A 52,010-nucleotide genomic window follows, 5' to 3' on the forward strand; every position below is an offset into this window, starting at 1 on the left:
CAAGTCAAAACACGCATCCTCCGTGTCAATCAGCGGAGTGATTGACACGGGAGTGTACAGTTACTCTGTTTATCATAATCTGATATAACATGGCGGATCACCTCATAACGAAATCCTTTTCGCGCAAGATATCCTAATATCTTTTGATATTCCTGCTCTTCCATTCTTTCCGGATCAACCTTCTTTTTTCGCAGTATCCTTCGGATTGCCTCTTCCTCAGAATCTTCACTATAGCACTGTTCAAAAGCCAGGCAGATCAAATCATCAGAAACTCCCTTCTGCGACAGCAGTGCCTTGATTTCCCGTTTGCTTTTAGTATCTTTGCGGCTCATAACAAAATTTTCCGCATATCTTGCATCATCCAGATATCCAAAAGATCTCACATATTCAATTGCTCCGCTGATTGCATTCTCCGGATATTGTCCCGCCTTCAGTTTTTCCCTTAATGCAGACTCAGTACGATCCATATCCTCCAGCAAATGCATTGCTCTCTTCTTTGCGCGTTTCAACAGTACCTCATTCTGAATTTTTTCATAATTTTCCTGCGCGAGATCTTCTCCCTGCTTTATACCAAAACGCTTCAACTCACCTTTATAAAGCACAAATGCAAATGTTCCATCCAGATATACTTTAAACTTTGTCTTTGTCTGCTCTTCTATCCCAGTAACAATCATTCTTTCTTTTCTGCCTCATCAGCCACTTTAGAAGCCGGTGTCAGCTTCAGATCACTTGATGCCCCGGTCTTCTTCTCAGCATCTGGAAGCTCATTCTCTGCTTCTTCTGATCCGGATAATGCATAATGTGCTCTCACCTTCTGATCCAGTGTCTCCATCACTTCCGGATGTGATTCCAGATATGCCTTTGCATTCTCTCTTCCCTGGCCAATCTTCTCTCCCTCATATGCATACCACGCACCGCTCTTCTTCACAAGATCAATATTGGTTGCGAGATCAAGAATATCTCCTGCACGGGAAATACCTTTTCCAAACATAATATCAAATTCCGCTTCTTTGAACGGCGGAGCAATCTTATTCTTCACAATACGGATTCTTGTACGGTTTCCTACCATCTCTCCACTCTGCTTTAAAGTCTCGATTCTTCTGACATCCATACGCACAGATGCATAGAATTTCAGCGCACGTCCTCCTGTCGTTGTCTCTGGATTTCCAAACATTACTCCAACTTTCTCACGCAGCTGGTTAATAAAGATCACAATACAGTTTGACTTGCTGATAACCGGTGTCAGTTTTCTCAATGCCTGTGACATCAATCTTGCCTGCAGACCAACATGACTGTCTCCCATATCCCCTTCGATCTCCTGCTTTGGAACAAGTGCAGCTACAGAGTCAATGACAATAATATCAATCGCCCCTGAACGTACCATTGTCTCTGCAATCTCAAGGGCCTGATCTCCACTGTCAGGCTGTGAAATATAGAGTTCATCGATATCTACTCCGATATTCTTTGCGTATACAGGATCCAGTGCATGCTCTGCATCGATAAATCCGGCAATTCCGCCTCTCTTCTGAACCTCAGAAATCATATGAAGTGCGACAGTTGTCTTACCACTTGATTCAGGACCATAAACCTCAATCACACGTCCCTTTGGCACACCGCCAAGTCCAAGTGCCAGATCAAGGCTCAGACATCCGGTAGGAACTGTCTCTACAGCTACATGCGCCCCTGATTCTCCCAGCCGCATCACTGCACCCTTACCAAAATCTTTCTCCAGCTTTGCGATCGCTGCATCCAGTGCTTTCTTCTTCTCTTCGTTATTCGCCAGCTTTGTAACGCTCTCTTTGCCTGCCATAATTTTCTCCTTCTCTATCTCTCTTAGTGTATAAAACCCATTCTCTCTTTTTTCGAACAGTTGTTCGTCTATGAATAGATTTTATTATACTTCTTTCAAAATGTCAACAATAATTCTTCCCCTTAATTTTGTTGCAATAATACGATATACCATGGAATCCTCTTCCTGAAACAGAAGCATTGAAGTTCATGTGAATCAGTGCCGGCTTAAGGATCTGCCGGCCAGACAACTAAAGAATAGCATAAGGAAAGGCAGAATGCAAGTACCACAGCACTTACATTCTGCCTTTTATACTACACTGCTTTCCAGTGTTTCACTTCTTCTTTATAAAAGATAATTCCTTCCTGGATAATTTTGAATCCACTGCCTTCAAGTTCCGCAATCGTAACAGAACAATTTGGCGGTACTTCATTTTTCCAGAAATGTTCTACTGAAAGACTGCCTCTCATCCTGTTCAGCATTGCTGTCATCGCAGCGCCATGAGTAGAAATCAGAAGATTCTTATCCTTCAGCTTCTTACTCTCTTCAAGACTCTTTAAAAACTCTCCGGTTCTTTCATAAAGTTGTTCTACACTTTCAGCATCTTCCGGCGGAATATAATTTCCCGTATTCTGAAAGAATTTCTGAAATGCAAGATTCTCTTCTTTCGTCTTATCTACACAAGACATTCCCTCATACGAGCCAAAAGAAATTTCCTGGATTCTCTGATCTTCATAAAGCGGAATGTTGCGTCCTTCAAGAAGAATCTCTGCCGTTTCTTTTGCACGCCGTAAGGGACTTGTATAAGCCAGATCTATCTGGTATTGTCTCATCCCATAAGAAGTTTCCCGGGCAAGATGACGCCCATATTCATTTAAGGGAATATCCTTTCGTCCCTGTACCAGTTTTTTCTTGTTCCAATCCGTCTCTCCATGACGCACAATATATAGCCTCACTGCTGCCTACACTCCCTCTTCTTATCTTTTTAATACTTCTCTCCTGATATATCTGTAAGTAGTTTCCTCGCCTTCTTCCGCAAGCATATGAAGCAGTTTTTCTAATAATTCTCTTGTATCTTTATGCATCAGCTCATCTGCACGTCCGTTTTCATAATAAGCAAGCGGTGCATCAGAGGTATATGCATCCCCGAGATACACTTTACTTGCTGCAATGCGGTCAAGAAACATCTCTACTACATATCTCACCGGCATCTTCATTCCCGCCAGAAGGTTCGGTCCCTCCAGACTATAATCAATCCAGTATTCATAATGGTGTTTGTTCCTGCCTTTGTGGTGGAGCCATGCGGAAGAATACCCCTTTTCTTCCCGTTCGGCATTATTAGGGCTTCTTGTCCCCTGATAGTATCTGCATCCCACACGGAATTCTGTCCAACTGTATTTTGACATATCATGGAGCAGTCCCTGTTTGTACAACCCAACACGAAAACACTCTTTCAATACCAGTTTTTTGTGTTTTGTTATGGTACAAAAATGTGCAAATGCCTTCATACTTTTCCCTCTCTGGCCGGCTGTTCTTCTTTACAAAGTTCTTCTGCTCCCTGCCGTTTTTCTATTTTATTTACATTCTGCGTCTTAGCTGTATGAATCGGTTTCTTTTCTGAACGACTCTTCTTTTCTTCTATCCTACGTCCAACCAGAATTGCTACGCTACGTTCTTCCAGTAATACTTCTTTCTGATTTTCCAGCTTTTTCGCTTCACAAAGCACGCCATCTTTTGTAGTCATAACAAGATACCATTCTACGTTCTTTCCAATCGATGGTATTGCGAAGTGATGCGGCAGCCAATGCATATTATATGCTATAAAACAAGGGAACTCCCCTTCTTTCGTTCCTGAATACAAGACACCTAACTGACGGCTGGAAACTTCTGCTTTTACCTGCCATGCATTTTCTCCATGGTAAGATACGTCCGGTATGCCACATCTCGTGGTATCCATTCCGGATAGTGCTGTACTCTGGTGGAGACAACGATGTTCTTTTCTCAACCCGATCAGTTTCTTTGTATACTGAAACAGCCAGTCATCTTTCTTCAACTGTGTCCAGTTCACCCATCCTGTCTCGTTATCCTGACAATATGCATTGTTATTTCCTCTCTGCGAATTACAGAATTCATCTCCTGCAAGGAGGCATGGAGTTCCCTGAGCCGTCAACAGGAGTTCTAATGCATTCTTCACTTGATTCTTTCTAAGATTGACAACTGCGCGTTTTCTGCTCGGTCCTTCAGCTCCGCAATTCCAACTGTAATTATAATCTGGTCCATCCAGGTTCTTCTCACCGTTTTCTTCATTATGTTTGCAATCATAAGACACTAAATCCCATAACGTAAATCCTGTCTGTGTTGTAATATAATTGCATTTTCCATTTTCCGATGAACGATTTTTCAATGCCCAGATGACATCATTGACCATATTCTCGTCACCTTTTAAGAAGCGACGCATCACATTCTGGAAACCATCATCTTTCTGCATCAGCTTGATATCTTTCAAAAACGGATCTTCTATCAGCTGCTCCCACGGTACGTTATAAGGATTCAGAACAAATCCATCCACATGATACTCCAGCATATAAAAGCGTAGACATTCCGTTACATAATTTGCTGATATTCCCGGAACAAATGGCATCTCCAGTACAACTTCTATGCCCTGACTATGACATGCGCGCACCATATCTTTCAACTCACGAACTGCACTTTTCCCATATGCGTAGGCTTTTTTAGGGGCAAAATAAAAACCTTTACCATATCCCCAATAGTTCACTTTTGTTTTTCCGCACTCTTCAAATTCATAGACCGGCATACACTGAATCTGGTTGACTCCAAGTTCTTTTAAATAATCCAGTTTTTCAACAACCCCCTGGAATGTTCCCTTATGCACCACTTTCGAAGAAGAATGTTTTGTAAATCCACGCACATGCAAACCATAAGCCACTACATCTTCCCATGGAAGATGTAGGCGCTGATCCTCCTGCCAGTCATAGTCCTCCATTGAAACAATTTTCCCACGAATCTGATGTTCCTGAAGTTTCCGTTCTACACCAAATTTCTCTTTTCCTGCAAGTTCTTTTGCATATGGATCCACACATACTTTCCCATCAATCAGAAAATTGTATTCATATCGATCTGCTTTCAGACCTTCAACAGATAAGAAACGTACTTCTCCAACGCCTTCTTCCTCTGGCATATCAAACTGATATTCCGGAACATCTTTCCCTCTCTTATACAGTAAAAGTTCACATGTCTTCCCTTTTGCTACCTGAACGGCAAAATTTATATTTTTGCCTTTGATATCCACTCCAAATGGCTGCGGACTCCCCTTTATCTTCCTCATAGTTAACCCCTTTCTTGAGCAATCAATAAATTACTGCCATCCATCTGTTCCGTACATTTCAACATTATCACGATTTATAAAGAAAGTTTCCTCATAATTATCCTTCTCGTAATCCTTGTCTGCCAGTAATGCTGTCGCCACCTTTACTGCTGTCTTTCCCATATTGATCGGGGACTGTGCTCCAATCCCGGTCATTCCTCCAGTGCCATTCACCAGTGCTGTTTTTGTCGCCGGGGAACCATCCACACTATACACGCAGATATTCGTTCTCTGCGCTTCTGTGATTGCTGCCATCACCTGTTCTGCCATAGGATCACTACCACACATTACAGCATCAATCTCACTATTTTCGCTCAGAACCTGTGTCATCTCGTCCTTCACATTGCTACTGTCTCCCAATGCTTCAATTCTCTTTACCACTTCAAACCCACTGTTTGTTATAGCCTCTTCAAATCCGGTAATTCTCTCATTCACTGAGTTCACCCCAGGGCTTTCCACAATCACAATTTTGCCGCCATCTGGTTTCTGGACCTGAAGATCCTGCCCGCACACATATCCCGCATTCTCATTATCTGACCCTACAAATGCAGATACAAGGCTTGTCTCTTTTACTTCTGTATCAAGATTGATCACCGGAATATCTGCCTCTTTTAAGGCTTCAAGTGCGGGAGTGATTTTCTCCCAATCTACCGGACAAAGAAATACTGCCTGTACCCCTTCGTTGATCAACTCCCGAATCTGTTCATTCTGCAAATCAGCATCTGATGCCGGATCACGAACCATCAGACGGTCACCTTGAGCCTCTAATGCTGTCTGGACAGAATTTTTCAATGTGTCATAAAAAGGATTCGACATATCAATCCCACTAAATCCAAACAGTCTGCCACCTTCCCCTGTATTATCATTTTTCTTATCATCCTCTTCTACTACTGCATTATCTTCCGGTGTTCCAACATTTTTCTTTCCACATCCAAACAGTGCTGCCGCTATACACAAAACTGCCACTGTACACAGTATCCATCTTTTCTTCATATTGTCTATTATCCTTTCACTTCTATCAGTAACACTTTTATTCTACCTTGTTTAACCCGAAAGTCAATCTTATCTTGCTTTTTTCTCCCCTTTTTGTTACCATCAAGATAGCTGATCATTCTCGTTTTGAGCACCTGGCTGGTCAATACGGAATGAAATACAACACAGATTCAAAGGAGAAGATTATGAACGAAAACGAATCCCTCACAGTCACTTTGACACTGGAGAATAATGAGGAACTTGAATGCGCTGTTCTCAATATTTTTGAAGCAGATGAAAAGGAGTATATCGCACTTCTTCCACTGGATGAAAACGGTGATAACACAGACGGTCAGATCTATCTGTATCGTTTCATTGATAACGGAGAAGAGGAAGAACCTGGACTTGAGAACATCGAAGAAGATGAAGAGTTCGACCGTGTTTCCGCTATATTCAACGAATGGCTGGATACACAGGATTTCGGCGATATCGATCTTGATGCATTAGATGACCTGGAGGACTAAGTCTTGAGGATGTCAGCAAAGTGACTGACATCCGGTCAGCTTTTCAATAGTTCGTCTACAAAACGGGAAGGAGTAACTTCTTTCCCGTTTTTTATTTTCACATAACAGATCTTCAGAAAATCTTTTGCCCTTGTCATTGCCACATAAAATAATCTTCTCTCTTCTTCGATCTCCTTGTCTGTCTTTGCCTTCTGATACGGAATCCTCCCTTCATTCGCCGCAATCAGAAATACCTGCTTGAATTCCAGTCCTTTAGAAGCATGTATCGTCATCAGACGGACACCTGGACGTGGTCTGTTTCTTTCCTTTTCCTTCACTTTCAAAGTCTCCGTATATTCTTCTACATGTGCAAACCATTCTTCAACACTTGAAAATGCTTTTGCCGCCTCTTCGATCTCTGCCAGTACTTCATTCAGATCAGATCTGTTTATCTGATGTGTAAATGCATACTCTTTCAGAAAATCGTCATAACCAATCCTTTTTCTGATATACTGGATTGCCGCATATGGAGCCATCTTCATAAGCATCTTAACATCCCACTCAAACTGATCAATCCGGTCGATCATCCAGTCTTTATCACAATAGAACTTCCGCATGTCTTCAAAAGAAACCTTTGCTCCTGCTACACTGTCTCTTCCAAGATATCGCTTTGGTCGGTTCATTATCTGTAAAAAATCTTGTCTGTGCCGGGCTCCTGTTGCCAGTCGGAAATATGCCATGATGTCCTTTGCGATAAAGTGTTCATATATATTTGGAAGATGTTCTTTCATCTGAAACGGGATCTTCCGCTCCACCATTGCTTCTACCACTGCTCGCGCATCTGTATGAACCCTGAACAGAATCGCAATCTCCTCTTCTTTTATACCATTCTCCTTACATTTCTGTATCTCTTCAAGAACATATTCTGCCTCTTCCACCGGATCTTTCACTTCCTGAATATGAAGGCAGGAACCGCCTTCACGGTTTGCTTCCAGTTTTTTACTGTATCTCTCCACATTATTTTCAATCAGTTTCAAAGAATTCTGTACGATATTTGCTGTCGAACGGTAATTCATTCCCAACAGAATTTGTTTTGCATTAGGGAAATCTTTTCCAAATCCAAGCATCAATTCTGAATCAGCTCCACGAAATCCGTAGATTGCCTGATCGTCATCCCCTACTACGAACAAATTATTTTCCGGCTGTGCCAGCATGCGAATCACATCATACTGAATTCGATTAATATCCTGAAATTCATCAATCAAAACGTATCTGAATTTCTTCTGCCACTGTGCAAGTACATCTGGTCTTGACCGGAACAATTCATAACAAAGTACCAGCATATCATCAAAATCAATCTTTTTCAGTTCTTTTCTATACTGTTCATAATTACGGTAAATATTGCGAAAAGCATCCGCACTACACTTTTCTGATACAAATTCTTCCAGCGGAATCCGATTATTCTTCACTTTTCCAATTTCTGCCGCAATATCCTGAATAAAATCTTCTTCATCAAAGATCTCCATTCTTTCCTTGTTAATCACGCCACGTAAAATCTGATATTTTTCTGTCTCCGAAAGAATATTTTCCTGATTCATCCGGTAAGCCCATTTCAGGATTCCATAATAGATTCCATGAAATGTACCCACTGTAACCGGAAGATCTCTTTTGCCCATAACCAAACAGAGGCGGGATTTCATCTCCGCCGCTGCAAATCTTGTAAAAGTAACGACCAGAATTTCTTCTGGTCTTACTTTCTGTTTCTCTATAAGGTATTTTACTCTGTTTACAATCGTAAGCGTCTTCCCCGATCCCGGGCCTGCCAGTACAAGACATGGGCCGTCTGTGTGCTGGATTGCCTGCGTCTGTGCTTCATTAAATCCCATTGTACCTCTTTTCGCTGTCCTTACTGAAGTTTCTCGATTCCAAGACGGATTCTTCTAAGAGACTCCTCTTTTCCGAGTACTTCCATCAGTTCTGTTGCTCCACCCGGAGTGCTCTGCTTTCCGGAAACTGCTGTACGAAGCGGCCACATTACATAACCTACTTTGTATCCTTTTTCTGTTGCAAATGTTTTCAATGTCTCAAACAATGCATCATTACTAAAGTCCTCCTGCGCCTCGAGAACCGGAAGAACCTCGTTCAGAAGTGCGAGTGACTTCTCAGGATCTGTTTTCATCTTCTTGTGTGTATACAGTGCAATATCGTAATCTGGAAGTTCTTCAAAGAAATCAACCTGCTCTTTGATCTCCGGAAGAATCTCAATTCTTGTCTTCACAAGTGTTGCAATCTTCTTCAGATCATAGTCCTTTGTTACTGCCTCTTTCAGATAAGGCTCCGCAAGTGCATAGAACTTATCAAAATCCATTGCCTTGAGATATTCTCCGTTCATCCATTTCAATTTCACTGTATCAAATACAGCCGGAGATTTACTCATATGATGATAATCAAATGCCTCAACAAGCTCTTCCAATGAGAAGATCTCTCTGTTGTCTGTCGGGCACCATCCGAGCAGTGCAACATAATTCACAACTGCCTCTGAAACATATCCCTGCTCGATCAGATCTTCATAAGAAGAATGTCCACATCTCTTGCTCAATTTCTTATGATTCTCATCTGTGATCAGTGGACAGTGTACATAAACCGGTACTTCCCAACCAAACGCCTTATAAAGGCGGTTATACTTCGGTGCTGAAGATAAGTACTCATTTCCACGAACAACATGTGAAATCTCCATCAGATGATCGTCAATTACGTTTGCAAAATTATATGTCGGGAATCCATCAGATTTGATCAGGATCATATCGTCAAGCTCTGCATTCGGAACTGTGATATCTCCGTAGATCTCATCATGGAATGTTGTCTCACCTTCATTCGGTACATTCAGACGGATAACCCATGGCTTACCTGCTGCCAGATTCGCCTCTACTTCTTCCTTGCTCAGACTTAAGCAGTGCTTATCATAAACAGAAATCTCTACTCCACCTTCGGAAACCTGTGTTTTTAAAGACTCCAGACGCTCTTTGTCACAGAAACAGTAATAAGCATCTCCCTGCTCTACAAGCTGCTTTGCATATTTAAGATAAAGTCCTGATGCATTACGCTCACTCTGTACATACGGTCCATATCCGCCATCTTTATCCGGTCCCTCATCATGGATGAGACCTGTTTTCTCCATTGTTCTGTAAATGATATCAAGTGCACCTTCCACAAAACGTTCCTGGTCTGTATCCTCTACACGAAGGAGGAAATCTCCCCCTTCATGCTTTGCGATCAGATACGCGTATAATGCTGTTCTTAAGTTACCCACATGCATTCTTCCTGTCGGGCTTGGTGCAAATCTTGTTCTTACTTTCTTACTCATTCTATCTTCTCCAATTCTTGTTTGTTATTGTTCAATCTCGTCATATTATAGCGCAAGTCCCCAGATTCTTCAACAAACAAAATCAATGTTTTTCTTTTACTCCAAAAGTTTCACCGTTTCAGGAATACTTCCCGCCTGTTCAAGTGTACAGGATCTTGCATCAATACATTCCAGATTTGTTCCATCAAATGCACTTTCTGCAAAACTTTTCACACTTTCCGGCACCTGAAAGGTTCCTGTCCACGCTGCCGGAAATGCAAGAAGAACTGTGCCATCTGCCGTGTAAAGTACACCATCTACCGTAACATAGGCTGGATTTGCTGCATCTGCTTCTATCCATCCCAGATTACTCAGCCCAACAAACGCTCCTGGCTGAATATTTGTTATATTAGCAGGAATTTCAATCTCTTCTACAGCAGAACCAAGACCCGACAGTGCTCCTCTCGCAATTCCGGAACATCCTTCTTCAGGAAAGTACAATACTCCATCCTTTATCACTTCTTTGTCTCCTGAAAGTCCACAGATCATACCTTCCGCATTAATAAGATATCCGGTATCTGTATTTCCCACTGCTATCGACCCTTCTTCATCCTCATTTTCATTTTTTACATTTTCCATTGAATCAGGATTTGTAATTACCGGTTCACTTGCAACATTTATAGTTGTATCTCTTTTCACACCTGGTTTTTCTGCCACAATCTCTTCTACTACTGGTTCTTCCACCGCAATTTCTTCTACCATAGGTTCTTCCACTAAAATTTCTGCCAGAACAGCTGCTACCTGGATAACATCTGCTTGATTAACATCTGTCTGGATAGTTTCTGCTGATAAGAAAGAATGCTCATCCATTTTTTCCGGTTCTTTTATCTGTTTTGTTATTGTTACTTTTTCCGGCAGATTATTTCCTGACACATTTATATCCTCTGTTGTCGCACAGACCTCTATTTCGGAAATCAGATTCTTTTCCAAATATAATGAAACAATTTCCTGTGCAGACATCAGAATCAGCGCACCACTTAATAAAGTCACTCCCACTCTGACATATGGTTTTCTCGCCGCTTCCTGATGCCATTCATTCCAATTCAGTCCTATATCCATGTTCTCTTATTCCTTTCTCTTTCCCCCACATTTTAATATACGAAATAATTTTAGTTTATCAAAGAAAAAGGGATGCTGCAACCAAATGCAACATCCCTTTGATTTTTCCGCTTTGTCCTGATAGATTCCAAGGATTCTATACGTTAATTTCAGCCTTCACGCCAAGGATCTCTTTATTCTTTTCAAGCAGTGGACGGATCACATTCTTAAGATAAGCATCTACCTGCTCACTTGCACGTCCAACATATTTCTCCGGTTTCATTGTCTTCTGAAGATCCTCTAAAGTCAGGTTGAATGCCGGATCCGCTGCGATCAGTTCAAGAAGGTTATTGTCAAGTCCCTTCTCTTTTACATTTCTTCCTGCTTCCATAGAAAGCTCACGGATTCTTTCGTGCAGCTCCTGACGGTCTCCACCGGCTTTAACAGCATCCATCATAATATTCTCTGTTGCCATGAATGGAAGTTCGGACATCAGACGCTTCTCGATTACTTTCGGGTATACAACCAGTCCGTCTACAACGTTCAGACAAAGATCAAGTATTCCGTCGATTGCAAGGAATCCTTCCGGAACACTCAGACGCTTGTTAGCGGAATCATCAAGTGTTCTCTCAAACCACTGTGTTGCAGATGTGATTGCCGGATTAAGTGCATCAATCATCACATATCTTGAAAGGGAAGCAATTCTCTCACTTCTCATCGGGTTTCTCTTATAAGCCATTGCTGAAGATCCGATCTGTGTCTTCTCAAATGGTTCTTCAATTTCTTTTAAATGCTGGAGCAGACGGATATCATTAGAGAATTTGTGAGCACTTGCAGCAATTCCTGCCAGTACATTCAGTACTCTTGTGTCTACTTTTCTTGAATAAGTCTGTCCGGATACCGGATAACATGCCTTAAATCCCATCTTCTCAGCGATCATTGGATCGATCTTGTCAATTGTCTCCTGATCTCCGTCAAACAGTTCAAGAAAACTTGCCTGTGTTCCTGTTGTTCCTTTAGATCCAAGCAGTTTCAGACTTCCAAGTACATATTCCAGATCCTCAAGATCCATTTCAAACTCCTGCATCCAGAGAGTTGCTCTCTTTCCAACAGTTGTCGGCTGTGCCGGCTGGAAATGTGTAAAAGCAAGTGTAGGCTGGTTCTTCTGCTCCTCTGCAAACTTCGCAAGCTCTGCAATTACATTCACAAGCTTTGTGCGAACCAGTTTCAGTGCTTCTGCCATAATAATAATATCTGTATTATCTCCTACATAACAGGATGTAGCTCCAAGATGGATGATTCCTTTTGCTTTCGGACACTGAACACCATATGCATAAACATGAGACATAACATCATGACGTACAACCTTCTCACGTTCCTTTGCCACCTCAAAGTTAATATCATCCGCATGGCTCTTCATCTCTTCAATCTGCTCATCCGTGATGTTAAGTCCAAGCTCCTTCTCAGTCTCTGCCAGTGCGATCCAAAGTCTTCTCCATGTTCTGAACTTTTTGTCCGGTGAGAAGATATACTGCATCTCGCGGCTTGCATAACGCTCTGAAAGCGGGCTTACATAACGATCATTACTCATAATTCTTTTCTCCTTGTTTCATATCTTTATCGTAACTGTTCATTTATTATAACACATAAACTGAGTCTTCAAAATCAATTTTGTTCAAATGCCTGACTGATATCCTCTTTCGGAACTTCCATCGGATACTTTCCTGTAAAGCAGGCATCGCAATACTTAAGATCTCCAACCATGTCTTTCAGTTTCTCAATCTCCATGTATCCAAGAGAGTCTGCTCCAATCAGCTGACGGATCTCCTCCTGTGTGTGAGTATGTGCGATCAGCTGCTCATTTGACGGAACATCCGTTCCAAAGAAGCATGGATGTAAGAACGGTGGAGAACTGATACGTACATGTACCTCTTTTGCTCCGGCTTTTTTCAGCATCTTAATGATATTTGCACAAGTTGTTCCACGCACGATGGAATCATCTACCATTACGATTCGTTTTCCCTTTACAACTTCCGGAATCACATTCAGTTTGATTTTTACACTGGAAACACGTTCGCTTTGTTTCGGTTTGATAAATGTTCTTCCCACATAGCTATTCTTGTGAAATGCCATTCCATACGGAATTCCTGACTGCTCAGAATATCCTTTCGCTGCTACCAGACCGGAGTCCGGAACTCCTACAACAAGATCAGCGTCTACCGGATAAGATTCCGCAAGTGCTTTTCCTGCCAGAATTCTGGAATGGTATACACCTACACCATCGATTGTACTGTCTGTTCTTGCAAAATAAATATACTCAAAAATACATCTTGCCTGTTTTTCCGAATCGATCACCATACTCGTATCTGACTGGATTCCATGTTTTCTTGTAATTGTTACGATTTCTCCCGGAAGAACATCTCTTACAAACTCACCGTCTACAGCTGCGATTGCACAGCTCTCAGAAGCAAGGAAATATGTATTGTCACGTTTTCCGATACACAGTGGCTTGAGTCCAAATGGATCTCTTGCACCAATCATTTTTCTCGGGCTGCTAACAACAAGTGCGTATGCACCCTTGATCTTCTGCATCGCACGCTTCACTGCTTCTTCTGCTGTCGGTGTATGAAGACGCTCTCTCGCAATAAGATATGCGATTACTTCAGAATCTATTGTTGTCTGAAAAATAGCACCTGTCTGGCTGAGTTCTTCTCTCAGCTCGATTGCATTTACTAAATTTCCGTTATGTGCAATTGCAAGTGTTCCCTTTACATAGTTTATAACAAGTGGCATTGCATTCTCTACACGTGTTGCGCCTGCTGTTGAATATCTTACATGGCCCACACCAAGATTTCCTTTCAGCTCTGAAAGGCCCTCTTCATCAAACACGTCATCCACATGGCCAAGTCCTTTTTTTGAAAGGACGTTTCTCTTCCCATAAGTGTCTGTCACTGCAATACCGCAGCTCTCCTGACCTCTATGCTGCAGAGCAAACAAGCCATAATAGACTGATGCAGCCACATCATGCCCATCCACATCATAAGCACCAAAAACACCGCATTCTTCCCCAAGTCCCGTCACTGCTTTTTCAAATTCACTCATGTCAGTTTATGCTCCTTACCTAGTTCCTGCTAGTTTTTATCATGATTTCTGTATCATACAAAACCGATTATAATATAAGGCGGAGTGAAAATCAACATTCCCTCCGCCTTGTATTTCTTCCTGCTCATTATTTTATTTACGTCCAATATATTAGTATTTCTAATATATTCGTCGTTTTTATTCTTCGTATCTTATTACCGCCTTCATTTTTTGTCCAGTATTTACAAAATCACTATCCATTTGTATAACGAGACAAAAATTGACGGGTACGCTCTTCTTTTGGATTCTCAAACACGTCCTCAGGAGTTCCCTGCTCAAGTATCTTACCGTCATCCATAAACAGAACTTTGTCCGATACGTCTCTTGCAAATGCCATCTCATGCGTTACGATGATCATCGTAGTATTCTGATCTGCAAGTCCTTTGATAACTTTCAGTACTTCACCTGTAAGCTCCGGATCAAGCGCCGAAGTCGGCTCGTCAAAGCATAGAATATCCGGACTGAGTGCAAGTGCACGGGCAATCGCCACACGCTGACACTGTCCTCCGGAAAGTTGATGCGGATAGTTATTCATACGCTCTGAAAGTCCCATCTGATCTAAGAGGCGCTTTGCTTCCGCTTCAATCTCTGCGTGTATCTCTTTCTTGCGTGCCTTATAATCAGGCTGACTTTTTGCAAGTAGTTCCTTCGCCAGCATTACATTCCCAAGTGCTGTATACTGCGGGAACAGATTAAAAGACTGGAATACAAGTCCAAAATGTAATCTTTTCTTACGGATCTCACTTTCCTGTTTTGTTACAGGATTTGCAGCATCAAACAATAATTCATCATTTACACGGATCACACCTTTATCCGGTGTCTCCAGAAAATTCAGACAGCGCAGAAGTGTCGTCTTTCCACTTCCCGAGGAACCGATCAAGGAAAGTACCTGTCCACGTTCCAACGAAAAGCTGATATCTTTCAATACTTCTGTCCGTCCAAATGTTTTATTAATATGTTCTACTTCAAGTATTGCCATTTATCTCTTCCTCCCCATTTAATTAAAATATTCCAGCTTCTTCTCAAGCTTTCCAAGAAGGACTGTCAGAATACCATTGAAGATCAGATAATAAAAAGCTGTAAAGAACATCGGCCAGATCGCACCTGAGATTCCCTGAGAACCTTTCAGGAACGCCTGTCCTGCCCAGATAATCTCCTGCAGTGCAATGATTCGTGCAAGAGAAGTATCTTTTACAAGTGTGATGATCTCATTTGACATCGGTGGAACAATTCTCTTCACCATCTGAAGCAGCTTAACCTTAAAGAAGATCTGATGCTTTGTCATTCCAAGAACAAGTCCGGCCTCCGTCTGTCCCTGTGGGATACCCTGGATTCCTCCGCGGTAAATTACCGAGAAATAGCATGCATAGTTAAAGATAAATGCAACCGAAGCTGCAAGAAATCTTCCGCTTTCACCGCCACCCCAAATTGGGTTTCCTAAGACCAGTCCCGGGAAATAATAAATGATCAGCATCTGGATCATAAGCGGTGTGCCTCGCACGATCCAAACAATGATATTCGTGATATAACTCAACGGTTTAAAATGTGACATTGATCCAAATGCAATAACCAGTCCCAACGGAATAGCTCCAAGAAGCGTTGCAAAAAACAGCTTCAGCGTCTGTAAAAATCCCACATTCAGTGAGTGAATAACGATTGGAAATTGTTCCATAATAAGTTCCATTTTATTAAAGCTCCATCCTAAATTTATTTTTCAATCAATGCAGCCTGCACCTTGTAAGTCTCAGCACATTTCTTCATTGATCCATCTTCCATACTCTTCTTAAAATAGTCGTTCAGAGCTGCTGCAAGATCAGATCCTTTACGGAATCCAACACCATACTCCTCATCGTTCAGACTTATTGTGTAAGTAAGATCTGCATAACCTGTTCCTTCTCCAATCATAGCTGCTGCCATCAAAGCATCAATTGCAGCTGCATCTGAATTTCCTGAAGCAACTTCCATCAATGCATCTGCCTGTGATGAAACGGCTGTATACTGAGCACCGATTCTGTTTACCTGCTCTTCTCCTGCACTTCCTGCTTCTACTGCAAAAGTTAAATCTTTCACACTATCCTCATCCTGATACTTATCAGCTTTGTCAGCCGGTACAACTACAACCTGTGCATTATTCATATAAGCATCTGTGCATTCCATGGAGCTTTCCACTTCATCTGTCAGTGTCATACCATTCCATACGCAGTCGATTGACTTTCCATCAAGCTCAAGCTCTTTATTATCCCAGTCAATCTCTACAAATTCTGCCTCAACTCCGATACTCTCTGCAAATGCTTTCGCCATGTCTGCATCAAATCCGACCCACTCACCATTATCATCTTTATAATCCATTGGTTCAAAGTCAGTAACACCGACCACGAGTGTCCCTTTGTCTTTCACATATTCAAGATCACTCCCTGTTGATTCCGCTTTCTTATTCGCATTAGAAGAGTCTGAACCACATCCTGCCAACATAGAAACTGCAAGTCCTGCACATAATAACACACTTAATACTTTTCTTTTCATAATAACACCCTCCATCATTGAGTTTGGCTTTTATTCTCTACCAATGAGTCACTGTACTACGGTAAAGTTACCGTTGTATTCTACCATAGCATACAATATATGTCAAACCCCAAAACAGTAACCAAAAGGTACAGAACAATGCAGGTTACTGTTCACTCCTGTGTCAATCACTCCGCTGATTGACACGGAGGATGCGCGTTTTGACTTGAATGCATCTCGCCCCATCGCCAAAGGCGATTTAAAATGGCGAGATGCGTTGCTGGTCGCACATCGTGTGAACAGTAAACAATGCAGCTGCTCATAGATTCTGTGAACAGCTGCACAAAAAGTCTGTATTATGTATGATTTCTTCTATGTTTCCTCTTCCACTTCTCCAAAAGTACTTCATTTGGCTCAATCTGAAGATTCTGCTTCACTTCGTCCATCTCACTTCTCATCTGTGCATTCACTTCCTGATATTCACTGTGCTTTGTAAGCAGAATATGAAATTCTTCCAGCGACATATACTTATAAGACGCATACAGATATGGTTTTAGTAATTCCTTATCTTCGCAGATCTGGTAGGCTCTGTCATACATTTTGGCCGCTTCCTGATAAAGGAACAATCGTCCATATGCCGCTCCAAGACATGCATAGATCTTTCCATAGAATTTTTCATCTACACTCTCATCTTTTTCCTGATTCAGGATTTCCTGATAAACAATGATTGCTTCTTCAATCTCACCGCTTTCAAGAAGATTATCGCCTTTATACTTCTTACGCTCTACATCCTTCTGATTTTTCAGATGTTCCAAAACATTCTGGATACGGATCATCTCAGATTCTTTATAGATCTTTGAAGCTTTCAAAATTGTAAGAACAAAGTTCTCGACAGATCCACGCATACGCATCAAATCTCGAAGCTGCTCTGCCAGTTCTTTCATACCGAGCTCTTCTTCCAACCAGGTGCAAAGCGGTTCATTCATGATCGTATAATCGATCAGATATAAATTATTACACAGATAGTAACACAATTCTTCTATTGTAAAGATCCTGCAGTGGATCCTGGAAATCTCATAAGGATGTGCTGCGTGTCTGTCATGACAAAGAATTAAATTTCCCATCATTACCTCCTAAATGTATCACCTTTTCCTCACGGAAATCCGTCGGCAGGAAGAAATCTCCAAATCCGACATCACGTACTGTAATCTTGCAGGTTTTTTCATCCTGAAACATCGTTTCTATCTGAAGTCTTGTAGAGTACTCTGCTCGCTTTGGAAGTCTCTCCAAAGAGATTTTTTCGGTCTTAACCGTTCCCTGAACCAGTGACTCGATATGGAATTCTATATCATCACCCTCTTCAAGTATCACTTCCCACTGATTATTTGACTCATACCAGTGTGCACCCCAGGAAACAAGCGGATACCACATTTCCTGACCATCCACACGCATATTGACTGTAATCTGATCTGTCAGCTTAGTCTCCGATAGATAAACCGGATTCTCTATATGCATATACAGTTTTCTGTATGCAGTATAGCAAGCTCCTTTGCTGTACAGATTATTTCCGATAAATGCTCTTCTTCCATTGCAAAGCACCCGCAATGACTTCGGATACCAGTTATTTTCGAACCCTTCTCCTGTCAGGAATACGGAAGAAACAATCCTCTTATCAAACACGCTCTGTATAAATTTACAGAACATCGCATCGGCTTCTTTTGCTTTGTCCTCGTTCAAAACCGGATAAACAAGCGCCAGTTCTTTCATATGTGCATTTGCAACTTCATCAACCGTAACAAATGTAGTCTTTCCACCACCAAGTCCCGGCTTCAGTCTGCGCAGCATATATGCTTTGATCTCATTACGGTCACAGCAGAACAATGCTGCATCATACTGCCACAGTTCTTTCGGCTGATAGAAGAGATAATTACAAAAACTCTCTTTATAATCCTGAATAAAGATATGTCTTTTATCAATATTCATACGAACTGCGATCCTTCGAAGCATCTGTGCCAGTTCTTCTGTAAGAACCGGTACACTGAACACAATTCCATCAATTTTAGGAAATGACTGTAAAGACATCTGGATAAACTGTGAAAGCAGCCATACTGCATCATATGTCTCATCACCAAATTCAATTTTCTCATTTGCAAGACTTCTCGAAAGCAGACGGGCAACGGTAAATCCTTCTTTCAGTGTTGCAAGACGTTTCGCCTCTTTTCCATATGCCCATGTGTCTCTTAGTTTTCCAATAATCAAAGGAATCTGAAAATTATCTGAGTCAACTTCCAGTGTCTGAGGTTCCATCTCTTTATCATTATAAAAACTGATCTGGCATGTCTTTTCATTTATCTCATATCCAATTATACTTCCCTGTCCCATGAAAAGATTTCCTCCTTAATACTGTATGAACATATGTGATGCAACCGCATCTTCCAGTGCATACTGCTTCATCTTCTTCTCTCGTTCTTCCGGATCTTCTTCCAGAATAATGTCATTGAGCCTTCCATATCTGCCCGGTTCACCTTTTTCAACCGTATGCTGGCAGATCTTTTTCTCACTTCTGTAAGAATTTCCGTCAATTGTTTCTTTAAAATAATAGATCAGTCGTTCATGCGAGAACAACACAAACTTCTTCACATACAAATTCTCATACATTGGTGTCAGAAGTTCTGTTGCATAATCAGAATCTCCGTTTCCACCTTTCTGCAACTGATAATACAACATAACACGGCTATCCTTCTGGCCCTTGTATTCTACCAGTGTCTTATCCCACAACTGGAATTCAATCAGCCACTCCTTATCATACTTAAGGAAAAATGGGAAATAAATCTGTTTGCCACAAAGTTCCTGCATAAACTTTTTCAGCGTCTTCTTAAGGCTTGTTTCATACTCTTGATCCGAATAATATTTCAAAACAGCAATCATACAAATATCGATTATTGTCTCACCCTTCTCTGCTTCCCTGCAGATAATATCAATTATAGATTTCTCTATCTTACGTGCTTCTACAACATATTCTCTGGAGACATATGCCAGATAAGCCTGCTGGAGCCGGAAGTATGCACCTTCATCATAATAAGCTTCAAATACTTTTGTCTCCTGGAATAATTCCTCTGAAAAGAGCATCTGTGTAATGATCCGTTCTGCCAGTTTATGCGTATGGACTTCATACTCTCTGGCAACTTTCCACAATTCCTTCATCTCCTGTGTTGCTCCACAGTAGAAGTTTGCCAAATACGTAAGAATCACTTTATCATACTGTTTTTTCTTAAATAAATCATAACAAACATAGGTCAGGAAATCATCATTCTCATAATTTGTCTCACGAATCATCTTGCTGCACAGTGCCTGGATCTCATCCTCCGGGAAATTTTCCAGACCCTTTTCCTTTACGATTTCCAGTGTCAGCTCTTCCTCTTCTTCAAACGCTTTGCTTCGGTTCAGGCTATTTGCATATTTTCTGCAGATATCCATATATCTAAGTTCATAAAACAGACGTTTACTCTCATATGGGATAGAATCTGTATAATGTCTTCCATCTTTTGCTTCCCATACAATGCGATCCGTCTTTGCATACAGAAATACTCTGGCTCCATTCTCTGTATATGCTGCCTTCTGTGTAATTGTTCCATCAGCTGCGATTACATGAATAAATTTCATATTCGGAACCTTTGTTGTAATCCAATATGCGTGACACACATCATAAAGAGCGCGGATTCTGTCCTGACTCATGTCTGTCTCTACAAGGAATCGCTTATAAATGATCCGCAGATCTTCATCTATATTTCTCTTCTCCAGCTGATTCCATGTGAATTCTTCCATCTCATCCCTGTAGTGCGCATAAATCTCGCTTGTCTCATCTTCATAAGTAATCAGATTTGCATACAAAAATGCGCATTTCTTATAATCCAGAGAATTTCCATGCATAAAATACAAATATACCGAACGAGGAAGCTGCTTATGAAATTCTTCCGGTCTCGCAGCCGCCATATAATATTCGTAAAGCTGCGCGATCTTCAACTCTGCGTCTACCGCTTTCTCATACCAATGGAAATAGATGTGTTCTGTTCTGCTGCCTTTTATAAGCAATGTACAGATAGAAGTCAATATCATCGCTTCATCATACATCTCATAACACTTCACAAGTACATTATACAGATGTTTATCAAAATTCTTCATCTGACTTGCCAGGTTTGCTGTATATAATGCAAGTTCCTTCGTCATCAGTTTATATTTCACGCCAAAAAGCAGAACCTGTACTTCAAACTGTCCGAGTTTTTTAAGAGATGAGCTCTTCTCTTTAAAACAACGGAATGCCTGAAGATAGAACCATAAGCTGTGAGACTTATACTCCATAAACTGCTTCTCAAGCACATTCAGTCTTTCACTGTAGATTTTATATTCTGAATCAACCTCAATCAGCATACAAAGAATCCGCCAGCTGTCCGGATGCTTCATAAAAGAACGTGAAAGTTCTTCTGCGACCCTTCTCTGCCCAATCGAATCATTACTCAGTTTTGTCGTCAGATAAAGGTAATAGGAACTCAATTCAACATCCTTACCGATTGCAAAACGATTGTAGTTATAAGATTCTAAAAGCCATTTTGCCTCATCCATCCGATTACCCAAAATGCAGATATGTGCCTGGGCAAGAAGGTAAAATTCATTACGTTCATCTACCTCGCGAAGATGTGAAATTTTCTTTATAGAAGCCTCTGTCCAATCTTCCAGTGACATCTTGTCACCTTCATATTTCAGATAATCTTTCAGAATTCCATTAAATTCTTTTTCATTTGCACGATGTTCCTCATCTCTGCAAATATCCTTTTCCACTACGACCTCATAACTCAATGTTTCATATGGAGTTTCCAGAATAATCCTTCCAAAGTTACTTCCTCTGTGAAGCTTATCCATAGAAATACCATATTCCAGACGATAGGCATTACCTATAAATTCGTCTGTCGTCAGATGTCTGTGCTCAACAGAAAGGAAATCGCCTTCTGTTCTTACATCAATCTCCAGATATCCCCAGGTATTTTTCTTCACAGTAAAAGTCTCTTTTCTGTCTTCTACAAGAGAAATAAAAGCACGGCTTTCTTCTTCCAATGTAAGAAAAATCTTTTCTTTCTGCTTGCACCCTACCAGGAATTCTTCAAGGGCGTGCTGATCCAGTTCCCATTTACGCATATTATTATAAAGCGCCTTGATCCTCGTATCTTCATATTTGAGAATCTCAAAGAAATCTCTGGACCGGAATAACTTCACTGCCTCAGCTGCATCACGATATGTAAGCTTCTTAAAATCTTCCAGGCTCTGAACCTTTCCGTATCGAGTCATAACAAATGGTTTCTCAATAATTGCAGTAAATGCAATATCATACTCTCCACCATTACATACAATCGTAAATTTCCCATGTTCAACATGTCCCGGCACAAGTCCTCTTCCATCGTATGTATAATAAATATTTACCGGATTTCCATCAAAACCCTGCTCTGCGCACTGTACACGATAGGAAGAAGGATATACAAGTCCACGTATTGTCCCTTCTCCTTCATTCTGCAGAGAAAAGCTTCCCTCATATTTTTCTCCTTCTCCGACACGCATCGTAATGTGAGTCTCAGGAAAAATAATTTCCGGCTGCGGGATGTGAAAATCCCCCTTTGCAAAACGTTTGATCTTATTCTTCAAATCCGTCACCTACTCAAATTTTTAATCATCCATAAGTTTGCTTCTGGCAACTGCCAAAAACGCTACTATAAATTATATCATTAGTATACATGATCTTGCAATGGGGGATTGTATAAAGTTTTACATCCATTTTTTCATTAAAATTCCTCCTTTATTTTTCCTGAAAAATGGATACATTTTCACTGGCAGCTTCCCATCATTGGATACAAGTAAGTAAAACCGAGACAAATCAAACAGAACGTGCTATAATAAAATTCATCTGAATGTTATTTCTACAAAGGAGGACTTCATTATGAAATTAGTAATTACTATGAGTCGTCGTTTCGGTACCGGAGCCAGCATTATTGCTGAAGAGCTTTCGAAACGACTTGATATTCCGGTCTATGACAAGGCCTATATAGAAGAAAAGCTCTCTGATCACAAATATGAAAGTGAAGCTGAAGCAATCCGGAAACTGGCTGAAAACCCTTGCATTATTCTCGGACGATGCGCCTCAGATATTCTGAAAGACCGGATGAATGTATTAAACATCTATGTGAGTGCTGCCAAAGAGGACCGCATTCAGAGAATCATGAAAAAAGAAAATCTTGATCATGATGCCGCAAAAGAAAAAGTGGAGCATACGGATGAAGAGCGTGCTGCTTATTATTATGAACACACCGGCAAGACCTGGGGAGATGTGAATGATTATCACATGATTCTTGACACTTCCGAGCTTGGTGTTGAAAACTGTGCTGATATCTTAATGCATTATTTCGAAAAACTGGAATACATTTGATTTTTCGTGAAAGCACGGACTTTGGCTCGTTGCTCGTGTAAACATAACAGGGACAAAAACTTGTTGGTCTTCACAAAGTTTTTGTCCCTGTTTTTTTAATTCTGGCTGTCTGAAGTATCTGATGTATCTGACGTTTTAATTGTTACACCCTGTTTTTCAAAACTGATCTTCTTCCATACTTTTTTCTCTTCTTTGATTTTTGTATCCTTTTTCCACTGCTCCAGAAGTGAATCATACTGTTCCTGTTTTCTCTCACTTACAATACTTTCTTTTTTACTGTCTGTTGCCTCTCTGTCCAAAAGACTTGTAAGCTTTGCAATATAAATTCCGTTCTCTGTCTCTATAATATCTGTAACATCGCCTTCATTTGTCAATGCATCTGCTGCTGCGATCAAATCCTTATCCGGGCTTGTACTTTCAGAATCAAATGTAGCTGTCTGGGCTGTAAGTCCGGCTGCTGATGCAACAGTCTCCATATCTTCTCCACCCTTTAACCGATCATCAAATGCCTGTGCGGTCGTCTTCAAAGCTTCTTTCTCATCATCTGATAATGTCTGGGATTCTCCCGAATCATCTGTTGTTGTATATGAGAATAAGAGATATTGCATACTCTTCTGTGCTGCATCTTCATCTGATACATTCTCATCCACACCAGCTTCCATTGCCGTTTCCATCTTATTCGAAATTGTCATCAGTTCGAGAACTTTAGCCACTTCCTCCTCATCTCCTGATACCACTTTCTTCACATCATCCGAATTATCTTCACCGAATTTTGCTGCTGCATCTTTAATCGCCTGCTGCTCTTCCTCTGTCAGTGCAACATCATAGTCAGATGCATGCTGTGAAACAAGATACATATTCTCCAGATTCTCAAGAATACTCTTCTTTGTCTGCTCCTCATATGTCTGATTGTCTGACACTTCCTTTGCCCACATCTCTTCTGCTGTTGTTCCCATCATACTCGCATAGTAGGTTTCATACTGAGCCTGCTGCAATCTTGCGTAAAAATTCGCGACTCCAAGTGTAATCTTCTCATCACCGACTGTTGCAACTGTCTCATCTGTATTTATTGTTCCGCATCCTGTCAAAGATGTTGCTGTCAATGTGCCTGCCACTGCAAGCACTGCCAGCCTTTTTGCCAAACGTACCATCTGGTAAATCCTCCTCTTTTTACGTATTTACTTACGCAGCCATACTACCGCTCATTATATCGTGTTTTTTGTTCTATCACAACCCCAAACACAGAATCTCCTCAACTTCCCTGATCTAATCGAAGTTCGCGAATACTCTCTATAATTTCTCTTAGCATCTGCAGAACATTTTCCCCTTTCTCTTTTCCGCTTCTCCCTTTCTTTTGATAAAGGAAATACGGGACTGCTTCTGCTTTGAAAGTCATATTATTTCCATATTTCTTTAAAAGTGCCGGAATTTTTGCCGGATCCAGATTTGCTTTTTCATATAAGATAAATTTGTAGTCTTTTCCCTTTTGTTCTATCGCTGTAATATATGCAGAATGCGCAAGACTCTTAAGTGCTGCAATATGAAGAAGCTGCTGTACTTTTTTCGGAAGATCTCCAAAACGATCAATCAGTTCTTCTGTCATATCATCCATCTCTTCTTCTGTTTCAATTGTGGCAATTCTCTTATAAATATCCAATTTTTGATACTCGTTTTTAATGTAAGATTCCGGAATAAATGCATCTATATCAAGATCAATCGTTGTAGCGTAGTCTGCTTCTTCTTTTTTACCTTTCAACTGACTGACAGCCTCATTAAGCATCTTGCAGTACAAGTCATATCCAACTGCTGCCATATGACCACTTTGCGACTCTCCTAGAAGATTTCCCGCACCTCGGATCTCAAGATCACGCATTGCGATCTTGAATCCCGATCCAAGATCTGTAAATTCACGAATTGCAGCCAGCCTCTTCTCTGCAACTTCTTTAAGCATCTTATCCCTCTGATACAGCAGAAATGCATATGCCATTCGATTGGATCTCCCAACTCTTCCTCGCAACTGATATAACTGTGACAGTCCAAATCTATCTGCATCTTGTATAATCATCGTATTAGCATTCGCAATGTCCAGTCCTGTTTCAATAATTGTTGTCGATACAAGCACATCAATATCACCATTGATAAAATCATACATAATATCTTCCAACTGATGTTCATTCATCTGTCCATGTGCGTAAGATACCCTTGCATCCGGCACCAGTTTCTGCACACGAAGTGCTAGATCTGCAATATTTTCTACTCTGTTATAAACATAATAAACCTGTCCACCTCTGGCAAGTTCACGCTCAATAGCCTCACGAACCATCTCATCATTGTATTCCATTACATACGTCTGTATTGGCATACGATCCATCGGTGCTTCCTCAAGCACACTCATATCGCGAATTCCGATTAAACTCATATGAAGTGTTCTTGGGATTGGCGTTGCTGTCAGCGTCAACACATCTATATTTTCTCTTAATTTTTTAATTTTTTCCTTATGCGTCACACCAAAACGTTGTTCTTCATCTATGATCAGAAGTCCTAAATCTTTATATCCAACATCCTTTGAAAGCACTCTGTGTGTTCCGATCACGATATCAACCAGACCTTTTTTCAAATCCTCTACTGTTTTTTTCTGCTGCGCCTGCGTCCGAAAACGGCTCATCAAGTCAACACGCACCGGAAAATCTTTAAACCTTTGAATAAATGTATTATAGTGTTGCTGCGCAAGAATCGTTGTAGGTACAAGATAAACAACCTGTTTTCCTTCCTGCACTGCCTTAAAAGCTGCTCTTATCGCAATTTCAGTCTTACCATACCCTACATCTCCGCAGATCAGACGATCCATAATCTTCGTACTTTCCATATCTTTCTTTGTATCTTCAATTGCACGAAGCTGATCCTCTGTCTCTTCAAATGGAAACATCTCCTCAAACTCTCTCTGCCAGACCGTATCCGGTCCATAAACATAACCTTCTGTCTGCTGGCGCGTTGCGTAGAGTTTTACAAGATCTTTTGCGATTAACTGAACCGCTTTTTTTACCTGTCCTTTTGTTTTTTTCCACTGAGGTGTACCAAGCTTATTCAATTTTGGTGGCTTTGCATCTGCTCCTGCGTATTTCTGGATCAGATCCATCTGTGTTGCCGGTATATAGAGAATTCCTCCGTCCGCATAGGAAATTTTCATATAATCTCGAGTAACAGTATCTACTTCGACTTTCTCAATTCCCTGATAAATTCCAAGTCCGTGATTCTCATGTACCACATAGTCTCCCGGTTTAAGTTCGGCAAATTCCTGGATTTTTTTTCCTTCGTAAGTTTTTCTTTTCTTTTTTTTCTTTTTCTTACCAAAAATATCAGATTCCGAGATGACCGTAAACTTTAACATCGGGTATTCGTATCCCTCTGCAATGTAACCACAGGTTACCATAATCTCTCCCGGATTCACCTGCCGTTCCATCTCTTCACTATAAAAACTGCTCAGGTCATAATCTCTCAGATCTTCTGCAAGACGTTTTGCTCTTGTTCTTGAACCTGAAACAAGAATCACACGATACCCTGTTCTTTTCAGTTTCTTCAGATCTCGTGTCAGGAGCTCAAAACTGCTATTATACGGATTGACAGTTTTAACCTGCAGACTGTAGACAGACCTTACTTTAAACATTCCACATTTTGATTCCAACATGGTAAATGCAATTCCATAATACTTGTTCATCTTTCCAATCGTATGATCTGTCTGTTCCACCTGAATCGGAATCTCATCTGTCTCCATACCGGCTTCTTCTCTGCTCTCCAAGCTGTGAAAATACTCTTTTTCCACGATTTCTGCAGATTCTTGAAGACGTACCGGTTCATCCAAAAACAAGATTGTCTCCTTTACCGGAAAATATGCCAAAAAGCTTTCCGTTTCCATCTGCTTCCAGTTCTCAGTTGCCGGATAGATTTCTATTTCCTGTAAATTCTCTGTCGACCTCTGACTTTCCACATCAAAACTTCTAATAGAATCAACTTCGTCTCCCCATAATTCAATTCGAACCGGATTCTCCTCTGTCAGTGGAAATACATCCAGAATCCCACCTCTGACTGCAAATTGTCCCGGACTTTCAACCTGGTTTTCCCTTTCATATCCTAATATCGAAAGGTTTTCCTGTAATTTCTGAAAATCCAACGCCTCTTCTGCATGAATCTTAATCCTGTTCCCGCACAGTTCTTCTTTCGATGGAAGCCCATCCAGAAATGCGTCCATTGTTGTAACTACAGTAATTGCTTCCCGTCCTTTCTTCTCTACAATCGCACGCAATACTTCCATACGTTTCCCTGTCAAAAATGCGCCCTTAATATCTGCATGATAAAACAAAAGATCTCTTGCCGGATAAAACCATACATTTTCCTCCAGTACACGCCATTCTTCATAAGCCTGTTTTGCTTTTTCTTCACTGGAAAAAACGATGACTCTGTACTCAAAGCCATCGCTCAGTGCTTTCGCAAGATGTATCTTCTGTGAATTCACACATCCTGCGATTTGCAGGAAACCCGTTTTCTTTCTTCTCGAACTGACAATCTCCTGATAATCAGCCAGTTCTTTTAATGGTTCTAAAAAAGCCTGCATCTCTACTCGTCCTTCTTTTTACGATTATATTCGTTCATCGCTTCGCTTATCTGGTCACTCACGATCAGTTCCACCGCTTTTACCGCATTATCATAACCTTCGCTCATCAGTTCCTGTTCCGCCTTAGAAAAATGTCCTAAAACATAATCTGCAAGATCATACTTCGGTGGTTTTTCTCCAACTCCTACTTTTATTCTAGGAAAAACCTGTCCGCCAAGATGTGCAATAATATTTTTTATTCCATTATGCCCACCTGCACTGCCTTTTGCACGAATTCTTAATTGTCCTACCCCAAGACTGATATCATCATAAATCACGATCAGTTCCTTCTCAGGATCCACTTTATAATAGTCAATCACACTTCGGATGCTCTCGCCACTAAGATTCATATAAGTCTGCGGTTTTACCAAAATCACCTTCTGTCCTGCAATCATACCCTTTCCGATCAAAGCACGATGCTTCTCCATAGTTACATCTATATTATATCTCTCAGAAAGTCGATCTATAACATCAAATCCGACATTGTGTCTTGTTCCTTCGTATTCTTTCGTCGGATTGCCTAATCCTGCTATAATATACATCTTCTTCTTCCTTTCCCAAATACATTTTCCATTCTCATCTTCCCACTGTAAGCAACAATGACTTATTTTCATAGGTTTTCCTCTTGCAAACAGTAATCTTTATTTTACCGCATGTGTGAATATTTGTCATGCATAATTGCTCTGTAAATTCATAAATTGTATAAAAAGGGGGATACTCATGAAATCAAAAACTAAAATCATTGTCCTTCATATGAAAGAGATCATCTATACTATTATTTTTGCTGCTCTCGGCATTCTTCTGATCCTTCTTCTGATTCTTATGTTCCATCCAAAAGAGCAGTCAGCAAAATCCGATCCGCAATGCTGCATTGCTGAAACTAACATTTCTTCATAAGCACTCAAAAATGCTGCTTGCCGGGTTTATACAGCAAAAAAGCCACAGTCCATCCTTTCTGTGGCTTTTCAATTGCTTTTTCACAATCACTACTATTTTAATTCTGCTTATCCTTCTACGATCAGATAAGTACCATCCGGCAGTGCAAACACTTCAGAAGCCTCTTCCAATTCTTCCTCTGACATCCCGTCTACATCCATGCCATTCTCTTCAAAGTATTCTCTTACTTCAGCCAGAGATTCTACAACAACTGCCATACAGTCCTCCAGAAAAGCTTCTGCTGCCTCAAGGGTCTCTGCTACCGGTTCATCAAAAAGCTGCTCCTGCTTCTCCAAAAAAGTCTTCAGACACTCTTCATTGTACTCTCCCATTACTTCTCCTCCTGTTTCTTAACAATCTTTCGTATCTCTTCCGCTGAATCAACAATACATTCAGCTCCGTCCTCTAAAAGAGCTTTTCTTCCACGGAATCCCCAGGACACAAGAATTGTCTGCATCTTTGCCGCATGACCCGTTGCAAGATCCACTTCTGAATCTCCGATGTATGCTGCTTCTTCCGGCAAAACCCCAAATGAACTGACAATCGTCAACGCGGCCGTCGGATCCGGTTTCTTAGGAACTCCATCCTTCTGCCCCTGTATATGGTCAAAAAGTTCTTTTCCAAATACTTCTTCAACCACATGAACGGCCTGTCTGTCTGGCTTATTTGATAAAACTGCAAGTTTGATACCACTCTCTTTCAACTGCTGCAACATCTGTGGAATTCCTTCGTACGGAGCAACCTTGTACATACAATTTGCATCAAATATCCTGGCATACGCTTCCACCGCCTCTTCAAGATGACACAGTTGTGTATCCCCGCCTGCCTTTAATGTCCGTTCAAGCAGAACCTTCGCCCCATCTCCAACGAACTGCCGGCACTGTTCCTTTGTGATCTGTGGCATTCCAATCTCTTTCATCGTCTCATTGACTGAATATTCCAGTGAATCCAATGTGTTTGTCAACGTTCCATCCAGATCAAAAATACAAGCCTTTATCATAGCTGCCTCCATACTTTATCATTGGTTACATTACACCATAACCATATCTGCTCTTTTCTGTTACTTTCTGTAACATTTTCTTCCCATTTATCATAGTATGAAGTCATAAAAATTTCAATACTTTCTCTCTATTTTCCAAGAAGATATTGTCTCATTGTTTTTAAAGCATTTTTCTCTAAACGGCTCACCTGTGCCTGCGAAATTCCAATCTGTTCCGAAACTTCCATCTGCGTCTTTCCTTCAAAAAATCGTAAACGGATCAGCCGTCTCTCTCTTTCATTCAGCCGTTCCATCGCAGCTTCTAAAGACAACTCTTCCACCCAGTTTTCTTCTCTGTTCTTCTTATCACTGACCTGATCCATCACATACAGTGCATCGCCACCATCATTATACACCGGTTCCTGAAGACTCATTGGTGTCTGTACTGCATCCAGTGCATAAACTATTTCTTCTTTTGAAAGTCCAATCTCTTCTGCGATTTCCTGAATGCTGGGTTCTTTCATATTTTTTCGAATATAACCTTCTCTTGTATAAATTACTTTATAAGCTATATCACGCAATGAGCGGCTCACGCGAAGGGAACTGTTATCTCGCAGATACCGGCGGATTTCTCCTATGATCATAGGAACCGCATAAGTAGAAAACTTCACCTGGCGATCTGGATCAAAGTTATCTACGGCCTTTACAAGCCCCACACATCCAATCTGAAACAGATCATCTGCATTTTCATTACTGCTGTCAAACCGTTTCATCACACTAAGCACCAGCCGAAGATTTCCTTTGATGTATTCTTCCCGCGCCAACTTGTCCCCCTGACGAATCTTGCGAAAAAGCTCCTCCTTCTCCTTTTCCCTGAGAAGTGGGAGCTTTGATGTATTCACTCCACACAGTTCTACCTTATTCACAACCATTATAAGAAACCTCCTAAGTTTTTTTTCTACTTAGAATCATTCTCACTCTTTGAATAAGATATTCCATGAAGTGCTGAATTTTATAAAGTTTTAGTCCTTGACAATCAAATATCCCATTTATCCGACAAATTATTAATCTGCGACTCGAATTTTGCTTTGTCTTTATTCGCGAGACCTTCGTTCTTGTAAATAACATCAAGTAAACGCCTTCCTGCTGCAACAAGACGTTCAAACGCCGCATCCGCTTTACGCTGTGCCGGTTTTTTCGCCTTCACCGGAATCTTTACACCTTCACTTAAGATCTCATTTGTCAAGAGGTCTGCTTCACTACACGGAAACGGTGCATAAGCCTGATATCCAAACTTTTCTTCCACCGTCTTTGCGAACTCTTCTGTTACAGTATCTTCACCATGCACAACAAAGACGCGTTGTGGCGCCTCTTTAAACGCTCCCAGCCATTTTAAGAGCCCATTCATATCCGCATGACCACTAATTCCATGAAGGCTCTCAATTCTTGCCTTAACTTCAATCGGCTCACCGAACAGCTTCACATTCTTTTCGCCCTCGATCAGTCTGCGTCCTAAAGTGCCCATTGCCTGATACCCAACAAAAAGAATCGTACACTCTTCTCTCCACAAATTATGCTTCAGATGGTGACGGATACGACCAGCATCGCACATTCCGGAAGCTGAGATGATCACCTTTGGTTTCTCGATAAAATTGATCATCTTAGAATCATCACTTGTTGTTGCAGTCTTAAGTCCATCAAATATAAGTGGATTAATCCCTGCATTAACAAGTGCAAGTGCATCCTCATCAAAACACTCTCTCATATTTTTTGTAAATATCTTCGTTGCCTCAATTGCAAGCGGACTGTCTAGATATACTTCGAAATTCTGATATTCTTTTAATAATTCCTTTTCTTTGATCTCACGTATAAAATAAAGGAGTTCCTGAGTTCTGCCCACAGCAAAGGAAGGAATAACAACATTTCCCCCTTTATCAAATGTCTCTTTCAGGATTCTTGTAAAATCTCCCAGATAATCCGGTTTTTCCTGCGTATGCAGCCGGTTGCCATACGTAGACTCCATCACAATATAGTCCGCACTCTCTGTATAAGCCGGGTCTTTAATAATCGGCTGATCCAGATTTCCAATATCTCCGGAAAATACAATCTTCTTTGTCACTCCGTCTTCTGTTGCCCAGACTTCAATACTTGCTGATCCAAGCAGATGTCCTACATCTGTAAACCGGATCTGGATCCCCTCACAGATTGTAATGCGCTCCCCATACTGACAAGGCACAAGCAATTCAATCGCATTAAGTGCATCCTGCATCTCATAAACCGGTTCATACTCCGGCTTTCCTGCTCTCCTGCCTTTTCGATTCCTCCACTCTGCCTCAAATTCCTGAATATGCGCACTGTCACGAAGCATGATATCACACAAATCCGCTGTCGCATAGGTAGTGAAAATCTGCCCTTTAAACCCATCCTTTACAAGCTTTGGCAACATTCCGGAATGATCAATATGTGCATGTGTGAGGAATACATAATCCACTTCTGTTGCACTGATCGGAAGTCCCGGATTCTCATACAGATCCGGTCCCTGTTCCATACCGCAGTCAACCAAAACATTCTTTCCTGCTACTTGCAGAAAATGACAGCTTCCCGTAACCTCATGGGCTGCACCTACAAATGTTAATTTCATACATCCTCAACCCTTTCTGTCCTGTATCTTTTCTTTTTAAGCTTCAGATACTTTTTCTTTTATTTTAACACCATACGGGAAATTGTACATCTTTCTTTTTATTAAATTTTTGTAACTGTTATTCATACCGGACCATTTCCATCCGAAGTCTGTGCATAATTTTCTTTTCCAGTCTTGATATATAAGACTGAGAGATTCCAAGTTGATCCGCAACCTCCTTCTGCGTCATTTCTTTTCCCTCCGGATGATCCAGTCCAAACCTCATACGAACGATTAATTTCTCTCTTCCTGACAGTTTATTCAAGGCACGAAACAGAATCTTTCTTTCTGCCTCATCCTCCAGATCCCGATAAATTGTATCCTCTTCTGTCCCAAGAATATCAGATAGAAGCAGTTCATTTCCATCCCAATCTACATTTAAAGGTTCGTCAATGGAAACTTCCATCTTCGTCTTACTGTTTCGTCTCAAATACATCAAAATCTCATTCTCAATACAACGTGAAGCATATGTTGCCAGTTTAATTTTCTTTGATGGATTAAATGTATTGATTGCTTTGATCAGACCGATGGTACCAATAGAAATCAAATCTTCTACACCTACTCCTGTATTATCAAACTTCTTTGCTATATAAACAACCAGACGCAAATTATGTTCAATCAGTATCTTTCTCGCCTTTTCATCTCGATCTGTTCCAAGCCACCTTACCACCTCACGTTCTTTTTCATTTTCCAATGGTGGAGGAAGAACCTCACTGCCTCCTATGTAATGAATCTCCTGTTGGCCACCAAATAAAACCGTCCTGACATTTGGTACAATCCTTAATTTAAATTTCTCCGGCACAGCCACTTTAACCATCATATAAATTCCTCCTGGTTTCTTTCTTACATCTTCTGTTGCGGCACAGTTTTTCATTCACAGCATCTGCACCTTACAGTTCAATATCAATTGATAATCTTCCTCCCCACTGATCGGTGATTCGCTCACACCGATCAGTGGGGATTCTATCCATTCTTTTTCATTTATTTCCACACACATTTTCCTGATCCGGAAAATTTTCATAACGCCACTACCATGGACACTTCGATATGGAATATACCTGAATTCCATTGCTTCTTTCATTACCTGATGATAAAAATTACAATCCAGTACATGCACCCCTTCACCACTGAGTGGATCTGTCAGGCAGTTTCCCGTATCCCTCAATGCATGAACCTTATAACTATCTGCTTCTGTAAATAAAATCACTTCACAGCACCGTTCCTGCTCTATCTTAAGAACTTTCAAGAACTTCCAGGCCATCAGAATCCCCTGTGAGCTAAGCACCGCAATCCCATAAAACAGACTGATATAATGCAGATAAGGACGAAACATCATCAACGTGCCCCCCAGGAACATTCCAAAAAGGTAAAGCAATCCCATTCCTTTGAGTATCTGGAGCATACATTGTTTCCTATTTTTTAACCAAAGCATACAAAATGGAATCACCAGATAAAAGGCTATGTTTTTCATCCAGGCGGGAACAGATACAACCACCATCAGACATGTCAACACACTTCCAAGGAATGCTCCGGATAAAACCCCTTTAAAACTATATTTTCCACCCGTAATCCGTTCTGTCACGAAAAGTAACAGGCTATCCATCATGAAATTTTCCAGGAAAAAAAGATCTATGTACAACTCATAGTGCATCTTCCACCTTCCTTTTCATTTCGAGTCATCCCCGATATCATATAGAATTATAAAATTTGCTCTTTGGAAATTTTGTCAGATACTGACAGTAAAACAGAAAGAAAATAGAAGAATTTCTGACATCCTTCGACATAAAAGAAAAACGGCCTGATACTTCAGACCGTTTCATCATTTTTCAATTCAATTATTTCTTAAAGAAATCCGGAATCTTAATAGACTGCTCTCTTACTCCACCAGTTGTTGATCTTGGCTGCAGTGTTGGCATTGTTCCACCCTGCGGTCTTACTGTTGATGTCTGAGCTGTTCTTTGTGCTGTATAGTCATAAGATGGTCTTGCATGACTTTCTACACCATTCGGAAGAATAGAACTTGTCTTCTGCTGTCCTTCCAGTCTTGCTTTCAGCTTGGATGCACTTCCGCCTACATTATGTAAGCCTGTAGCAATAACTGTGATTGTACATTCATCAGACTTTGTATCATCATACATAGCACCGAAGATGATACTTGCACTTTCTCCTGCAAGCTCCTGTACATAATCAGCTGCATCAGAAGCATCCATAAGTGTAATGTCTCCAGATACATTAACGATAACATTAGATGCACCTGTGATTGTTGTCTCAAGCAGTGGACTGGCAACAGCCTGCTTAACTGCTTCGAGTGCCTTGTCATCTCCGCGTCCTGCACCAATACCGATATGTGCAATACCTTTATCCTTCATAACTGTCTGGATATCAGCAAAGTCAAGGTTGATCAGAGATGGTACATTGATCAGGTCTGTGATACCCTGAATACCCTGCTGAAGAACCTCGTCAGCCTTTTTCAAAGCTTCCGGCATAGTAGTACGTCTGTCTACAACTTCAAGCAGTTTGTCATTCGGGATAACGATGATTGTATCAACGTTCTCCTTTAATTTATCAATACCATTGATTGCATTCTGCATTCTTGTCTTGGATTCGAAACGGAAAGGCTTTGTGACAACTCCTACTGTCAGAGCGCCCTGCTCTTTCGCAATTCTTGCGATAACCGGAGCAGCACCTGTTCCAGTTCCGCCTCCCATACCGCAGGTAACAAATACCATATCTGCACCTTTTAATGCAGCCTGGATCTCCTCAGCGCTTTCTTCTGCTGCCTTCTCTCCCATCTCAGGCTGTGCACCAGCACCAAGTCCTTTTGTCAGTTTTTCACCGATCTGCATAAGTGTCGGTGCTTTACACAGCTGTAATGCCTGTTTATCTGTATTCACAGCTATGAATTCTACGCCTGCAATCTGTTCGTCGATCATTCGGTTCACGGCATTGTTACCGCCTCCGCCGACTCCGACAACAATAATTCTTGCAGCCGCTTCAGATTCGTTGGTTTTAATTTCTAACAAGAGTAGTTCCTCCTTTGTCGTCTTATTAATTCTTATATACATCCCTTATTTTAATTGAACGATACAATTCAATAAGTATATAATAAAGTCTTTTCCGTAAATAATCAATAGATTTTTTCTTATTTTTGGTTTTTTTCCAACAATTCAGCTTCAAGACTGCGGTGTAAAGTTAATTGATGCTGAATCTGCTTCATAATTCTCAAGATGAAGTACCCCCGCCTGATCCGGATACTGTTCCTTCAGCTTCTCAAGAATCGGTTTGATCTGTGCAATTCTGATCTCATATTCTTTATTCCCAATTAAAACTTCTACTGATCCAAAATATAATACCACACTCTGTTCATTAGCATATACCAGTTTATCCGGTGTAAGTGAATATTTCACCAGATACTTTGAAGCCTCTGCGATCAAAGTGAATGCACTGTCATCTTCCACCGGAATCTTTTTTCCGATCTCTACTTTCGATGCATCGAAAGAAAGTCCTTCCACATAAGGTACTCCTGTAAAAGTTTTCTTGCTTTCAAAAAGTGCTGTCCCCTTCCGGTCAAAATATAAATTTGTATCATTGAAAGAAACATAACCGGATTTTCCTTTCTCTTTCACATGCGCAACAAGCGTCCATGGATTTTCAAATGTCAATTTCATTTCTTCCACAACTGACGGAACTTCTGCATCTGTATAATTATATTTCCAGAATAAATACACCGTATTCATGGAGAGTTTATCTTTCTCGAGCCAGCTGATGATTGAATTCTCTCCGTAATATTCATTTCCCTTCACCTTTATACTGCGTGTCTGAAAGAGTAGAACAAATACTACAATCAACAGTAATACTACAATAAAGCGGAACATCCCTCTCTTCTTTTTCTTCTTTTTTTTCATTGATCAGATTCCTTCCTCTGTTCATGTTTTCCATACCCGGACTCCATCCGTATGAAATACAGGCAACTCTATTGTACCAAACGTGATATGCTAAGGACAAGCCCCATTTCCAAAAGCAGAAAAACAACTGACGTTCCACCATAACTGATAAACGGAAGTGTAATTCCTGTATTCGGTATAGAATTTGTGACGACAGCAATATTCAATATTACCTGAATCATCATATGTGCCATGGCTCCCACTGCAATCAACGCACCAAAAAGATCCGGTGCGTGTGTTGCAATCACAAAAAATCTCCAGATTAAAATCAGAAACAGTACAATGATAGTCCCCGCACCAACAAGCCCTAATTCTTCACAGACAATAGAAAAAATCATATCATTCTGTGCTTCCGGCAGGAATCCCAGTTTTTGTACACTGTTTCCCAGCCCCCGGCCAAACAGTCCTCCACTTCCAATTGCATAAAGTCCTTGCAATGTCTGATATCCTTTTTCATACTTCTCCGGATTTCGCCAGATTGCAAGTCGCTCCAGCCGATAGCTTTCCAAGGCGAGAAAAATTCCCATAAATCCAACTCCTGATACGGCCATCCATATAAACTGTGCATATCTTGGACTTGCAACAAAAATCAATGTAACTGCGATTCCGAGGATAATGATTGCTGTACTCAGATTACTTGCTCCTACCAGACCGACAACCGGAAGGATTGAAAGCATCATTCCGGACATTATCCGAAGTTTTGATATTTTTTTCACATTTCGGTTGATCAGCCAGGCCAGAAACAAGATCACTGCTACTTTAGCAAATTCTGAAGGCTGAAAAGAAAACGGACCCAAAGACAACCATCTTTTGGATCCGTTATATTCTTTTCCGAATGCCATGACAGCAATGGATAAACCGATTGCAGCCAGATATCCTGGCACAGCAAGTGGAATCCATCTGTGATAATCAATTCTCGCGATCCATAGCATTCCTGCCATTCCAAGAACTGTAGCCAGTCCCTGCTTTTTCAGATAATAATAAGAATCATGAAACTTCACCCTGCCGTTATATGCACTTGTACTGGTCAGAAGGATCAGACCAACCAGTACGAGAATCAGCACCGTCACAAGCAGTGTATCATCATACGTGTGCTTCTTTGCAGGACGCTTCAATACAGTTCACCCTTTACAGATTATTTACAAGCTCTTTAAACTTATCTCCACGTTCTTCATAATTCTTAAACATTCCCCAACTTGCACATGCAGGAGAAAGGAGTACTGCATCTCCCGGTTTTGCATTCTCTACACATTTTGCAAATGCTTCCTCAAATGTATCCGCCATCTCAATATCTTCAAATCCATGTGCTCTGGCTGTCTCTGCGATCTTGTCACGTGTCGCACCAAGAAGTACTAATTTTTTTACTTTTCCATCAAAGGAATCGATCCATTCATCATAAGCAGAATCCTTATCATAACCTCCACCGATCAAAACTGTCGGACGATTCATTGCCTGAATCCCCTTAATTGCTGCATCTGGGTTTGTTCCCTTGGAATCATTGTAATATACAACTCCATTCTTTTCTGCCACATATTCAATACGATGTTCGACTCCCTGGAACTCTTTCAGCGTTCTGCGGATCACATCTACCGGAACCCCATATGCTGCTGCCATTCCGGCTGCTGCCATCGCATTCTCATGATTGTGCGTTCCAAGAATATTCAATTCATCTACATGGCATACCGGTGTCTTCTCTCCGTTCATTGCAAGAACGATCTGACCGTTTTCCAGATAGATTCCTTCTTCTAATATACGCTGACTGCTGAAATATAGAACCTTTGACTTTACATTTTCTCCAAATACCCTTGTTACATCATCTTCGTAATTCAGAACACAAGTATCTTTCTCTGTCTGATTCTTCGCAATATTTTCCTTTGCCTCTATGTATGCTTCCATCGTATGATGGCGATTCAGATGATCCGGAGTAATATTCAGGATCGCGCTGACTCTCGGACGGAATGTCTGAATTGTTTCTAGCTGAAAGCTGCTCATCTCAGCAACAATTACAGAATCCTCTCTTGTCTGGAGTGCAATACTCGTATATGGATTACCGATATTTCCTACCACAAAGCTGCTCTGCGCATAGTTTTTCATAATTTCTCCAAGCAGAGAAGTGGTCGTTGTCTTTCCGTTTGTTCCAGTAATTGCTAGAACATCACCTTTTCCAAAGACATACGCAAGCTCAATCTCGCCCCAGATTGGAAGTCCTTTCTCACGCATCTCATTCACGATTGGAAGATCTGTCGGAACACCCGGACTCATTACAACAAGAGAAAGTTTATCAAGAAGTTCTTCTTTCCTGTCTCCCTCAAGTGTTCCAAGGACGATTTCCAGTGACTCACTGTCCCCGCCTTCAATCTTTGCACGTATCTCTTCCGAATTCAATTTATCGTTACCATCATACAATATGACCTTTGCTTCTTCTTTCAAAAGGAGCGCACATGCTGCCTCTCCACTGATTCCAGAGCCAAACACTAATACATTTTTATCTTTTACAACCATTGTTCTATACCCCCATAAGAGCGATCAGGCAAAGAATTGCCGTCACAATAGAAAATACTGCCACTACCCGTGTCTCTGACCATCCGCAAAGCTCGAAATGATGATGGATCGGTGCCATCTTAAAGAGACGCTTTCCTCCTGTCTTTTTGAAATATGTTACCTGCAGAATAACTGAAATAACTTCTACAAGATAAATAAATCCGACAATAATGATATACAGCGGCATCTGCATCATATACGCTGTTCCTGCAACAAAACCACCCAGTGCAAGAGAACCTGTATCTCCCATGAACACACTGGCCGGATACACATTAAAAAGAAGGAATCCCATCAATGCACCGACAACTGCGCAAGTGATCGGCTCAATCCCACTTTTCGTTCCAATTGCTACAACTGTGAAAAATGTTGCCACCAGAACTGTTACGCTTGATGCAAGACCATCCAGTCCGTCCGTAAAGTTTGTTCCATTAACTGTACCGATTACTGCAAAGAAAAGAACCGGAATCGCAAACCATCCAAGATTCAATTCATAACCGCCGGAGAATGGAACGATCATTGTAAGCGGAATCTTCGCTACTTTTACGATGTAAAACGCAAAAATTGCTGTTACTACAATCTGGAGTGCCATCTTCTGCATTGGAAAAAGTCCGTCTGAACGTTTCATGACAACTTTAAGATAATCATCCAGAAATCCGATCAGTCCGAATCCTACTGTAAGGAAAAGTACCGGGATGATCTTTGGATAGTCCTTCACATAAAACAGGGACGTAATCACAACAGCTGCCAGAATGATAATCCCTCCCATTGTCGGTGTTCCTGCCTTCTTCAAATGAGACTGCACACCCTCCACACGCTCCGTCTGGCCCATCTTTAACCTTCTCAGGAAAGGAATGACCACCGGTCCAAGCACAAGGCTTATAACAAATGCAATCAATACCGGAATCACTACATGACTGTTCATATATACACCTCTTCATTTCTTTTGTTTTACACAGAGAATCCTTCTTATGTACTTTTCTGTCATCAGATTCTCAAAATGCACTTTACAGTATACTCCATTGGTCAGTTTTTTTCAATCCCGAGATACGGAAGTACATTGTCATAGATGCTGCGCAAAACCGGAGCTGCAATCGTTCCTCCGTAATAAATTCCCTGTGGGTTACGGATCACTACAATTCCAAGAACCTGCGGATCTTCCGCCGGTGCAAACCCTATAAATGATGAAATATACTTGTTTGCGCTTCTTGGAAGAGTCTGTGATGTCGCAGTCTTGCCTCCGATCGAATATCCTTCAATGTATCCATTTTTACCAGATCCTTCTTCTACCACACTCTTCAGAAGTATTCTCATCGTCTCCGATGTTTTTTCAGATACAATCCCATTCTTCTTTTTGTATTTTAGCTTTCGTATCTCTGTTCCGTCTTTTTCAAGAACTGCCACTCCAAAATGCGGTGTCACCCGGTATCCCCCATTAACCAGCGAACTTACTGTTGTTGCCATTTGAACCGGTGTTACCTGGAACGACTGTCCAAATGAAATCGTTGCCAATTCCACAAGACCAATATCTTCTACGTTATGCATAATTGTTCCCGCTTCACCCGGAAGATCGATATTCGTCAGACTAAGTAATCCAAACTGTTTAAAATAAGCATAAAATTTCTCTGCTCCAAGCCGAAGACCAATATCAATAAATACCGGATTACAGGAATTCTGTATCCCCTGGATAAACGTTTCCTGTCCATGTCCACCAACCTTATGACACCGGATTTTTCTGTCTTCTACAATCCGGTATCCCGGACAGGAAAATGTATCCGACAAAGAAACGACACCTTCTTCAAGACATGCTGATGCTGTAATGATTTTAAACGTTGATCCCGGCTCATATGTATCATTAATACATGGATTTCGCCACATCTGATTTAACATCTCCTGAGCCTGTTCATCCGTCTGTTCTGTATTTTCATCCACATCAATCAATTCAAAAGGGGTATTCAGATTAAATTCCGGTGTATTTACCATTGCAAATATCTCTCCATCCTGCGGATTCATAAGCAATACAGATACACTATCCGCCTGTTTTTCCTCCTGAACCTTTTTTGCTGCCTGTTCACAGTACTTCTGAATATTATGATCCAGACTGATTTGAAGCGTGTTCCCGGCCACAGGTTCAATCCTGTCTTCTGCTACTTTCTCAAGTTCGACTCCTCTCGCATCCGTCACTGTAAGAATGGTTCCATCGGTTCCTTTTAATACCTCTTCATATTTTACTTCAAGTCCGATGATTCCCTGGTTGTCCCCACCTGTAAATCCAAGAACCCTGGATGCAAATGTATCATAAGGATAATATCTTTTAAAATCCTCATCTACTTTTACTCCTGCAAGATCCAGATTACGGATTCTATCCCCCGTTTCTTTTTCCACATTTGTTTTAATTTTTTCCATTGAAGACACTTTTTCTACTTTTTTCCGGATGTTTTCTTCCTCTTCCCCAAGTTCCTGACAGAGAACTGCAATCACCTGCTCCGGATCTTTTATCTGATTATGGATCACGGAAATTGTGCATACCGTCCTGTTCGTTGCCAGGACAACTCCATTTCTGTCAACAATCTCTCCTCTTGCCGCTTTGATTTTTCTTTCTCGCTCATGAAGATCTTTCGCCAGCTTCTGATAGTGTGCGGCATCAAAAATCATCAGATAAACCAGTCTGCCGAAAAGAGCTAAAATCAATAGAACCGCACAGAAAAAAACGACCATTGCTTTTTTTCGGTTATATGTTTTATTTTTCACAAAAAAATAACTCCGAAAAAGACATTTCTACAATGTATTATGTCTTTTTCGAAGTTATTCCTGTTTGCCTGTCTGCTATAACACTTAATCTATATTGGATGATGTTGCCCAGCTGTCCAAATCCGGCTTATAATTTTCATCAACATATGAGCCGTCTTCATTACTGTAATCATCTGTATAGTCCTGATCATAATCAGAATACTCTGTATCTTCAAAGCTCTGACCGCTCTGCTGTGTCTGACTTTCCCCTGTCTCTTCTATGGTTGTGATACCAAGATACGGAAATGCTTCTGACATGATATTCTTCGCAAGTTCAAGAACCAACGAACTATTATCCTGTGCATCTACATTTGCTTCATCAATTACCACATAGATAACAACTTCCGGATTCTCCTGTGGAGCATATCCGATATAAGAAAGCAGATATTTTTGGTCTTTACGTGGAAGTTTCTGCGCTGTACCGGTCTTTGCTCCAATATCATATCCTTCTACCTGTGCTCTCTTACCTGTACCATACTGCATTACCGCCTGTAAATATGTTTTTACTAATTCAGATGTTTCTGTCGAAACCGTCTTACGGAGCAATACGGGATTCTTCGTTTCAATCACATTTCCATTCTCATCCTGAATCTGCTTTACAACATGCGGTTCATAATAATAACCACCGTTGATCAGAGAACTGAACCCTGCTGCCAGCTGAGTCATTGTCACATTAAAGTTTTGTCCGAAAGCATTCGTTGCAAGATCAACCGGTGTCATCGTATCAGTTGTATACAGAAGACTTGCTGTTGATGCTTCTGCCGGAAGGTCAATTCCCGTATATTCTCCAAAGCCAAAAATATGCTGGTATCTGATAAAATTATCAATTCCGATTTTTTCCGCCATTTCCATCAATGCAACGTTACAGGAATTGGCAATCGCATCCATTGTGCTTTCTGTTCCATGTCCGGAACGAAGATGACATCCGATATCATTATCCCCCACATGAAGATAACCACCACAATAATAAGATTCATCTCCGGTAAGAGTTCCTGTCTCCAATCCGGCTGCAACAGTGAATGGTTTCATCGTAGACCCCGGTTCAAATGCATCACTGACACAGAAATTTCTCCATATACTACTCAATATGTTCAATTGATCCTTCTCATCTATCGCATTCCATTTTTCTTCGGAATAAATACTGGACAGATCTCTTGGTTTGTTCAAATCAAAATTAGGGTAAGAGGCCTCAGCCAGAATTTCTCCGGTATTCGGATTCATGATCATAACCGCTGTATTCTTGCTACCGGTCACTCCACTTCCTTCTTCTCCGGCATGTTCTTCATTGAACTGTTGAATGTATTTTTCCACAATACTCTGTAAGGTAATATCTATTGTTGTAACAACATTATTCCCATTCTTTGCTGCTTTTACATTCTGTTCGACTGTATCATCTTCATCCAGATAACCATACTCTCTTCCATCTGTCCCCGTCATAACATCATTGTAAGCACTCTCAATTCCAATTGCTCCTATATTTCCGGAATAAGTAAAGCCTATCACATCGCTTGCCAGCGTATTATATGGGTATGTTCTGTTATAATCATCCTCCAGCCAGATTCCCTTTACATTTGGATAATTCTCAGTATCATTCTTTATCTCATTATATTTCTGAGCCGTCTCGTAATCGATTCCTTTTTTCAATATAACATATCTGCTATTAGGTTTTTCTTCTACAATCTCTCGTACTGTCTTTTCACTGATTCCGAAACATTTATTCAATACTTTAATCGTAGGATCTATATATTCTTCTTTATCTGTCATTACAGCAACATCAAGAATCACATTATAAACCCTTTCACTTGTCGCTATCTTTGTACCGTTTCTATCCAGAATATCTCCACGTTTATATGGAATTGTCTTACTGTCATAAATTTTCTGATTCAGTACAAGCTTTGTATACTTGCTTCCCTTCGTAACATTAATGTATGTAATTCTTCCTACAAGAACAAGAAAAGCCAGTATAACTGCTATAAACAGCAGTACCAGCTTTCTCTGCATTCTTACCGGGAATTTTTTAGTCAGAAATTGAAATCTGTTCTTCCTTCTTTTTCTTCCTGCCATCTTCCATTATTCCTTATTTTTCACATCCTTGGATTGCGCTAAAACGCCATCTTCCGGAATGTTATCATACTGTTTTACATAGTCACTTGTCGGGCTTTGATAATGAATCACTTTGCCCTGAGACTCATAAACCATTCCCATCTCGTTCATTGCCTTTTCACGAACAGTCTCAAGATTAACAGAATCTTCCGCTGCCTGATGTGCAGTATCATTTGATTCCTTCAGATCCGTCAGTTCCTGCTGCAGCGCTGTGATCTGATCTGCACGATTCAAAACATCTGCCTGTAAGCGTAAATACATAACACATATAAAAACCGCACAGACTGCCGCCACAATTAGAAAAGTCGCATATGCCGGACTGATCCGCTGCGCACGATGCCGGTTTTTAATCACCTGACGGCTTGTTCTTTTTTTCTTCGGCTTACGAACTGTCCCATTTCCAGACGGTAAAGCTTCTGGCTGACGCACGGCACTACCGTACACATAGAAGTGGTTCCAGTCTGCTGCTGGTCTATTCTGCTGTCTGCGACCTGTGTTTCTCGCCATCGCTTTCCTGTCCTTTCTCTGGATTCTTGTTCCGCCGGGCTCTCCCCTTCCCGGAGGAACGTTTCGTTTATACTCTAAATACTCCCTGTGATATCAAATTATGCACGTTCAAAGATTCTAAGCTTTGCACTCTTTGATCTGCTGTTTACCGTCAGCTCCTCTTCTGACGGAAGGATTGGCTTCCTGGTGATCACTTTCCCTTTGGATACATTTCCACATACACAAACCGGAAAATGACTTGGACAAATGCACGGATTCTCATTCTTACGGAAAGAACTCTTCACAATTCTGTCTTCAAGCGAATGAAATGTAATAATGCAAAGTCTTCCTCCTGGATTCAACAGATCGATCATATCATCTAATGTATCCCGCAAAACATCAAGCTCATGATTCAATTCAATTCGCAGAGCCTGAAATGTACGCTTTGACGGATGTCCTGACGTCTTCTGAATCTTCATTGGTATTGCATGACTGATAATCTCATTCAATTGTCCTGTTGTCTCAATCGGACCTTTTGTGCGTTCTGCAACAATATGCTTCGCGATATTTTTAGCAAATCTGTCCTCGCCATAATCACGAATCACACGATAAAGTTCCGATTCACTATAGTCGTTGACAATGTCTCTGGCTGTCATCTTCTGACGCTGATCCATACGCATATCAAGAGGTGCGTCAACCCGATATGAAAATCCCCTCTCAGCTGTATCCAACTGATAAGAAGAAACTCCAAGATCTACTGTAATTCCATCTACTTTGTCAATTCCTATCTCATGAAGCCGCGGTTTCATATCACAATAATTGCTCCGGATTATTGTGACCTTCTCCCCGAAACCTTCCAGGCGTTTTCCTGCTGCTTTAATTGCATCAGCGTCCTGGTCTATACCTATTAATCTCCCCTGCTCGCCAAGCTTTGTACAGACTTCATATGCATGTCCGCCTCCACCTAACGTGGCATCTACATAGATGCCATCCGGTTTTACGTTCAAACCGTCTACTGTCTCATGCAACAGCACTGAAACGTGCTCGAATGCCATAGACTCCTCCTTCTGACTGCCTCACTTGGCGGTCTTTGTTGTCATCAGATGCGAATTCCGATCGCTTCCATACGTTCTGCAATCGCATCCAGATCTTCCTCGCTGATCTGGTTTTTCTCTTCCCAGAGTGCCTTGTCCCAGATCTCAACACGATCCTGGACTCCGACCAGAACTACTTCCTTCTCCAGATGTGCATTCTTTCTAAGTGACGGTGGGACAAGAACTCTCCCCTGCTTGTCGAAACTGCCCTCAGATGCACTTCCAAAAAAGTAGCGTTTAAAGATTCTGGCATCCTTGTTCATTCGTGGTAAGCTTTCGAGTTCGGCTACGAATTTATTCCATTCTTCCTGGGAATAGACAAATAGACAGCCCTCTAATCCGTTACAGATTACGAAGCTGTCACCAAGATCTTCCCTTAACTTTGCCGGGATGATCAGTCTGCCTTTTTCGTCTATGTTATGGTTAAACTCTCCTAATAACATACGAAACCCTTTCTCTGGAATCTATGGAAATGTTCGCGTTCGCTAAAGGTATCACTACCGTAATCCCTTTGCTTCCACTCCTTCTCCATATTGCACCACATTCTACCACTTCTCACCACTTAGTTCCATTGTAAACCACGTGTCTCCCTTTTTCAAGTCCTTTTTTTAACTTTTTTGTTTCTTTCCAAACTTCATTCAGGTCTATCTACCGAAATAACGTCATAAAAAAATGATCGCTAACCTTCTTATAATTAAAAGTTAACGATCATTGATACACTGTCTAAAACAGCAATAATTATTTTAATGATTAGAAATATATCTATATCTTTTTTGAACATATCTAGTCAATGTGTTTTGTATAACATGTAAGATATGTGATGTAATAAATGAAAGAAGAAAAACAATAGGTACAACCAGTACATAATATTCTAGTCTTCCCGGAACAGAAGGAACATATGCATTAAGTTTACTATAGATAATCGTATCAAAAACTGAAGACACTAAATATATTCCTAATGACAACTCTGAAATTTTGGTAAAACATTTATAAAGTATAGTTCGTTCTGTTATTTTAGAAGTATCAAGATTCAAAATACAAATAAACGTAAGTACCGATAGAATCAGCGGCTCAAATCCATACCATTCATAATATGAAGCTCCGAAAAAGACATTATTATAATTACGTCCAAAATTAAAAAAGCCAAATATTGTCAGAAAACCCATAAACAATAAGAGTGATTTTCCAGAAGAAAGTTTTGCTCCATATTCTTTAAGATAGCATCCGATGTAATAATATGTAAGTGGCCATAAAAACTGCCAATAATCTGGAATTATCTGCAGAATTCTTGTTGATTCAGTTGGAAAGAATATTGCTTTAATCGGACCATCGATTCCCCATATATTAAGTAAGGAAGGAATGGTAGTCAAGAAAAGCATTGTAGCTACAAGAAGCTGCTTTTGTTTTTTATCTTTTAATCCATTATAAATCAAATTTAAAAACGGAATGATTAAAAACAACCCAATATACATTTCAACATACCATGAATATCCAGCACCAGAAAAATTAAGAATTCTTAAAATAAAAGTCCGTATTCCAATATGTTCTGATGTATAACAACTTAAAAATAAAATGTCAAAAACGCTCGCCAGCAAATATGTTATATATGTTTTCACTAATCCTAAGTAGTAGGTTTTCGACAAGATTTTTTTATTCATAAGATATCCTGTTAATATTGCAAAAAGAGGAACACATATCATAAACGCTGTCCGCATTGTAAACATGACAAACATCCGCTTTCCTTTTATTATTTCCGTATAAAATCCATTATTCAAAAAAAAATGCACAGATAATACAGAAAACACTGCAATACTTCGAATAATATCAAGGTTAATATTTCTTTTTTTCATCATAGGTATCTCCCTAATTTTAATCCGAATAATTATCTGTATCATTCTAATGGTTGTTTTTTGCTTTGTCAATAGAAATAGTTGCAAATACTTGAATAAAATAGAGATATGGCACATGCCATATCTCACGTTATCAAATGCTATTCATTTTATTCTGCTGAAAGTGTACTTAGATAATCCTTAACAGAGTCATAATTCACTTCTGCAACTGCACGTTCCTGATTGGAAGAATGCAGATCATATGCTGAATATCCGAACCAGCCAACAATTGCAAGTACAATTACTCCCGCTACACATCTTTTTACATTGCGCATGATCTTCTCTTTACGCATTGTCTTCTTTCGGTCCGCCTTTTCCTTCTTATAACGATCCACCTTCGCCTGACTCATCTCTTGCCTGCTCCCTTCCTATTAGGTCTTTAGCAATTATTTTACCACAGCACATCTTAAAGTACAACAATAATTCCACCATCATTCGCATACATACTACTAATTCCTGCTGTATCTACAATAAAGGAATCTTTCACCTTTACTTTCTCCAAAATCAATTTTCTGACGACCTCTGCACGTTCCGGACAGTTGCAATGTGCAATTGCAAGAATCTTCTCCTCCGGTTTTACAGCGTCCTTCGCGACATGCTCTGCCATCTTCGCCAAAGCTTTCTTCATCCCTCTGCTCTTATCCAACTGACAGATTGTTCCCTCTGGGGTAGAACCCATAACAGGCTTAATATTCAATGCGCTGACTACCAGAGATTTCAGTCCTGTCAGTCGTCCATTCTTACGAAGTGTATCAAGATTCTCAAGAACAAAATACGTATGCTGTTCTTCAATATAAGCTTCTACCGTTTCAACTACCTGTTCAAAATCCATTCCGGCTTCTTCACATTCCTGAATCTTTCGTCCGATCAACGTCTCTCCGACAGATGCTGAACGAGAGTTAAATACATGGATCTTTTCTTCTCCGCCTTCTTCCTTATAAAGTTTCTCTCCAAGAAGTGCACTGTTATAAGATCCGCTCAATTCCCCTGACAAAGTAACTGCATAGACTCTGTCAACATCACATTTGTATAATTCCATATAACGCTCCGGGGACGGACAGGATGACTTCGGACATTCCTCGCTTGCAGCCACTCTTCTTAAAAAATCAGCCTGATCAAATGTCTCGTCATCCGGAATGTGAAAGCCATCCACTTCCATGCTAAGAGAAGCCGTCTTAAAAATCCCACTCTCCTTCATCTGTAGGGTCAGCTCTCCGCAACTATCTACGATCACTCTGTAACTCATAACTTATATCCTCCCATGCTCTATCGCATATTTTTCCATCCTACTTTACGTGGTTTTTAATACTACATATTAATATAACACACTTCAGTCAAGTTGAAAAGAGGGAGAATTTATTTCAACCGTATCTTAGATGATATTCCAAGCGCAATTCCCATCTCAGCCAACAATATTACAATCGCTGTACCTCCATAACTAATAAACGGAAGGGTAACACCGGTTGTCGGCAGTAGTCCTGTTACAACTCCTATGTTCAGAGTAACCTGCAGTGCAATATGTGCAAAAATACCTGTTGCGATCAACGCACCATACAAGTCCGGAGCATTTCTTGCGATAAACAGTAATCTATACAGCATGAAAGCAAACAAGCACAAAATAATAATTGCGCCGAACACTCCCAGCTCTTCACAGATAACTGCAAGGATCATATCGTTCTGAGCCTCTGGTATTGCATGTAATTTCTGCGTACTATTCCCAAGACCCTTTCCAAAAAATCCACCTGAACCAATTGCATATAGCCCCTGCAAGAACTGATAGCTGTCTGTATCAGCATTCGCCTCCGGATTCAGCCATGCAATGATTCGGCGCATACGAAAGTTATCACTTTTCGCAAGTGTATATTTCAAAAAAATAATCCCAATAATTCCCACGATTCCTGCTACAATTACTCCAGCAATAAATGGTTTTGTCTTCGGATGTACAACAAAAATTAAAATACATGTAATTGCAAACACAATAATTGCTGTACTCAGATTATCCGTCAATAGAAAAACTCCCAGTGTTGCAACAAGACCATAACCAAGCAGAATCTTAATTCCATCCCGTTTTTTCGCCTTTTGCCCCAAGAGGCAGATTTCATATGCTATAAATAGAATCACCGCAATCTTCGTAAACTCTGCCGGCTGCAATGACAAGCCACCAGGAAGCCTGATCCACCTTCTTGCTCCATTTACAGTCTTACCAAGTGGTGTCTGCACCAATGCCATCAAAAACATTGAAAACCAAAATAATTCTTTTGCATAAGCACCATATAGATGATAGTCAATCTTAGAAACAATAAACATTACAATGAATCCGATAATCCCGATCATTGCCTGTCTTGTGAAAAAGAACATATCGTTCTTATAATCAACCTGTGCGCTGTAAGCACTACTGCTGTAAAGCATCACAAGTCCAAAACACATCAGAAAAATAATTACAAGAAGCAGATCATAATCATAATAAAGTTTTTCTTTTTCTCTTGTCCTTTTGCGTTTTGTACTCGCAGACATTTCTGCCCTTTGCCCTTTCCCCTGTACCGCAGTCTGCTGAGAATACGGAGAACCTGACGTTCTCACAACCTTCTGTCTCTGCTCTATTGAGCTTTGATACTTCCTATAAGCATCACTCTCATAGTTTCTCATACATACTCCCTGTCTAAACATCTGTATCAATTCTGCTTGTTTTATCCAGCACTCTTAAAACAAATGATATAAATACACGTTTTATTATTGAACACTCATCGCCGGATGAACCGGTTTTCCATGCTCAAAGAATCTGTCATACCATACGAGGAAGATATAAACTGTCCAGATCTTACGACTGTTATCTGTCTTCTCATTCGTATTCTTTCCGTTCTTATGATCATCAAGCATCTTAAGCAGGAGCTTCGTATCAAAGAACTTCTTCGCTGCATCAGACTCAAACATCTCTTTTACAATATTATAATACTTCTCTTCCTTCAACCATACACGAATCGGAATTGGGAATCCCAGTTTCTTCTTCTCCGCTGTCTTACTTCTGATATGTCGCTCTGCCGCAGCACGCAATGCAACCTTCGTCTTTGGCGCACGTACTTTGTATTTTAACGGAAGTGTCTCGGCAAGTTCAAGTACTTCTCTGTCAAGGAACGGAACTCTGACTTCAAGAGAATTCGCCATTCCCATCTTGTCACCCTTCATCAGAATATCATGCACCAGCCATAAATGAAGATCCACATACTGCATCTTTGTCACAGGGTCCTTTCCTTTTACACGTGCATACAATGGTTTTGTCACTTTTTGGATTCCCGGCTTACATCCTTTTTTCAAAATACGATTTGCCTCACGCTCTGTAAAAATATTCGTCGCATTTGCGAAATATCTCTCTTCCAGTGTCTTTCCGTGACGCATAAGGAAACCTCTTCCCTTCATACCACGTGGCAGACAGCGTTCTGCAAACGTCCCCAGGAAACGGCGTACCGGCATCGGTATTTTATTAAAAGAAGTATGCTCCAAAGGTTCACAATATATGTTATATCCTCCAAACAATTCATCAGAACCTTCTCCTGAAAGAACTACCTTAACCTTCTTGGACGCTTCTGCACTGAGGAAATAAAGTGCGATTGCAGCTGGATCTGCGACCGGCTCATCCATATAATACTGAATATCCGAAAGCTTATCCCAATATTCTTCCGGTGAAATCACCTTAGCGTCATTCTTCATGTTAATGCTTGCTGCAAATTCCTTTGCATCCTGAATCTCACTGTACTTTCCTTCATCAAATCCGACTGTAAAAGTACGATCCACCTGTCCCAGATAAGTCAGATAACTGGAGTCCACACCACTGGAAAGGTAAGAAGCAACCTCTACATCACTGATTTTATGCTTCTCAACGGAATCCTTCATCACACGTTCTACATCATCCACCACTTCTTTGAAAGGCTTCTTACAGTCTCCTGTGAAATGAGGTTCAAAATAACGTGTAATGTTCATTTTTCCATTTTCATATATAAAGTAATGTCCTGGCTGTACACAGAACACTCCTTTAAAAAATGTCTCATTCGTAGGAACAAACTGGAAAGAAAGATAGTTGCCAAGCGCCTCTTCATTGAACACCTTATCAAACTTCGGATGCTCCATAAATGCTTTGATTTCAGAAGCAAACATCAATGTACCATTCATATTCGCATAATATAGCGGTTTGATTCCGAAAATATCTCTCGCTGCAAACAATCTTTTCTTCTTTGTATCCCAGATTGCAAAAGCATACATTCCGCGAAGACGGTCTACCAATTTCTCGCCCCACTCTTCGTATCCATGAATCAGTGTCTCTGAATCTGTATTCGATACAAACTCATGACCTGCCGCTTTCAGTTCTTCTCTCAGGTCCTGGTAATTATAAATCTCTCCATTAAATACAAGAACCATGCTGCGATCCTCATTGTACAACGGCTGATCACCAACGGAAGAAAGATCTATGATACTCAGACGGCGAAATCCGAGTGCTGCATCTTCATCCACATACTTTCCCGCACTATCCGGTCCCCTGTGTACGATTGTATTCATCATATTAACAAGTACCTGTTCTCTGTCATCAACTTCTCCGACAAATCCTGCAAATCCACACATATGCCTTCTCCTTTTTTAATTACTGTCAACTGTATATTTGTTACTGTTCACACGTTGTGCGACCAGCAACGCATCTCGCCATTTTAAATCGCCTTTGGCGATGGGGCGAG

44 protein-coding genes are annotated in these 52,010 nt (G+C 40.7%); 3 read left to right on the forward strand and 41 right to left on the reverse strand.

The genetic code is table 11. From position 1 onward, the window contains the following. Positions 1-29 precede the first annotated feature (29 nt). The 6 genes from LI126_RS13390 to LI126_RS13415 all read right to left on the reverse strand — a co-directional run bounded on the left by LI126_RS13390 (position 30) and on the right by LI126_RS13415 (position 6,167). Positions 30-674, reverse strand: coding sequence for a regulatory protein RecX (locus LI126_RS13390; protein WP_020435792.1), 645 nt, complete (start codon positions 672-674; stop codon positions 30-32). After that, entirely contained in the window at positions 671-1,810 is a 1,140-nt protein-coding gene (recA, locus tag LI126_RS13395) for a recombinase RecA (RefSeq protein ID WP_015528892.1), read from the reverse strand. Before recA ends, LI126_RS13390 begins: the two co-directional genes overlap by 4 nt. Positions 1,811-2,103: 293 nt before the next feature. Further along, complete coding sequence (locus LI126_RS13400; protein ID WP_195937017.1) at positions 2,104-2,745, reverse strand: histidine phosphatase family protein; 642 nt, start codon at positions 2,743-2,745, stop codon at positions 2,104-2,106. Between the two features lie 21 nt (positions 2,746-2,766). Beyond that, positions 2,767-3,297: a DUF5662 family protein gene (locus tag LI126_RS13405; protein ID WP_015528890.1), complete on the reverse strand. Its 531-nt coding sequence runs from the start codon at positions 3,295-3,297 to the stop codon at positions 2,767-2,769. Next, positions 3,294-5,135, reverse strand: coding sequence for an alpha-amylase family glycosyl hydrolase (locus tag LI126_RS13410; protein ID WP_227165563.1), 1,842 nt, complete (start codon positions 5,133-5,135; stop codon positions 3,294-3,296). The genes LI126_RS13405 and LI126_RS13410 overlap by 4 nt, the downstream gene beginning before the upstream one ends. 30 nt (positions 5,136-5,165) lie before the next feature. Continuing rightward, entirely contained in the window at positions 5,166-6,167 is a 1,002-nt protein-coding gene (locus tag LI126_RS13415; RefSeq protein ID WP_227165564.1) for a sugar ABC transporter substrate-binding protein, read from the reverse strand. A gap of 185 nt (positions 6,168-6,352) precedes the next feature. Here LI126_RS13415 and LI126_RS13420 point away from each other — a divergent pair, with 185 nt between their 5' ends. After that, positions 6,353-6,670: a DUF1292 domain-containing protein gene (locus tag LI126_RS13420; RefSeq protein ID WP_020435786.1), complete on the forward strand. Its 318-nt coding sequence runs from the start codon at positions 6,353-6,355 to the stop codon at positions 6,668-6,670. Positions 6,671-6,705: 35 nt separating this feature from the next. Here the strand turns inward: LI126_RS13420 and LI126_RS13425 are convergent, their stop codons facing one another. The 11 genes from LI126_RS13425 to LI126_RS13475 form a co-directional block, all read right to left on the reverse strand. Next, positions 6,706-8,535, reverse strand: a complete 1,830-nt coding sequence (locus LI126_RS13425) for an ATP-dependent helicase (protein WP_227165565.1) — start codon at positions 8,533-8,535, stop codon at positions 6,706-6,708. A gap of 20 nt (positions 8,536-8,555) precedes the next feature. After that, positions 8,556-10,013 (reverse strand): glutamate--tRNA ligase, encoded by a 1,458-nt coding sequence (gene gltX / locus LI126_RS13430; RefSeq protein WP_227165566.1) that lies wholly within the window; start codon positions 10,011-10,013, stop codon positions 8,556-8,558. 96 nt (positions 10,014-10,109) lie between these two features. Continuing rightward, the gene (locus LI126_RS13435; protein ID WP_227165567.1) at positions 10,110-11,111 is read right to left on the reverse strand and encodes a hypothetical protein; all 1,002 of its coding nucleotides are present in this window, start codon (positions 11,109-11,111) and stop codon (positions 10,110-10,112) included. 136 nt (positions 11,112-11,247) lie between these two features. Next, positions 11,248-12,681, reverse strand: coding sequence for an adenylosuccinate lyase (purB, locus tag LI126_RS13440; protein WP_015528882.1), 1,434 nt, complete (start codon positions 12,679-12,681; stop codon positions 11,248-11,250). Between the two features lie 74 nt (positions 12,682-12,755). Further along, positions 12,756-14,192, reverse strand: a complete 1,437-nt coding sequence (gene purF / locus LI126_RS13445; RefSeq protein WP_055144680.1) for an amidophosphoribosyltransferase — start codon at positions 14,190-14,192, stop codon at positions 12,756-12,758. A gap of 232 nt (positions 14,193-14,424) precedes the next feature. Then, complete coding sequence (locus LI126_RS13450; RefSeq protein WP_055144683.1) at positions 14,425-15,210, reverse strand: amino acid ABC transporter ATP-binding protein; 786 nt, start codon at positions 15,208-15,210, stop codon at positions 14,425-14,427. A gap of 18 nt (positions 15,211-15,228) precedes the next feature. Then, positions 15,229-15,915, reverse strand: a complete 687-nt coding sequence (locus tag LI126_RS13455; RefSeq protein ID WP_015528879.1) for an amino acid ABC transporter permease — start codon at positions 15,913-15,915, stop codon at positions 15,229-15,231. A 23-nt stretch (positions 15,916-15,938) separates the two neighbouring features. Beyond that, on the reverse strand, positions 15,939-16,754 hold the full coding sequence (locus LI126_RS13460; RefSeq protein WP_055144686.1) for a transporter substrate-binding domain-containing protein: 816 nt from the start codon (positions 16,752-16,754) through the stop codon (positions 15,939-15,941). A gap of 335 nt (positions 16,755-17,089) precedes the next feature. Further along, positions 17,090-17,857 (reverse strand): hypothetical protein, encoded by a 768-nt coding sequence (locus LI126_RS13465; protein ID WP_020435780.1) that lies wholly within the window; start codon positions 17,855-17,857, stop codon positions 17,090-17,092. Further along, entirely contained in the window at positions 17,832-19,115 is a 1,284-nt protein-coding gene (locus LI126_RS13470; RefSeq protein ID WP_015528876.1) for a DUF5716 family protein, read from the reverse strand. Before LI126_RS13470 ends, LI126_RS13465 begins: the two co-directional genes overlap by 26 nt. Before the next feature lie 15 nt (positions 19,116-19,130). Continuing rightward, entirely contained in the window at positions 19,131-22,424 is a 3,294-nt protein-coding gene (locus tag LI126_RS13475; RefSeq protein WP_227165568.1) for a DUF5717 family protein, read from the reverse strand. Between the two features lie 292 nt (positions 22,425-22,716). Here LI126_RS13475 and LI126_RS13480 point away from each other — a divergent pair, with 292 nt between their 5' ends. Continuing rightward, entirely contained in the window at positions 22,717-23,202 is a 486-nt protein-coding gene (locus tag LI126_RS13480) for a cytidylate kinase-like family protein (RefSeq protein ID WP_015528875.1), read from the forward strand. A gap of 95 nt (positions 23,203-23,297) precedes the next feature. On the opposite strand, the gene LI126_RS13485 is transcribed toward LI126_RS13480, so the two are convergent. From LI126_RS13485 to pth, 3 genes are all read right to left on the reverse strand, one after another. Continuing rightward, positions 23,298-24,353 carry a peptidyl-prolyl cis-trans isomerase gene (locus LI126_RS13485; protein ID WP_117497466.1) on the reverse strand — a complete coding sequence of 352 codons (1,056 nt, stop codon included), beginning with the start codon at positions 24,351-24,353 and terminating at the stop codon, positions 23,298-23,300. Positions 24,354-24,454: 101 nt separating this feature from the next. Then, positions 24,455-27,811 carry a transcription-repair coupling factor gene (gene mfd, locus LI126_RS13490; RefSeq protein WP_227165569.1) on the reverse strand — a complete coding sequence of 1,119 codons (3,357 nt, stop codon included), beginning with the start codon at positions 27,809-27,811 and terminating at the stop codon, positions 24,455-24,457. A 2-nt stretch (positions 27,812-27,813) separates the two neighbouring features. Further along, entirely contained in the window at positions 27,814-28,392 is a 579-nt protein-coding gene (pth, locus tag LI126_RS13495; protein WP_015528872.1) for an aminoacyl-tRNA hydrolase, read from the reverse strand. A gap of 178 nt (positions 28,393-28,570) precedes the next feature. Between pth and LI126_RS13500 the strand changes: the two genes are divergently transcribed. Next, positions 28,571-28,747, forward strand: coding sequence for a hypothetical protein (locus LI126_RS13500; RefSeq protein WP_155203826.1), 177 nt, complete (start codon positions 28,571-28,573; stop codon positions 28,745-28,747). Between the two features lie 107 nt (positions 28,748-28,854). On the opposite strand, the gene LI126_RS13505 is transcribed toward LI126_RS13500, so the two are convergent. From LI126_RS13505 to asnB, 21 genes are all read right to left on the reverse strand, one after another. Beyond that, positions 28,855-29,118, reverse strand: coding sequence for a hypothetical protein (locus tag LI126_RS13505; protein WP_015528870.1), 264 nt, complete (start codon positions 29,116-29,118; stop codon positions 28,855-28,857). Then, positions 29,118-29,786 carry an HAD family hydrolase gene (locus tag LI126_RS13510; protein WP_020435776.1) on the reverse strand — a complete coding sequence of 223 codons (669 nt, stop codon included), beginning with the start codon at positions 29,784-29,786 and terminating at the stop codon, positions 29,118-29,120. The genes LI126_RS13505 and LI126_RS13510 overlap by 1 nt, the downstream gene beginning before the upstream one ends. 128 nt (positions 29,787-29,914) lie before the next feature. Beyond that, on the reverse strand, positions 29,915-30,697 hold the full coding sequence (sigG, locus tag LI126_RS13515) for an RNA polymerase sporulation sigma factor SigG (protein ID WP_227165570.1): 783 nt from the start codon (positions 30,695-30,697) through the stop codon (positions 29,915-29,917). 104 nt (positions 30,698-30,801) lie between these two features. Next, entirely contained in the window at positions 30,802-32,406 is a 1,605-nt protein-coding gene (locus LI126_RS13520; RefSeq protein ID WP_055162130.1) for an MBL fold metallo-hydrolase RNA specificity domain-containing protein, read from the reverse strand. A 118-nt stretch (positions 32,407-32,524) separates the two neighbouring features. Next, complete coding sequence (sigE, locus tag LI126_RS13525; protein WP_020435774.1) at positions 32,525-33,265, reverse strand: RNA polymerase sporulation sigma factor SigE; 741 nt, start codon at positions 33,263-33,265, stop codon at positions 32,525-32,527. Between the two features lie 54 nt (positions 33,266-33,319). Continuing rightward, positions 33,320-34,096 (reverse strand): sigma-E processing peptidase SpoIIGA, encoded by a 777-nt coding sequence (locus LI126_RS13530; protein WP_227165571.1) that lies wholly within the window; start codon positions 34,094-34,096, stop codon positions 33,320-33,322. A 184-nt stretch (positions 34,097-34,280) separates the two neighbouring features. Next, positions 34,281-35,468, reverse strand: a complete 1,188-nt coding sequence (gene ftsZ, locus LI126_RS13535; protein WP_020435772.1) for a cell division protein FtsZ — start codon at positions 35,466-35,468, stop codon at positions 34,281-34,283. 150 nt (positions 35,469-35,618) lie between these two features. After that, positions 35,619-36,350 carry a cell division protein FtsQ gene (locus LI126_RS13540; protein ID WP_155203836.1) on the reverse strand — a complete coding sequence of 244 codons (732 nt, stop codon included), beginning with the start codon at positions 36,348-36,350 and terminating at the stop codon, positions 35,619-35,621. A gap of 68 nt (positions 36,351-36,418) precedes the next feature. After that, on the reverse strand, positions 36,419-37,504 hold the full coding sequence (locus LI126_RS13545; RefSeq protein WP_155203838.1) for an FtsW/RodA/SpoVE family cell cycle protein: 1,086 nt from the start codon (positions 37,502-37,504) through the stop codon (positions 36,419-36,421). Between the two features lie 13 nt (positions 37,505-37,517). Further along, positions 37,518-38,891 carry a UDP-N-acetylmuramoyl-L-alanine--D-glutamate ligase gene (gene murD / locus LI126_RS13550; protein WP_155203840.1) on the reverse strand — a complete coding sequence of 458 codons (1,374 nt, stop codon included), beginning with the start codon at positions 38,889-38,891 and terminating at the stop codon, positions 37,518-37,520. 4 nt (positions 38,892-38,895) lie between these two features. Beyond that, the gene (gene mraY, locus LI126_RS13555; protein WP_055144717.1) at positions 38,896-39,852 is read right to left on the reverse strand and encodes a phospho-N-acetylmuramoyl-pentapeptide-transferase; all 957 of its coding nucleotides are present in this window, start codon (positions 39,850-39,852) and stop codon (positions 38,896-38,898) included. 101 nt (positions 39,853-39,953) lie between these two features. After that, positions 39,954-41,678 (reverse strand): peptidoglycan D,D-transpeptidase FtsI family protein, encoded by a 1,725-nt coding sequence (locus tag LI126_RS13560; protein WP_227165572.1) that lies wholly within the window; start codon positions 41,676-41,678, stop codon positions 39,954-39,956. Positions 41,679-41,762: 84 nt separating this feature from the next. Next, entirely contained in the window at positions 41,763-43,781 is a 2,019-nt protein-coding gene (locus LI126_RS13565) for a peptidoglycan D,D-transpeptidase FtsI family protein (protein ID WP_227165573.1), read from the reverse strand. A 6-nt stretch (positions 43,782-43,787) separates the two neighbouring features. Further along, positions 43,788-44,327: a hypothetical protein gene (locus tag LI126_RS13570; RefSeq protein ID WP_118113609.1), complete on the reverse strand. Its 540-nt coding sequence runs from the start codon at positions 44,325-44,327 to the stop codon at positions 43,788-43,790. A 98-nt stretch (positions 44,328-44,425) separates the two neighbouring features. Further along, a complete protein-coding gene (gene rsmH, locus LI126_RS13575) occupies positions 44,426-45,361 on the reverse strand; it encodes a 16S rRNA (cytosine(1402)-N(4))-methyltransferase RsmH (protein ID WP_020435765.1) in 936 nt (311 codons plus the stop codon). A 44-nt stretch (positions 45,362-45,405) separates the two neighbouring features. Then, a complete protein-coding gene (gene mraZ / locus LI126_RS13580) occupies positions 45,406-45,843 on the reverse strand; it encodes a division/cell wall cluster transcriptional repressor MraZ (protein WP_015528857.1) in 438 nt (145 codons plus the stop codon). 300 nt (positions 45,844-46,143) lie between these two features. Next, on the reverse strand, positions 46,144-47,253 hold the full coding sequence (locus tag LI126_RS13585) for an acyltransferase (protein WP_227165574.1): 1,110 nt from the start codon (positions 47,251-47,253) through the stop codon (positions 46,144-46,146). A 146-nt stretch (positions 47,254-47,399) separates the two neighbouring features. Further along, positions 47,400-47,639, reverse strand: coding sequence for a hypothetical protein (locus LI126_RS13590; protein WP_020435762.1), 240 nt, complete (start codon positions 47,637-47,639; stop codon positions 47,400-47,402). A gap of 56 nt (positions 47,640-47,695) precedes the next feature. Further along, positions 47,696-48,535 (reverse strand): DegV family protein, encoded by an 840-nt coding sequence (locus LI126_RS13595; protein ID WP_055144726.1) that lies wholly within the window; start codon positions 48,533-48,535, stop codon positions 47,696-47,698. Between the two features lie 110 nt (positions 48,536-48,645). Further along, positions 48,646-49,935 (reverse strand): FtsW/RodA/SpoVE family cell cycle protein, encoded by a 1,290-nt coding sequence (locus LI126_RS13600; protein ID WP_020435760.1) that lies wholly within the window; start codon positions 49,933-49,935, stop codon positions 48,646-48,648. 84 nt (positions 49,936-50,019) lie between these two features. Further along, the gene (asnB, locus tag LI126_RS13605; RefSeq protein WP_226865773.1) at positions 50,020-51,900 is read right to left on the reverse strand and encodes an asparagine synthase (glutamine-hydrolyzing); all 1,881 of its coding nucleotides are present in this window, start codon (positions 51,898-51,900) and stop codon (positions 50,020-50,022) included. Between the last annotated feature and the right edge of the window lie 110 nt (positions 51,901-52,010).

The organism is Mediterraneibacter sp. 210702-DFI.5.30, from assembly GCF_020560115.1.
Classification (GTDB): domain Bacteria; phylum Bacillota; class Clostridia; order Lachnospirales; family Lachnospiraceae; genus Mediterraneibacter; species Mediterraneibacter faecis.

Bases quoted from the DNA above. Each gene is read 5' to 3' on its own strand.
- LI126_RS13565 (WP_227165573.1), bottom strand. From the start codon at position 43,781: ATGGCAGGAAGAAAAAGAAGGAAGAACAGATTTCAATTTCTGACTAAA.
- LI126_RS13500 (WP_155203826.1), top strand. From the start codon at position 28,571: ATGAAATCAAAAACTAAAATCATTGTCCTTCATATGAAAGAGATCATC.
- LI126_RS13425 (WP_227165565.1), bottom strand. From the start codon at position 8,535: ATGGGATTTAATGAAGCACAGACGCAGGCAATCCAGCACACAGACGGC.
- LI126_RS13435 (WP_227165567.1), bottom strand. From the start codon at position 11,111: ATGGATATAGGACTGAATTGGAATGAATGGCATCAGGAAGCGGCGAGA.
- LI126_RS13470 (WP_015528876.1), bottom strand. From the start codon at position 19,115: ATGGGACAGGGAAGTATAATTGGATATGAGATAAATGAAAAGACATGC.
- LI126_RS13595 (WP_055144726.1), bottom strand. From the start codon at position 48,535: ATGAGTTACAGAGTGATCGTAGATAGTTGCGGAGAGCTGACCCTACAG.
- mraZ (WP_015528857.1), bottom strand. From the start codon at position 45,843: ATGTTATTAGGAGAGTTTAACCATAACATAGACGAAAAAGGCAGACTG.
- LI126_RS13530 (WP_227165571.1), bottom strand. From the start codon at position 34,096: ATGCACTATGAGTTGTACATAGATCTTTTTTTCCTGGAAAATTTCATG.
- recA (WP_015528892.1), bottom strand. From the start codon at position 1,810: ATGGCAGGCAAAGAGAGCGTTACAAAGCTGGCGAATAACGAAGAGAAG.
- LI126_RS13450 (WP_055144683.1), bottom strand. From the start codon at position 15,210: ATGGCAATACTTGAAGTAGAACATATTAATAAAACATTTGGACGGACA.
- mfd (WP_227165569.1), bottom strand. From the start codon at position 27,811: ATGCAGGCTTTTTTAGAACCATTAAAAGAACTGGCTGATTATCAGGAG.
- LI126_RS13460 (WP_055144686.1), bottom strand. From the start codon at position 16,754: ATGAAAAGAAAAGTATTAAGTGTGTTATTATGTGCAGGACTTGCAGTT.
- LI126_RS13485 (WP_117497466.1), bottom strand. From the start codon at position 24,353: ATGGTACGTTTGGCAAAAAGGCTGGCAGTGCTTGCAGTGGCAGGCACA.
- LI126_RS13390 (WP_020435792.1), bottom strand. From the start codon at position 674: ATGATTGTTACTGGGATAGAAGAGCAGACAAAGACAAAGTTTAAAGTA.
- asnB (WP_226865773.1), bottom strand. From the start codon at position 51,900: ATGTGTGGATTTGCAGGATTTGTCGGAGAAGTTGATGACAGAGAACAG.
- purF (WP_055144680.1), bottom strand. From the start codon at position 14,192: ATGAGTGAATTTGAAAAAGCAGTGACGGGACTTGGGGAAGAATGCGGT.
- LI126_RS13465 (WP_020435780.1), bottom strand. From the start codon at position 17,857: ATGGGAAATTTAATTCTTTGTCATGACAGACACGCAGCACATCCTTAT.
- LI126_RS13520 (WP_055162130.1), bottom strand. From the start codon at position 32,406: ATGAAATTAACATTTGTAGGTGCAGCCCATGAGGTTACGGGAAGCTGT.
- sigG (WP_227165570.1), bottom strand. From the start codon at position 30,697: ATGGTTGTGAATAAGGTAGAACTGTGTGGAGTGAATACATCAAAGCTC.
- mraY (WP_055144717.1), bottom strand. From the start codon at position 39,852: ATGAACAGTCATGTAGTGATTCCGGTATTGATTGCATTTGTTATAAGC.
- LI126_RS13405 (WP_015528890.1), bottom strand. From the start codon at position 3,297: ATGAAGGCATTTGCACATTTTTGTACCATAACAAAACACAAAAAACTG.
- LI126_RS13510 (WP_020435776.1), bottom strand. From the start codon at position 29,786: ATGATAAAGGCTTGTATTTTTGATCTGGATGGAACGTTGACAAACACA.
- LI126_RS13505 (WP_015528870.1), bottom strand. From the start codon at position 29,118: ATGGGAGAGTACAATGAAGAGTGTCTGAAGACTTTTTTGGAGAAGCAG.
- sigE (WP_020435774.1), bottom strand. From the start codon at position 33,265: ATGATGGTTAAAGTGGCTGTGCCGGAGAAATTTAAATTAAGGATTGTA.
- LI126_RS13585 (WP_227165574.1), bottom strand. From the start codon at position 47,253: ATGATGAAAAAAAGAAATATTAACCTTGATATTATTCGAAGTATTGCA.
- LI126_RS13415 (WP_227165564.1), bottom strand. From the start codon at position 6,167: ATGAAGAAAAGATGGATACTGTGTACAGTGGCAGTTTTGTGTATAGCG.
- LI126_RS13570 (WP_118113609.1), bottom strand. From the start codon at position 44,327: ATGGCGAGAAACACAGGTCGCAGACAGCAGAATAGACCAGCAGCAGAC.
- LI126_RS13410 (WP_227165563.1), bottom strand. From the start codon at position 5,135: ATGAGGAAGATAAAGGGGAGTCCGCAGCCATTTGGAGTGGATATCAAA.
- purB (WP_015528882.1), bottom strand. From the start codon at position 12,681: ATGAGTAATGATCGTTATGTAAGCCCGCTTTCAGAGCGTTATGCAAGC.
- LI126_RS13590 (WP_020435762.1), bottom strand. From the start codon at position 47,639: ATGAGTCAGGCGAAGGTGGATCGTTATAAGAAGGAAAAGGCGGACCGA.
- rsmH (WP_020435765.1), bottom strand. From the start codon at position 45,361: ATGGCATTCGAGCACGTTTCAGTGCTGTTGCATGAGACAGTAGACGGT.
- murD (WP_155203840.1), bottom strand. From the start codon at position 38,891: ATGGTTGTAAAAGATAAAAATGTATTAGTGTTTGGCTCTGGAATCAGT.
- pth (WP_015528872.1), bottom strand. From the start codon at position 28,392: ATGTATATTATAGCAGGATTAGGCAATCCGACGAAAGAATACGAAGGA.
- gltX (WP_227165566.1), bottom strand. From the start codon at position 10,013: ATGAGTAAGAAAGTAAGAACAAGATTTGCACCAAGCCCGACAGGAAGA.
- LI126_RS13480 (WP_015528875.1), top strand. From the start codon at position 22,717: ATGAAATTAGTAATTACTATGAGTCGTCGTTTCGGTACCGGAGCCAGC.
- LI126_RS13420 (WP_020435786.1), top strand. From the start codon at position 6,353: ATGAACGAAAACGAATCCCTCACAGTCACTTTGACACTGGAGAATAAT.
- LI126_RS13600 (WP_020435760.1), bottom strand. From the start codon at position 49,935: ATGAGAAACTATGAGAGTGATGCTTATAGGAAGTATCAAAGCTCAATA.
- LI126_RS13455 (WP_015528879.1), bottom strand. From the start codon at position 15,915: ATGGAACTTATTATGGAACAATTTCCAATCGTTATTCACTCACTGAAT.
- LI126_RS13540 (WP_155203836.1), bottom strand. From the start codon at position 36,350: ATGAAAAAAAAGAAGAAAAAGAAGAGAGGGATGTTCCGCTTTATTGTA.